This is a genomic window from Mesorhizobium sp. WSM4844 (assembly GCF_055811775.1).
Map to the genome: position 1 here is coordinate 1 of NZ_JBVVQB010000029.1, position 56,469 is coordinate 56,469.

Genomic DNA, 56,469 nt, shown 5'->3' on the forward strand with positions numbered 1-56,469 from the left:
AGAAGCGGGTTTGGCATCGTCACCCTTCCCAGAGCAAGATGAGGTTAGTTTTGGTCATTCTGCCGGGCTGGTTTGGGCCAAATCCTTCGGGCTCTGGCTCGGGTGTAGCACCACTACGCCCTTCGCCAGACCCCTCGACCTTGTCCCAAACCATCACCGGCAGAATGACCAAAACTAACCTCATCTTGCTCTATGTGATCGCGACCCGGCGCCCGGTTTCGGCGCTTTCGATCGCGGCAAATACCATGGCCAGGCTCTTGATGTTGTCGGCGCCACGCGTCTCCGGCTCGCTGCCGGTTTCGACGGCGCGCACAAAATCCTGGATGATGCCGAGATGGCCGCCGATGCGGTCATTGGGATCGAGCGGCGGCACGGAGAGCGGCTCTGTGCGATCGAACAGGCCTTCACGGATAGGCCGCGCGACTTCCGCCCTCAGCCCATCCTCGCCGTCCCAGACCAGGCTGCCGTGCTCGGCGACGATGCGCCATGTGCTCTCCCAACTGGTGCGGAACCCGTCGGCGCACCAGGAGCCGGCATAGGTGAACAGCTTGCCGCCGCCGAGCTCGAAGATTGCGGTGGCCGACGATCCCTGCCGGTACCAGGAATTGACCGGCTCCCATTCCTGGCAGTAGACGCTGGCCGGCGCGCCGCCGACCATGTAGCGGGCGGCGTCGAAAGTATGGATCGCCATGTCGAGCAGCAGGACATGGCGCATCTCCTCGCGAAACCCGCCGAAATGCGGCGCGACGAAGAATTCGGCGTGGATGCTGGTTGGCGCGCCGATGGCGCCGGAATCGAGAAAACGCCTGATGCGCCTGACATTGGCGACATAGCGGCGGTTCTGGACGACGGCGTGCACGCGCCTGGCGCGTCGGGCTGCCTCGACGATGGCGCGCGCGTTCTCCGGGCTGTCAGCCAGCGGCTTCTCCGTCAGGAGGTGGCAGCGATGGGCAAAGGCCGAAAGCGCGACATCGCGCCGAGCCGCCGGAACCACGACGTCGAACACAGCGTCGGGCTTGGTCTGGTCGAGCACGGCGTCAAGATTGGTCCCGACAATGGCGCCGGCAAGCTCGTATTCGCGCGCCCTTGCCTTCGCCCTGTCTGCGTCGAGGTCGACAAGGCCGACAATAGCCAACCCGTCGATCTGCCTCGCCGCATCGAGCCAGTGCTTGCTCATCGCTCCGCAGCCGACCAGGACGACATTCATCATCCAGCGCTCCTCCTCCGTTCGGCCCCTCCAGACCGATCGTCACGGCATTCACGGCATGACCGTAAACGTTTTTCCGTAAACGTTTACGAGAACACACCGGAAGGCGTAGAATGTCAATTGGCCGCTCGCGAAAATCACCTAGATCACCTTGGCCTGAAGAGCGGTCGATGATAGCCAGGCAAGGGGGAGAACTGTCCTTTGGCGTCCAGCATCCACGACCTTGCGCGTCACCTGAACATTTCGATCGGCACCGTGTCGCGCGCGCTCAACGGCCGTGCCGACGTCAATGCCGACACCCGCCAGCGGGTGCTCGATGCGGCGGCAAAGCTGAACTATTCGCCGAACCAGTCCGGCCGCAGCCTGCGCCGCGGCGCCACCCACTCGATCGCCTTCATGCTGCAGCCGCACCCGGGCGACCAGCAATATGGCGAGCCGTTCTTCATTCCGTTTCTGACCGGGCTGCAGGCGAAACTCGCCGAAAGCGGGCTCGACCTGATCGTGGTGATGGGCGCGCCGGGCGACTACCAGCAGGAGCGCCTGCGCCGGGTGGTCGAGACGCGCCGGGCCGACGCCGTGGTGCTGGCCTATACGCGTCGCGAGGACGAGCGCATCGATTACCTGACCAGGGTCGGATTCCCGTTCGCGACGCTCGGCCGCAGCCGCTCCGGCGGCAAGACCTATCCGTCGCTCGACCTCGATTTCGAAAAAGCCGGGGCCGACGCGGTCGACCGCCTGGTGGCGCGCGGCCATCGCCGCATCGCCGCCATCCGCCCGTCCCTCAACCTCAATTTCGGCTACCTGTTCCTGGCCGGCTATCGCAAGGCCTTGCGGCGGCACGGCATCGAGGTCGACCCCGGGCTGATCGCGAAAGGCTTCATCAATGAAGCCGGCGGCGACGCGGTGACGCCGCAGGTCATGCGCTCCAAGGACCCGCCGACCGCCATCATCTTCAACAATGACGCGATGGCACTCGGCGGCTGCAAGTCGCTGGCCGAGATGGGTATCAAGCCGGGCCACGACATTGCGGTGATCGTCATCGTCGACACGCCGCTCTGCCGCTATTTTTCACCGGCACTGACCGGCTTCCGCCCTCGCCTGGAGCCGATGGGACGGCGGCTTGCCGAAATGTTGCTGGCGTCGATCCCGGCCTTCGCCGGCCCCGAAGGCGCGCGGATCATCCGTGAGGTCTGGCCGCTGGAGCTGATCGCGCGCGACAGCGATTGATGATGGCCGGGCCTTCCCTCCAGCCACGTCGATCGCCTAGGATGAGTCAGGCGCAGCAGGTGAGAATCCATGGGCAAGGGACGGGTCGAGGCATTTTCCGATGGCGTCATGGCCATCATCATCACCATCATGGTGCTGGAATTGAAGGTGCCGCATAGCGCGGATTTTTCCGCGCTGGCACCGCTATGGCCCACCTTTCTCAGCTACGTGCTGTCCTTCATCTATGTCGGCATCTACTGGAACAATCTGCACAACATGTTCCACACCGTGCAGCGGGTCGATGGCCGCGTGCTGTGGGCGAATTTGCATCTGCTGTTCTGGCTGTCGCTGATGCCCGTGACCACCGCCTTCATGGGCGAAAACCATTTCGCGCCGGTGCCTGTCGCCGTTTACGGTGTTGTCCTGGCGCTTTGCGCGGCCGCCTACTTCATTCTGGTCGTCCTCCTGCACCGGCTGCATGGCAACGACACTGCCTTCGCCAGAGCGGCAGGCACCGATCGCAAGGAAAAGATCTCGGTGGTCCTCTACATCGCCGCCATTCCGCTGACCTTCGTCAATCAATGGATCAGCGTCGCGCTCTATGTGCTGGTTGCCATGATCTGGTTCGTGCCGGACAAGCGTTTCGAAAGGCAGATCGAAAAATAGGTCCGCCCTATCCCCGCATCGCCTTCAGCTTTTCCGCCACCGAGGCCGCAAGGTCGGCATAGCGCTCCTCCAGCCGCTCGGCCGCCTTGATCACCGAAAAATCATGGCCGAATTTTTCCAGCGCCATGCGCAGCTTCTCGACGAACTCCGCCTGCTTTTCGAGCGCCGAAAACAGCGTTCTCACTTGCGCTTCGCTGATGTCGGGATTGGCAAGCATTTGCGGCACCTCACGGCTCATCTGGTCGCCGGTGGCGGTCTGTTCTTTCAGGATCTCGATCCAGTCGGTCAATCGGTAATCTCCTTCTTACGCGGACAACATGCGCAGCGCCTGCCGATGTGGTCAACCCAAGGACGCCTAAGCGCCACCGGTGCGGCAGCCTGATGTATTCTTCGAGGGTCATGGATTCCTTCGCTGGCATAAATTAGCATCGCCTCGTTTCACTCGGAGCGAGCGCATGCGAAATGCACTTATGATCATTATTTTTATGCTCGCGGGCTGTGCCAGCCAGCTGAGTGTCAAGTATGTCGGACCCGCCGGAAAGTATGGATCAGGTTCGATCGAGATGAGCGGGACGTTGTCCAACGGACGGTTTCAGGTTTCGGATCAAAACGGCACATGCGAAGGAAAATTCCGGTCATGGTCGAATTTGACGATCACAATCCCAGTTCACTGCACGGATGGAGCCAAAGGGACCGTTACGCTCACTCGTATAATGGACGGACCACTTACCGCGACAGGCGTCATGGTGCTGGATAGCGGTCAAACACGGCAAGTGGTCTACGGTCAGGCAGCGAATTAATAGTTCGGCCACGCCGGCGGCCGTACCGGTCCATAGAGCGACGATGCTCGACATCGGTTGCTAATACTGGTCGAGCGTGGCGAAGGCGATTTTCAGATCCTACCGCGCACATCCGGCAGCGGGCCCAAACGGGCTTGCGCGAGCCTGTCGCCGCGTTAAGTTCGGCGCAACCTGAACGAGGACACGATCGATGACCACCGACGCCGAAATCCAGAGCGCTTTGCCTGCCCTTAGCTCCGGCAACGTTGCCGTCATCACCGGCGGCGCCAGCGGCATCGGCCTTGCCGCGGCCAGGCGGCTGGCGGCAATGGGCCTGAAAATCGTGCTTGCCGACATCGGCGGCGCGCGGCTCGATGAGGCTGCCGGTGCCGTTGCCACGATTGCCGGCGAAAGTGGCGTGCTCGCTGTCGCCACCGACGTCTCGAAAGCCGACGAAGTCGACCGGCTGGCCGAAAAGGCATTCGATGCCTTCGGCGGCGTGTCGCTGTTGATGAACAATGCCGGCGTCGGCAACAATCCCGGCAAGCCCTGGGAGAACCGCGACGCCTGGAAGCGGCTGCTGGACATCAATTTCTGGGGCGTCGTCCATGGCGTCGAGGCCTTCGTGCCGCGCATGCTGGCTGCAGGAAAACCGGGCCTGATCGTCAACACCGGCTCCAAGCAAGGCATCACCACGCCGCCCGGCAACCTTGCCTACAACGTCTCCAAATCTGGCGTGAAGAGCTTCACCGAAGGCCTGGCGCATGCGCTGCGCAACGAGCCCGGCGGAAAGATTGCTGCGCATCTGCTCATTCCGGGGTTCACTTTTACCGGCCTGACCGAGGGTGCAACCGAAAAGCCCGCCGGCGCCTGGACCGGCGAGCAGGTGATCGACTTCATGCTGGCCGCGCTGGTGCGTGGCGACTTCTACATCCTGTGCCCCGACAACGAGGCGACACGGACCATGGACGAAAAGCGCATGGCCTGGGCGATCGGCGACATCATCGAAAATCGCCCTGCTCTGTCGCGCTGGCACCCGGACCACAAGGAGGCTTTCGCGGCGTTCATGGAAAGCTGACGCTCACGCATGTGTCTTTGAGCCGCGCTTTTGTGCAGTGGCTTTCTTGACCGCCGTATCATGCCGTTTCGCCGCCTGTTCACATTTTCTACGGATCTCCTCGACCTCGGATTCGGTCAGGTGCTCGATGCCGATTAAGGTATTGTGAGCTTTGCCGACCCGGATCAACTCGTCGAGTTTCGTCTGAATCGCCGTGCCATCGCGGTTCTGGGTGTTTTGGATGAGGAACACCATCAGGAAGGTGACGATCGTCGTGCCGGTGTTGATGATGAGCTGCCACGTATCGGAAAACCCGAACATCGGTCCGCTTGCCGCCCACGCAACAATGATCAGGAAACAGACGGCGAATGTCGACGGCAGACCGGCTAGATGCGCAACATAGTTGGCGACCCTGGTAAAAAGCTTCTCTATCATGGCAGGAGAAACAACCAGCATCCGCTGAGGTTCCCTCCTTTCACCGACGTAGCCGTTCAGAGAGCCGCAAGGATCAGGGGATTTCGTGCTCCCAGCGGTCGAGGAAGGCCTCGATGGAAAGCGCCTGCATGTCAGGAATGGCCCTGGCGAGTTTTTCGACCGACCAGTCCCACCAGCCGAGGCTTTCAATCCGCGCAGCGGTTTTCTCGGCAAAACGCTGGCGCAGCGGCTTGGCCGGAACCCCGGCGACGATCGCATAGGCAGGTACATCGCGCGTCACCACCGCATTGGCGCCGACGATCGCGCCATTGCCGATACTCACATCAGGCATGATCACCGCACCATGACCGATCCAGACGTCGTGGCCGATGGTGACGGACGTCGCCCGCCGTCGCTCCCGAAATCTGGCGTCGACGCCGAGCCAGCGGAAATACTCGTTTGGCCGGTAGCTGATCTTGTGCTGGGTCAACCGTTCGATCGGATGCTCGAGCGCGTTGATACGGCTGTTGGCGGCGATCGAACAGAACTTGCCTGTTGTCGTGTAGATCGCCTCGGCGTGGCGCTCGAAATAGGAGAAGTCACCGACTATGACTTCGCGCAAGATGACCCGCTCGCCGATCGAGGCGTAGCGCCCAAGCTTGCATGCCTTCAACTCCGCGGTCGGGTGGATCCGCGGCTCGGGGTCTTTCAGGACGAGGTTTTCGGGACGGTCCATCCCGGCGGCTTTACGCCCGAGCGGTTAGTCCCGCAAGCGGGAGCAATCGTCCGTCACCTGTTTCCAGAGCCTATTTCGGCTTGCCGTTGGTCCACATCACGTTCTGGCCATAGAGCGGCACCGTGGTGACCGACATTTTCGCTGAACCGTCCTGCACCTGGCGCGAATGCGACAGATAGATCAGGGTCTCGTTGGCTTTGTCGTAGATGCGGTTCACCACCTGTTTCTTCCAGATCAGGCTGATGCCTTGCTTGAACACCTCCTCGCCGGTCTCGCTCATGTCGATGTCGCCGATGGTAATCGGCCCGGTTTGGCGGCAGGCGATCGAGGAATCGGATGGGTCCTCGAACCAGTTGCCCTTTTGCAGGCGATCGATCACGCCACGGTCGAAATAGGAGACATGGCAGGTTACGCCTTCGACCTTCGGGTCCTTGATCGCCTCGACGATGATGTCGTTGCCGAGCCAGTCGACGCCGACCTTGCCGACCTCCTGGGCGACAGCCGCACCAGCACCGATGACAAGGCACGCGGCCAAAGCGCCGCCGATCAGTTTTCGCCCAATCAGTCCTTGCCCAATCAGTCGTTGCCCAATCAACCTTTGCAAACGAAGCCTCCTGCGGTTCGGGTTTTGCCGACCTCAGGTGGGACGGGCGGCAGCACTTTGCAAGCGGATCATTTTTTAAGAGAAAGCCGGTTGCGGCAACGCGACATCTTTGCGCGAGCGAGATCAAACCGTTAAGAGTGTTCGCCCAACAAGCTCCAAAGGCGCCGACACGGCGCCGATGAAAATAGCGACGGACAGCCAATTTGATGATGCGTTCAATACTGGTCGGCATTCTCGTCCTGATGGCGGCGGGCATCGGCTGGCTCACCTTTGAATGGTACCGCGGGCATTATGGCGGCGAGCCGTTCGGCGCGCCGTTCACGCTGGTCGACCAGAAGGGCGCTCCGATCAGCGAGGCTGCCTTTCGCGGCCAGCCCAGCGTCGTCTTCTTCGGCTTCACCCACTGCCCGGAAGTCTGCCCGACCACGCTGTTCGAACTGGCCGGCTGGCTGAAGACGATGGGCGACGATGGCAAGAACCTGCGCGCCTATTTCGTGACGGTCGACCCGGAGCGCGACACGCCCGAAATCATGAACGCCTATATCAGCAACTTCTCCGATCGCATCCTCGGCATCACCGGCGACCCGGACAAGGTCCGCGCCATGGCCAAATCCTTCGGCATCTATTCGAAAAAGGTCGATACCGGCAACGGCGACTACACGATGGACCACACTGCTTCGGTGCTGCTGCTCAACGCCAGGGGCGATTTCGCCGGCACCATCGCTTATGGCGAAAGCCCCGACGCCGCCGTCGCCAAGCTCAAGCGGCTGGCGGCAGGTTAGTGCATGGTCCCGAACCGACGGTCCGCGCCAGCGAAAAGTGGGAACCGGTTTTCGGACAAGATCATGCTCACGAAGAAAATCGTTTGATGACCCAAACGCGGCTTTATTTCAGCACTGGAAAGATCGAGGCCGACCGTATCTTCGCGGCGTTCGAAGCGGCATTCGAAGATGAGGGCCTGCCGATTGGCTTGGTCGAAGTCGACGAGGACCGCGACATCCACGAAGTGTCGCTCTATGCCGACGGCGATGTCGATGCCGTCGAGGCGCGCTTGAAGGAGATCCTTGCCGGGCTGGCACTGTCGAGGCCGATTGCGCGCGAGCCCGTGCCTGATATCGACTGGGTGACGCGTTCTTTGGAGGGGCTGAAGCCGGTGCGCGCCGGCCGTTTCTTCGTCCACGGCGCGCATGACCGCAGGAAGCGCCACAGCGGCGAAATCGCCATCGAGATCGAAGCGGGCCTGGCTTTCGGCACCGGCCATCACGGCACCACCGCCGGCTGCCTCGAAATGCTGGAACAGGTCGTGCGGCGCGAGCGCCCGCGCAACGCGCTCGACCTCGGCACCGGCAGCGCGGTGCTGGCCATCGCGCTGGCCAAGCTCGCCCATATCCCGGTGCTGGCGACCGACATCGATCCGGTCGCCACAAAAGTCGCCGCCGCCAACGCGCGGCTCAACCACGTCAAGGCGCTCGTCGAAACGGTGACGGCGCTGGGCTTCCACCATCCGATTTTTGCCGCGCGCGGGCCTTTTGGCCTCATCGTCGCCAATATACTGGCGCGGCCGCTGATGCGGCTGGCGCCCGAAATGGCCGGGCATATCGGTTTGGGCGGCTCGATCGTGCTGTCAGGCATCCTCGACCGGCAGCGCGACGCGGTGATCTCCGCCTATGTCGGCCAGCGGTTCCGCCATGTCAGGACGTTGCATCGCGAAGGCTGGGTGACAATCCACCTCAAGCGGTGACGCGCAGCGCCTTCAACCGCACGCCGCAAATTCGCTCAGACATAGCGCGACCTTGCCGCCTTCTTCAGTTCTTCGCGATCGTAGCCGTTGGCTTTCAGCGTTTCGTCGTCAAAGCCAAGCAGAACGCCGCTCACATAGCGGCTCGCTTCGCGCTGGCGCGCTTCGATGAGAGCGTTCACGGCGCTTCTGAAAAATCCGCGTCTGGCTGAATTCGTGGACATGATGGTCTCCTTCGCAGGGCAGTAAGACTCGTTCCTCCACGCCAAAAACGTAAGCTCTGCTGACCTTTTTTTAAATCGCTGATTCTGCATGGCGTCCATGCGCAAAAGCGATGCTGGACCGAACAGGGCAATCACTGCAGGCAAAAGAGGGCCTCCCAGCTCTCGTAGAATGACCACCGTCGATGTCGGCGCTGCCCCTCATTGCCCTGCCGGGCATTTCTCCCCGCATAGTGACGGGGAGAAAAACGCCTTCGCGAACGATTTCGCCAATCTCCAGCGTTGCGGAAAGGATGCCGAGGTTGCGGTCAGCCCCTTCTCCCCGTCACTATACGGGAGAAGATGCCGGCAGGCAGATGAGGGGCAGCGCGGACCTGAAGCGATTGTCCGGCTGGACCGAATTCGGCCGGCGCCTGGCGTAGCAAAAGTCGATTCCGATTTTCGGGGTCATGCGCTACGGTCGCGCCAAAGCATCGGGCCCAAAAGTGGAAACCGGTTTTGGGAAAACCCGATGCTTGTGAGCGGCGGCACGGTTCGACTTGAAAGTCCGCCGCTCACATCCAGCATCCGAGGAGAGGCCATGATGTTCCAGACCTTTGATTCCGCAGGCGACCCCGCCGTCGGCAAGCCGCGTGTGGCGTTGCTGCGTCAATGGCTGGCGGCCAACGGGCTGGATGGCTTCATCGTGCCTCGTGCCGACGAGCATCAGGGCGAATATGTCGCCGACCGCTCGGCGCGGCTGAAATGGCTGACCGGCTTCAGCGGCTCGGCCGGCGTCGCCATCGTGCTCGGCGACCGTGCCATCATGTTCGTCGACGGCCGCTACACGCTGCAGGTGCGCCACGAGGTCGATCTCGACATCTTTTCGATCGAAAGCCTGGTCGACAATCCGCCCGCCACCTGGATCAAGGACAATCTCGGCAAGGGCGTGCGGCTTGGCTTCGACCCGTGGCTGCAGACGATCGGCGACGTGAAAGCGCTGAAAGCGTCGGCCGAAAAATCGGGAGCGACATTGGTGCCGCTCGAGAGGAATCCGATCGACGTCATTTGGGAGAACCAGCCCGAACCGCCGCTGGCGCCGGTCGAGCTTCATCCTATCGGCTTTGCCGGCGAATTGGCCAAGGACAAGCTGGCGCGGCTGGCCGAGTCGATCGGCAAGGATGGCGCCACCCATGCCGTGCTGACCGACCCGTCGTCCATCGCCTGGGCCTTCGACATCCGCGGCGGGGATGTGCCGCACACCCCTCTGGCGCTCGGCTTCGCCGTGCTCGCCGCCGATCGATCGCACCTGCTTTTCATGGACCAGCGTAAGTTTTCACGCACCGTCGCGGCCTATCTGACGCAGCTCGCCGAATTGCACGAACCCGGTGAATTCGAAGCTGCGATCGCAGCCCTGGCCAAGGGCGGCGCGAAGATCGCGCTGGATCCGGTGCTGGCGGCGGAGAGACTGAGAATGCTGGTCGAGGACAATGGCGGCACCGTCATCACCGCGCCAGACCCTGCCCGCATTCCACGCGCGACGAAAAACCAGGCCGAAATCAACGGCGCCCGCGCCGCGCACCGCCGCGATGGCGCCGCCGTCGCCAAGCTGCTTTGCTGGCTCGACCGCCAGGAACCCGGCAAGCTCGACGAGATCGCGGTCGTCACCAAGCTCGAGGAGTGCCGCCGCAGCACCGGCGAGGAAACACAAATGCCGCTGCGCGACGTGTCCTTCGATACCATCGCCGGCGCCGGCCCGAACGGCGCCATCATGCACTACCGCGTTTCCCGCGCCACCAGCCGAAAGCTTCAGTCTGGCGAACTGTTCCTGCTCGATTCGGGCGGGCAGTATCAGGACGGCACCACCGACATCACCCGCACCGTGCCGATCGGCACACCGACCGAGGAAATGCGCGAACGCTTCACGCTGGTGCTGAAGGGCATGATCGGCATTTCCATGCTGCGCTTTCCCCCGGGCACGCGCGGCTCCGAGATCGACGCCGTGGCGCGCCTTGCCCTGTGGAAACACGGTTGCGATTTCGCCCATGGCACGGGCCATGGCGTCGGCTCCTATCTGGCCGTGCACGAGGGCCCGCAGCGCATCGCCAGGACCGGCACCGAAAAGCTGCTGGCAGGCATGATCGTCTCCAACGAGCCGGGCTACTACAAGGAGGGTTCTTACGGCATTCGCATCGAGAACCTCATACTGGTGACGCCGGCCGAGCCGATAGAGGGCGGCGACATCGCCGTGCATGGCTTCGAGACGCTGACGCTGGCGCCGATCGACACCAGGCTGGTGCGGTCGGACCTTTTGACGCGCGACGAGTTGCATTGGCTCGACACATACCACGCCCGCGTGCTGGCCGAGATCGGACCGATGCTCGACGGCGAGGCGCTGGCCTGGCTGGAAAGGGCAACCGCACCACTGCCGCACGACCAGAAGATTTGATTTCTCGGAAAGACTGGTGGCTCAGCTAGGGACCCAGGATGCCGGTCCGCAGGCAATGGCCTGCGGCCTTATCGCTGCCTTCTAACCTCCAAGGGTCGCCGACGGATTTCACAGCGAAACTCGTTGAAGACACATGGCGGGTGCAGGGTGACGGTCGTGTCGGCACAAGGTCTGGCGTGGTGGAACGAGAAGGCAGAGCGTGGGCGAAACCGACGAGCGGCTGCTGGCGCTGATCGCTCAGAACAATGCGGCTGCGGTGGAAGCCATGGTCGAGCGCAAGCTGCCGCGGCTGATCCGTCTCGCCACGCGAATGCTGGGCGACCGCGGCGAGGCCGAGGATGTCGCGCAGGAGACGTTCTTGCGCATCTGGCGGGCGGCTCCGGGCTGGCGCGCCGGCGAGGCGAAGTTCGACACCTGGCTGCATCGCGTCGCGCTCAATCTCTGCTACGACCGGCTGCGCAGGCGGCGGGAGACGCCGGTGGCGGAACTTCCCGATCGCCCCGACGAACGCCCGGGCGCAGAAGCGGATATGCTCGCAGCCGACGATCAGCACCAGGTGCGGCGCGCGCTGGCCGAGCTGCCGGAGCGCCAGCGCGAGGCGATCGTGCTGCAGTATTATCAGGAGCTTTCGAACGGCGATGCAGCAGAGGTCATGGGCATCAGCATCGAGGCATTGGAAAGCCTGTTGTCGCGGGCGCGGCGGCAGCTGCGCTCCAGGCTCGGACGAGACAGGGACGAAATGACATGACTCCAGAGAGGTTTTCCGAGCTCGTTGCCGCCTATGGCGGGTCGCCGCAGCGCTGGCCTGAAAACGAGCGCGCGGCAGCGCTGGACTTCATCGCCGCCAATCCGGCTCAGGCCGAAGCCGCACTTGCACCGGCGGTGGAGCTCGACGATCTGCTGTCGCGCCATCGCGTCGCAGCTCCGGACGACGCGCTCGCGCGAAGGATCATCGCCACGGCGCCGTCTGCGCTTTGGCGCCGCAACCAACTCGTCTGGCGGTGTGCCGGATTGGCCGGCATCGGACTGGCGGGCGCGCTGGCCGGGGCGCTGACAGTCGCCGTGCTGCTGCCGCCCAACAGCGCCCCTGACGATGGCGACACCTATGCGCTGACCGCATTCGGCGACATGCAGGGGGACGTGCAATGAGCGAACGCAGCATCAGGATCCTGCTTGCCGTCTCGCTGGCACTGAACGTCTTCGTGCTCGGCGCCGCCGCCGGCGCTGGCTATACATGGCAGGCGCAGCAGGGGCAGCGCGACAGAACGGGCGACCAGCGCGGCCTGCGCTTCGCCGCTGCCGGCCTGTCGCCCGACCAGCGCAAGGCGTTCCGCCAGGCGCTCGCAGAGGCGCGGCGCCAGTCGGCTGCCGACATCGAAGCGGCTCGGGTCGGCCGCGAGGCGGTGGCGCGCCTGATCGAGGCTGAGCCGATCGACGCAGCGGCGGTCAATGAGACGCTCGCCTCGGTCCGGCAAGCCGATATGGCGCTGCGCGGCCGGCTCGAACAGGCAATCGTGACCTTCGCGACGGGACTGACGCCAGCCGACAGGACGCGACTTGTCGACGGCCTGCGCGGCCGCAGCAACATGCTGCGCCGAGCGGGCGAAAAATAGCGCTGGAAACAGCGACGGATTCCAGTCGCTGCCGCGTTGAAGCCTCCAAAAGCAATGCTGACGGAGGCACCATTGGCAAGTCCGAGCGATGTCGCGGTTGCGCTCAACCGCTTCGGCCTGGGCGCCCGGCCCGACGACGAGGCGCCGGCCGACCCGAAATCCTGGCTGATAGCGTAGTTCGAAAGCTACGACGCAAACCCGGCGGTCTTTTCCGGTGCGCAGGACTCGGCCACACTCGGCGCCGGCTATGCCGAAGCGATGCTCGAGGCCAAAGACGCCGACGCGGCCGCAAAGATGGCCGCCCGCAAGGCGGCGCGCCAGGAGGCTCAAGCGCTTTATCGCGACGAGGTCGACATGCGAGCACGCGCAGCGCTCGAAACATCGACCCCCTTCGTCGAACGGCTCGTGCATTTCTGGTCGAACCATTTCGCCATCTCGGCGGAGAAACCGCAGGTGACCCTGATCGCCGGCGCCTTCGAGCGCGAGGCGATCCGCCCACATGTGCTCGGCCGCCTCGAGAATATGCTACTCGCCGCCGAGCGCCACCCGGCGATGCTGTTCTATCTCGACCAGGTGCGCTCGATCGGTCCCAACTCAAGAGTTGCCAAACGCGCCGCAAAACGCAACGCCAAGCGCAAACCCGGCATCAACGAGAACCTGGCCCGCGAAATCATGGAACTGCACACACTCGGTGCACGCTCCGGCTACAGCCAGGCCGACGTGACCGAATTCGCACTGGCGCTGACCGGTTTCAGCACCGGACGCGCTAAAGGGCGAGGCCAGGCCGGCGCTTTCACCTTTCGACCCGGGCTGCACGAACCGGGCCAACGCACGATCATCGGCCAGACCTACGACCAGCGCGGCGACAAACAGGCGCTCGCCGTGCTCGGCGACCTCGCGGCGGCCGAGGCAACCGCAACGCACATCGCAACCAAGCTGGCGCGCCACTTCATCGCCGACGAACCGCCGGCCGCGGTCGTGACGCGGCTCGCCGAAGCCTTTCGCCGGTCAAAGGGCGATCTCGTCGCGGTCTACCGCGCGCTCCTCGACAGTCCAGAAGCCTGGCAACCAGCAGCGGCGAAGTTCAAGACGCCGTGGGAATGGACGATCTCGGCGCTGCGCGGCCTGGGCCGCAGCGAACTCGGCAAGCCGCGTCTGGCGCAACTGCTCAACCAACTCGGCCAACCGGCATGGCGGCCGCGTTCGCCGGCCGGCTATGACGATGTTGCCGGGAGCTGGGCAGCACCCGACGTACTGGTCCGCCGGGTCGAGGTGGCGCAGCGCCTCGCCGCGCAGGTTGGCGATATCGATCCGCGAGATCTCGCGCGAAAACTCTTTGCCGGCTCGCTCAGCGACCTGGCGATGGCCGAGATCGAGCGCGCCGAGAGCCGGCGCACCGGCATCGCGCTGCTGCTCGTGTCGCCCGAATTCCAACGAAGATGACTTTCAGCGAAGATGATTTCCAGAGGAGATGACCAAGATGGAACGCCGTCAATTCCTTACTCTCGCCGGCGCCGGCCTCGGCTCGATGCTGATCGCGCCGCGCATCGTCTTCGCCAATGTGGAAACCGATCGCCGCTTCGTTTTCATCATCCAGCGCGGCGCCGCGGACGGGCTGGACACGATCATTCCCTATGCCGACCCCGCCTACCGCGCACTGCGCGGCCCATTGGCCATCGACGATCCGATAAAGCTTGACGGCCCGTTTGGCCTGCATCCTTCGCTCACCGGTCTCCGCAAGCTGCATCAGGACAAGCAGGCGCTGTTCGTCCACGCGGTCGCTTCGCCCTATCGCGAGCGCTCGCATTTCGATGGTCAAAATGTGCTCGAAAGCGGCGGCAGCTCGCCCTACGAGCGCAAGGACGGTTGGCTGAACCGGCTGGTCGGCATGCTGCCGAAGTCTCGCGGCGAAGCAATCGCTTTTGCACCGACCATCCCGCTGGCGCTGCGAGGCGAGGCAGACGTCACCTCCTATGCGCCGTCCGCCCTGCCGGAGGCGCCGGACGACCTGATGACGCGCGTCGGCAAGCTCTATGACGCCGACGAACAGCTGCATGCGCTGTGGAGCAGCGCGATGGAGACACGGGCGTTGGGCGCGGTGAACGCGCAGCGCAAGGACGCAGCGAGCGTCGGCCGCACCGCTGCGGGCTTCCTCGCCAAGGCCGGCGGCCCGCGCGTTGCCATGATCGAAACCAGCGGCTGGGACACCCATAGTGGCCAGCAAGCCAGGCTGGCCAACCAGCTCAGAGCGCTCGACGCGCTCATCGATGGGTTGCACGTTGGCCTCAGCGATATCTGGAAGGATACGACCGTGCTGGTCGCCACCGAGTTCGGCCGCACTGTCGCCGTCAACGGCACTGGCGGCACCGACCACGGTACGGCATCGGCTGCGATGATCGCTGGCGGAGCGGTGAATGGCGGGCGGGTGCTGGCCGATTGGCCGGGACTGTCTGCCGGTGCGCTCTACCAAGGACGCGACCTCGCCCCGACGCTCGACCTCGACGCGCTGATTGCGGTGACGGCAGCCGAAACGTTTGGTCTCGATCCGCAAGAGACGATGCGCAGGCTCTTTGCAGGAGGTCGATTCGATCCCGCGATCTCCAACATCGTGCGCAAATAGGACTGGCGTACTCAGCCGGTCCGGTTACCCGACGAACTGCCGGGCCAGCACCAGCACGACGGCGCCGGCCAAAAACATCGCCATAAGCCCGTTGCGCAGCGAGACCAGCCCGGCAACGATCAATGCCGCCCATTCCGCCGGCCCGCCGCCAAGTGCTGCCGGCGCCACCAGCGTCGTCAGCACTGCGGCAGGCACAGCGTTCAGCCCGGCCTCGACGCGCGGATGGATGTTTTCGAAGCGCGAGATCACCAGATGGCCGCCGATGCGGGTCAGATAGGTCGCGATCGCGCCGGCGATGATGATCCACAAGGTCGTGCTCATGGCCGCGCCTCCACGCCGCTGTGGCGCGGCGGCAGGATGACCGCGAGCAGCACGCCGGCCACGGCGCCAATCGAGACGTGCCAGGGCGAGCCCACCGTCTTGTAGGCGATGATGGAGGCAGCAGCACTGGCGACAACCACCGGCAGCCACAGTGGCCGTTTGCGAAAGCCCATGACCAGTCCGAGGAAATAGATCGGCAGCAGAAAATCGATGCCCAGCGCATGGGTATCGGGAATAAGCCTGCCGAATACCGCGCCAAGCGCGCTTTCGGTCACCCAGAACACATAGACCGGCAGGCCAAGCCCCATATACCAGGCGAAGCCGACCGTCTCGCCAGCCTCCGCCTTGCGCTCGGCCACGGCGAACTGCGGATCGGTGAGCAGGAAATAGCCGACCGCCTGCTGCACCGGCGGCCAGTGCGCGATGCGCCGGCCGATGCCCGCGGAGTAGAGCACATGGCGGAAATTCACGGCGAAGATCGACAGCACGATCAGCCATGGCGCGACATGCTGCCCGAACAATTCGATGCCGACCATCTGGCTGGCGCCGCCGAAAACCATGGCGCTCATCAGCAAGGCTTCAAGCACCGAAAATCCGTTGTCGACGGCGAGCGCCCCGAACAGCAGTCCAAACGGCGCCGCCGCCACCACGACGGGCATGCTGAGCCGCACGCCTTGCCAGAAATCGCTTTTTGCGCGGTTTTCGGAGATTGCTTCCGCCGACATCAGCCACTCCTTAGAGCGCCGCTCGTCCTTTTGGACGAGCAAAGGACGCTCTAACACCTTGAATCCACGAGCGCCGCTCGTCCTTTTGGACGATCAAAGGACGCTCTAACACTTTGAATCCACGCGTCGGGCCATCCGAAAATCGATCCCGATTTTCGGGCCGATGCGGGGGAAAGCTGGTATGTAGGGAGCGCTGTCAGCCTTGTCACACCAATTCGCTTGAGCCAACGATCAGCGGAAGTGATCCTCGTCGCAGGTTCAGGCGTGCGCGTTTGGCCAGTGCTCAGTCCACCGGGACCTTGGCTTCGATCGCCCTGCCCCAGTCGAGCAGCGGCTTGGCCCGCAAGGCGAAATCGACCAGCTCGTCGACCAGCGCCGGCCCGTGGATTCCCGCAGGGTCGACTTCGTGCCGGACGGCGAAATGCCGGTTGCGGATGGCCGCCGCGAGATCGGCCGCCGTGACATGCTCGAAGCCGCGTGGTGCTCGCTTCATGCAGCCTTCCGCGTCGAGTTCGAGGCGGTTTTGCTTCAGCGCCTCGATCAGCGCCCGGAATTCGCCCGGCCGCGTCGCGATGGCGTTGCGCATTGCCAGCAGCAGCGCCGGCCCGGGCTGCCACCAGGCAACGCCGGCAAAGCAGCGCTCAAGCCCGATATGGACGAAGAACACGCCCTGTTCCATCTTGGTGCCGTCAGGCGAGAGGATTGCCGACAGATGCCGGTTGTAGGGTCGTTTGTCCCTGGCGAAGCGCACGTCGCGATTGATCCGGAACAGCGACTTCTTGCGATCGCCGCGCAAACCCAGCCCTACCGCCGCGAAATGCTCGGAGAGCGTTTCGACCAGATCGCCAAAGGGCTCGCGCAACTCGCATTCAAAGAGGTCGCGGTTTTCCAGAAACCACTCCCGGCTTTGATGAAAATCGAGCGCCTTGAGGAAGGGAATTGCCTTTTGGCCGAAACCGGTGAACGCGCCTTCCATCACGCCTTGCCGATCCGCGCCAACCAAGCGTCTTCGTCGATCACCTCGATGTCGAGTTCGGTGGCAAGCTTGAGCTTGGAGCCAGCACCTGGGCCCGCCACCACGAGATCGGTCTTCGCGGAAACCGAGCCCGCGACCTTCGCGCCGAGACGTTCGGCCATCGCCTTGGCTTCAGGGCGCGTCATCTTTTCCAGCGTGCCTGTAAACACGATCGTCTTGCCGGCGACCGCGCTGTCGGCCGAGACGTTTACAATGTACGGTTTCGGGTGGACCTGCGCGAGCAGCGCTGCAAGCACGTCGTCGTTGCGTTCATTGCCGAAGAAATCGCGAAGCGCACCTATCACCGTGTCGCCAATGCCGTTGATCGATGGGAAAACGGTGTGTGGATCGGCAGCCGCTGCTGTCTCCTTGCCGATGCGGATCAGCTCCTCAATGGTCGAGAAGGATCGGGCAAGCACAGCGGCCGTGGTTTCGCCGATATGGCGGATGCCTAGCGCAAAAATAAAGCGATCGAGTTCCGGTTCGCGACGAGCGTCGATGGCCGCGAAGAGCTTGTCGAGACCTTCGTAGTTGCGTTCCTCGACACCGCGTACATTCTTGCGCGTCTTGCCCGATGCGGCCTCGCGCTGTCTGGCCTGCTCCTCGCGCCGCTCAGCCAGAGCCTTGGTGACGGCGGGACGGCGATCCCTGAGAGTAAAGATATCGGCGGCTGTTTTGATCAACCCCGCATTGAAGAACAGGTCTATGTTTTCAGCGCCCAGGCCTTCGATATCCATGGCGCCGCGTGACACAAAGTGGCGCAATCCTTCCACGGCCTGCGCGGGACAGATCAGTTCGCCGGTACAGCGTCGACGGGAATCTTCCTTGCCAGTCTTTTCGTTGATCTCGCGCGTTGCGGGTGAGCCGCAGATCGGACACTTGTGCGGGAATTCGTAGGGCACGGCATCAGGCGGACGCTTGTCGATAACGACACTGACGATCTGCGGAATAACGTCCCCTGCGCGCTGGATCACGACTGTGTCGCCGATACGTACGTCATAACCGTCGCGTATCGGCTGGCCGTTGCTGTCCAGACCCTTGATGTAGTCTTCGTTGTGAAGCGTGACATTTTCGACCACCACGCCGCCAACGGTGACGGGAGCTAGCCGTGCAACGGGCGCCAGCGTGCCGGTACGGCCGACCTGAATGTCGATCCTAAGCACGGTCGTCATCGCCTGTTCAGCCGGAAACTTGTGGGCGATGGCCCAGCGTGGTTCGCCGGTGACGAAACCCCATCTGCGCTGCAACTCCAACTGGTCGACCTTGTAGACGACGCCGTCGATGTCGTAGCCGAGCGATGAGCGCTTGGTCTCGATCAGGTGATAGTGCGCGACCAGTTCCTCGACCGACTTTGCCCGCACCATCAGCGGACTGATCTTGAATCCCCACTCTGCGAATTTTTGCACCGAATCGTACTGGGTCGGAGCCGGATCCTCGGAAGTATAGCCCCAGGCGTAGGCAAGGAACTTGAGATTGCGGCTGGCGGTAACGGATGGATCCTTCTGGCGCAGGGAACCGGCCGCAGTGTTGCGCGGATTGACGTAGTCCTGGCCGCCGACCGCCGCCGACCGTTCCTTCAGCGCCTTGAATTCAGCATAGGTCATGTAGACCTCACCGCGTATCTCGATGATATCAGGCCAGCCTGAGCCCTTCAGGGTCTTGGGGATGTCGGCGATTGTCCTGAGATTGGCGGTGATGTCCTCCCCAACTGCGCCGTTGCCGCGCGTTGCTCCCTGCACGAACACACCACCTTCATAACGCAACGAAGCCGATAGCCCGTCGATCTTCGGCTCAGCCGTGAAGGCGATGTCGAGATCCTTGTCGCGATCAAAGAATCGCCGGCCACGTTCGATGAAGTCGGTGACGTCCTGGTCGGTATAGGCCTTGGCGAGACTGAGCATCGGCACCGCATGGCGCACCTTGGCAAAGCCTTCCGCCGGTGGCGCGCCCACTCGGCGCGATGGCGAATCCTCTAGCACCAAAGCGGGGAAGCGCTGTTCGATGGCGAGGTTGCGCCGCGTTAGCGCGTCATATTCCGCGTCCGTTATAATCGGTGCATCCTCGGTGTGGTAGCGCCGGTCATGCTCGGCGATCTCAGCCGCCAGCCGCTTTAGCTCGCTTGCGGCCTCGCTTTCGCTCAGCGAATCAACTGGTTTTTCGGCCATGCATTGCTCCCTTCCCGATGGCGCGACACAATAGAACAGGATTCTCTCATGAGGGAGAGACCGGGCACGAAAAAATCATTGCTGAACAGCGGGATGGAGCCACATCCTGACTCGATCCACGACGCCGAGCATGAGCTCCGCTATGCCGCGGTGTTTTCGCGAAGCAGCCGCTCGGCCGCTGCGCGCGCCTCGTCGGTGATGGTCGCCCCGGCAAGCATTCGCGCGATCTCTTCCTGGCGCGCCGCCCGGTCCATCTCGGCGATGCCGGTGGCGACGCGATCGGCGCCGCCGGATTTGGAGATCAGGAAATGCGTCGCCGCGCGTGCCGCCACTTGCGGCGCGTGCGTGACCGACAGCACCTGCACGCGCTTCGACAGCCGCGCCAGCCTTTGCCCAATGGCGTCAGCCACCGCGCCGCCAACGCCGGTGTCGATTTCATCGAACACCAACGTCGGCGCCGAGCCGCGGTCGGCCAGCGCCACCTTCAGCGCCAGCAGGAACCGCGAAAGTTCGCCTCCGGAGGCGACTTTCATCATCGGGCCCGGTCTCGTGCCGGGATTGGTGCGCACCCAGAATTCGACCTGATCGAAGCCGTCTTCCATGCGGCTCTCGGCCTCGCTTGTCATTTCGACGATGAAGGCTGCCCGTTCAAGCTTCAGCGCCGGCAGTTCGGCCATCACCGCCTTGGTCAATCCGACCGCCGCCGCATGGCGAAGCGACGAAAGCTGGGCAGCGGAAATGTCATAGGTCTCGCGCGCGGCGCCGGCCTGCTTCTGCAGCCCGTGCAGGCGCTCCTCGCCGGCGTCGAGATCGGCGAGGTCTGCGGCCATCGTATCGCGCAATTGCGCCAGGTCGTCGACCGCCACACTGTGCTTGCGTGAGGCGGCGCGCAGCGAAAACAGCCGCTCCTCGGCCTGTTCCAGCCGCCGCGGATCGTATTCGGTGGCGCGAAGTGCAGCTTCCACGCCCGATTGCGCTGCGTCGAGCGACAGCATCGCCTCATCGAGCGATTTGACCACGTCGTCGAGCAGGCCGGGCGCCTCCGTCACCTTGCGCTGCAGCCGCCGCAACAGGCTGGCGAGTTGCGGCAGGGGCGAAGACGGGCCTGACAGCACATCTTGCGCATCGTGGATTTCCGAGGCTATCTTTTCCGCCCGCATCATCGAGGCGCGCAGCTCGGCAAGGTCGGCTTCCTCGCCTGGCTGGGGGTCGAGCTTCGTCAATTCGGCGACCGCGGCGCGCAGATAGTCGGCCTCGCGGGCCGCCGCTTCCACCTTGGCGCGATGCCGCGAAAGTTCCTGTTCGCAGGCCCGCCAGTACCGCCATGCCTCGCCGGTCGCCCGCACAGCGCCGAGATGACTGCCAAAACTGTCGAGCAATTCGCGATGGGCGCCGGGATCGACCAGGGCACGCTCGTCATGCTGGCCGTGGATCTCGACCAGCGCGTGACCGACATCGCGCATCAGTGTCACGCTGGAAGGCTGGTCGTTGACGAAGACGCGGGTACGGCCATCCGCCGTCTGCACGCGGCGCAGAATGATGTCGCCATCGTCCTCGATAGCGTTGTCGGCAAGCAACATGCGGGCAGGATGGTTGCGCGGCACGTCGAACACGGCAATGACCTGGCCCTGTGCCGCGCCATGCCGCACCAGCGAGGCGTCGCCGCGGGCGCCAAGCGCCAGCGACAGCGCGTCGAGCAGGATGGATTTTCCAGCACCGGTTTCGCCGGTCAGCACCGAAAGACCGGACGAGAAGTCGATGTCCAGCTTCTCGATCAGAACGATATCGCGGATCGACAGTCTGGAAAGCATGGTGACGCGCCGCTCAGGCGCCGGTGATCAGCTTCCCGGCCTTGGCGATCCACGAGCCCGCATTCTCGCGCGGCTCGAGCCCACCAGTCTGCAGGAGCTTGTAGGAATCCTTGTACCACACGCTGTCGGGATAGTTGGTGCCGAGCACAGCAGCGGCAGTCTGCGCTTCCGATGTCAGCCCCATCGCATAATAGGTTTCGGTAAGACGCGCGAGCGCTTCCTCGACATGGCGCGTATTGGAATAGGTCTCCACCACGACGCGGAACCGCTTGACGGCCGCGATGTATTCACGGCGCTCGAGATAATAGCGGCCGATCTGCATCTCCTTGCCGGCGAGCTGGTCGTTGGCGAAGCGGATCTTTTCCTTGGCGTCGTCGACATATTCGGAATCGGGCCAGCGCGTCACCAGATCCTGCATCGTCTGCACGGTCTGACGCGCTTCCTTCTGATCCTGGGTGACATCCCTGATTTGCCGGTAATAGCTCAGCCCGATGATATACTGGGCATAGGCAGCGTCGTCGGTCGACGGATAGAGCGTGAGATAGCGCTTGGCCGAACCGATCGCCTCGGTATAGTTGCCTTGGCGATAGTCGGCAAAGGCGCCCATCACCATCGATTTGCGGGCGTATTCGGAATAGGGATGCTGGCGGTCGACAGCGCCGAATTTGCGGCTCGCCTCCGGCAGGCGCCCGGCATTCAGATTGGCGAGGCCCTGATTGTAGAGAACGTCTGCCGGCTCGGTCTGCTCGACATAGGTCGACAGGTCGACATCCTTTTCGGACGACATGCAGGCCGACAGCAACAGCGATGGAACAACCACCGAAAGCGCCAGGAAAACAGCCCGATGCGGCGCTTTCGATTGACCAATTCGCTTGAAGAACATGATTGGATTCCGCCCTTTCGGCGTCATTTCAGTCGACATCTCGCCCTGGGGCAGCAGGCATAACCATAATCGCCGTGCCCGGCAACGCTATCTCCGGCCATTCGCACATTTTTGTGGCAGCCTGGCGCAACCCGCACACTTGCGTGATTTCGCCGGCCGATGGTGCATTCATGCAACACAGGCCGGCGGCCATAAAACCCGAGAAACGTTAAGAATCAGATCATCCAGGGCGCGTAGACAGGTGCATAGACGGCGCTCTTTTCGACGGTGCGACCGCGCTCGCGGCGTGTCGTCTCGACGATCTCGAACGCCGAACGGTCCGACAAAAGGCGGCGCAGCGCTGCCGCATTCAGCCTGTGGCCGCCGCGATAGGAACGGAAGCAGCCGATGAACCGGGCGCCGGCCAGCGCCAGATCGCCCATGGCGTCCATCGTCTTGTGGCGCACGAATTCGTTGGGATAGCGCAAGCCTCCGATGTTGATCACGCGGTTGTCGTCGCCGATCACCAGGGAGTTTTCCAGCGAGGAGCCGAGCGCATAGCCGGCTGCCCACAGCCGCTCGACGTCCTTCATGAAACCAAAGGTCCGGGCCCGCGCGATATCGCGGCGAAAAATGTCGGCGTTCATGTCGGATGCAAAGAGCTGACGGCCGATCGCCGGGCTTTCGAAATCGATCTCGATTTCGAAGCGCGTGCCGTCATAGGGCCTGAACTCCGCCCAGGAGGCACCGTTCTCGATGCGAACCGGCTTGACCACCCGGATGTAGCGGCGCTTGACCGGCAGCGTATCGATGCCCGCCTGGTCGATAGCCTCCACGAACGCCATGGCGCTGCCGTCAAGGATCGGAACCTCACGGCCGTCGATCTCGATGACGACATTGTCGATGCCGAGCCCGAAAACCGTGGCCATCAGATGTTCGACTGTGGCGATGTGCTCGCCTGCCGGATCGCCGAGCATGGTGCACAGATCGGTGGCGCCGACCTCGGAAACCAGCGCGCGGAACTCCCGGACTTCGCTTCCATTCGAAAGCTGGAACACGACACCCGTATCAGCGTCTGCCGGCAGGAAATGAACGGTAACGGAATTGCCGCTGTGAACACCGGTGCCGGTCAGCGTCGCACGCGATCTAAGTGTCGTCTGATAGTCGTGCAAAACAAACCCCATAGCCCATACTGCCTACGTCCGCTTCATAAGCCCAAGGGCGCGGCTCTTTGATCGGCAGGCAGGGCCACTTCCCCGAATCCCAGCAAACCGAAATTGATCGCGGCGAAGATAGTGGTCCGGCAGGAAGTCTCCAAATCACGGTTTCTTACTCTGTGTAACCGCGATCCGAACCGGATGCGGTCTCCTAACTCCTTGTTTTACAGGCACTTTTAACATTAACAGGCAAACAATTTCTTGTCTGCCTGTTAACAACTATTACGGACCGTTAACAGGTCAGTTGGCTTGGCGGCGCAGGAATGCCGGAATCTCCAGCTGATCGTCTTCCTGGACAGCCCTGCTCTGCGGCGTCAGTCGGCCCTGGTCGTCCAACTGGCCGCGGCGTGGCGCGTAAAGCTGCGGATCCTGGCTGGCAAGGCGGCGCACTTCGGGTGCCGCCTGGCGCAGTTTCGGCTCGCGCGGCTGCGCCGGCTGCAGCCGTGCAGGCTCTTCTTCGCGACGGGTAAGGCCGTTGGTCAGGCGCTTGAGCAGTCCCATCGGTCCGCTGTTCTCGTGGTCGGCCGGACGGCTTTTGGCTTCCACCTCGGCTTTCACCACCGGCGGAAAGTCCTCGACGCGCGGCATGCGCTGGGGCGCTGCCGGCTGAAGCACCTCACGCTGCGGCGCGGGCTGCATCGTTTGCTGGACCATTGGCTGCAGCATCGGCTGCGGCTGGGCCGGCGGCGCCTGGAAGATCTTGCTCTGCGGGCGGAAATCTTCCGCCTGGGAGGCCGGCGCGGGACGCGCCATCGCCGCCGCATTCGCCTCGGCGAGCCGGATTGCCTCGGCGACAGGATCGGCGGCGCGCGGCTCGTAGCCTCCCTGCTGGACAGGCGCCGGACGGCTTTCCGTGACCGGAGCGGCCGGGCGGCTGACCGGCTTTGGCGGAGCCGTGCGGATGGCGATCGGCGCGGCAGCGATGTCTGCCGCCGATTTGTCGATGCCGGTAGCAACCACCGAGACGCGGATGACGCCTTCGAGATCCTCGTCGAAGGTCGCACCCAGGATGATGTTGGCTTCCTGGTCGACCTCCTCGCGAATTCGGGTCGCCGCCTCGTCGACTTCGAACAGGGTCAGGTCGCGGCCGCCGGTGATCGAGATCAACAACCCCTTGGCGCCCTTCATCGAGGTCTCGTCGAGCAGCGGGTTGGCGATCGCGGCTTCGGCGGCGGCCATGGCGCGACCCTCGCCGGAAGCTTCGCCCGTCCCCATCATCGCCTTGCCCATCTCGCGCATGACCGAGCGGACGTCGGCGAAGTCGAGGTTGATCAGCCCTTCCTTGACCATCAGGTCGGTGATGCAGGCGACGCCGGAATAGAGCACCTGGTCGGCCATGGCGAAAGCGTCGGCAAAGGTCGTCTTGTCATTGGCCAGCCGGAACAGGTTCTGGTTGGGGATGACGATGAGGGTATCGACGCATTTCTGCAATTCCTCGATGCCCAGATCCGCCGTCTTCATGCGGCGCTGGCCTTCGAAATGGAACGGCTTGGTGACGACGCCGACGGTGAGAATCCCCTTCTCGCGCGCCGCACGTGCAACGACCGGCGCGGCCCCCGTGCCGGTGCCGCCGCCCATGCCGGCAGTGACGAAGCACATGTGGGTGTTGGAGAGATGATCGACGATCTCGTCGATGCATTCCTCCGCCGCGGCGCGTCCGACTTCCGGCTGCGACCCCGCACCCAGGCCCTCGGTGACATGCGCGCCGAGTTGGATCAGGCGATCCGCCTTGGACATGGTCAGCGCCTGCGCATCGGTATTGGCCACCACGAACTCGACGCCGCGCAAGCCGGCGGTGATCATGTTGTTGACGGCATTGCCGCCGCCGCCGCCGACACCGAACACGGTGATACGCGGCTTCAGCTCGGTGATGTCCGGCTTTTGCAGATTGATGGTCATTGTCTCCGTCCTTTGCCTTTCCCGCCGCTTCGCCGCTGCGGCCGCCTTTGGGGCTGTCCCCGTCAATTTAAAAACTGTCTCTCAACCACTGACTCATTCGATGCAGTTTTCCGCCTGTTCCGGTCATCCTGAGACCAGAAATTCCTTTCGCCGGATGGCTCTCGAAATTCGCCATCTGCGGGTAGATCAGAAGCCCGACCGGCGTCGAGAAAGCCGGCCCCTTGGCCGCCTCCGGCAGGCCCGCTACACCGAGCGGACGGCCGATGCGCACATTGCGTCCGAGAATTCGGCGCGCTGCCTCGGGCAGGCCGGAAAGCTGGCTGGCGCCGCCGGTCAGCACGACGCGCTTGCCGGCCGCGTTGCCGTAGCCGGACCTGTTCAGCCGGTCGCGCAACAGTTCGAGCGTTTCGTCGATGCGCGCCCGGATGATGCGCGTCATCACCGAACGCGGGATCTGAAGCGGCACCTCGCCGTCCTCGCCGATCGGCTGTATCGAGACCAGGTCGCGGTCGTCGGCACTGCCGGGCAGCGCCGAGCCATGCATCACTTTCAGCCTCTCGGCGGCATCGAGCGAGGTTGACAGGCCCTTGGCCATGTCCAGCGTGACGTGGTTGCCGCCGATGGCGATGGCGTCGCCATGAACGAACTTGCCTTCCGAAAACATCGAGATCGTCGTGGTGCCGCCGCCCATGTCGATGCAGGCTGCGCCCATCTCGAGTTCGTCGTCGACCAGTGCGGCAAGACCGCTGGCATAGGGCGTCGCCACCATGCGCTCGACCGACAGGTGCGAACGGTTGATGCAAAGCTCCAGATTGCGCAACGGTGCCGCGTCACCCGTCAGCACGTGCATGTCGACGCCGAGCTGGTCGCCGACCATGCCGCGCGGATCACGTACGCCGCGCTCGGCGTCCAGCGAAAAGCCGACGGGAAGCGAATGGATCACTTCGCGCTCGGCCCGCAGCGCCTGCTTGGCGCCGGCGGCAAGCACGCGCTTGATGTCGGCCTCGTCCGCCTCATGGCCGCCAAGGTTGATGGTTGCCGAGAAGCTTTCGCTCTTCAGCCGGCCGGCCGTCATGTTGACGATCAGCGAATCGACGGTCAGCCCGGCCATGCGCTCGGCGGCATCGACGGCAAGGCGGATGGCGTGCTCGGCCCTGTCGAGATCGATGACGACACCCGATTTCACGCCTTGCGATTTCTGGTGGCCGATGCCGATCACCTGGATGCGATGCGAGCGCCCGCGCAGCAGCATGCCGTCCTCGCGCGGCTTGAGCTTGGCCACCACGCAGCAGACCTTGCTCGAGCCGACATCCAGCACCGTCATGATGCCGGACCGGCGCGACGAGGCATCGCTGTTGCCGCCAAGCCAGCTCATATCTTCGTCTCCGGCTTGCGCTTCGGCATTTTCGGCTTTTCATTGAGCGCGGCCTGACGCTGCGTCGCCGCCTCCGGCGTCAACTGGACGACGAGGCGATCGGAAAGGCGCATGTCGACGGCGGCGATATCGCGCGTCAAAAGCCCGTTCTCTCGGTCCATCCTGAGCAGATCGGCGATCGCCTGGTCCTCGCCATCCTCGGGGAGCTTGACCGTGATGCCGTTTTCCAGCTTCAGGTCCCAACGTCGTTCGCCGATGCGGATGTAGCCTTTGATCCGTGCGGCAAGCTCTGGGTATTTCTTGATCCTGGCCAGGAAATCCGGCGCCTTGGCCGGGGCGCCGGTGCCGACGATCAGCGGCAGCAGCGACTGCTTGCCGCCGGAGAATGGCGCGATCACGGCGCCGGAGCGCTCGATGACCGAAAGCTCGCTGCCCTGCTGCCAGAGCGCGAAGGGCTCACGCTCCTCGATGCGCACCTCCAGCGTGTGCGGATAGACCTTGCGCACCGCCGCAACCTCGACCCAGGGCAGCGTGGCGATGCGTTCCCGCGCGGCTTCGGCATCGAAGCCGATCAGCGACGTCCAGCCATCGAGCTGCATCCTGTCGAGAATATCGATCTCGGAGGTTGCGCGGTTGCCGACGACCTTGATCTGGTCGACGGCAAAGCCGGTGCGGGCGGTGATGCCCTGGACGATAGCGTCGACATGCCCGCCGAGATAGGCGCCATAGGCACTGCCCGATACGAGCAGCGCCGCCGACAGCACGGCTGCGGAAAACGGCGGCACCTCGAAGTCGTCCTCGCCCAGACGCGCCAGCATGCGCGCCGGCCGGCGAAGCAGGCGCGGCAGCACGAAATGGTCGAACGACAACGCCACACCGAACAGCGTCGGCCCGGCCGCGCCCTTCCCCTTGCCCTGTCCCCACCTCAACGCAGACACGAAGCGTCCTCCACCATCCAACTCAACAAATCGCCGAACGAGTGTCCCGCCTGCGCGGCGATCTCAGGCACCAAGGATGTCGGCGTCATACCGGGCTGAGTGTTGACCTCGAGCCAGACAATTTCGCCGTTCTCGGAGTGTCGATCATCATAACGGAAGTCCGACCGGGAAACGCCCCGGCAGCCGATGGCTTGGTGAGCCCTGAGCGTCAGTGTCTGTATTTTTTGGTAAATATTCGGTGAAATTTTTGCAGGGCATTCGTGTTTTGATCCGCCCGCGACGTATTTTGAATCATAGTCGTAGAAGGAATGGCCGGTCGGGATGATCTCGCAGACGCCAAGCGCCACATCGCCCATCACCGCACAGGTCAACTCCCGCCCGTGCACATAGCGCTCCGCCATGACGGTATCGCCATACTTCCAGTCGGACGAACCGATGACCTGCGGCGGATGCGACTGCCCTTCGTGCACGATAACGACACCGAAGCTCGACCCCTCATTGACCGGCTTGACGACGTAGGGCGGCTTCATCGGGTGCTTGTTCTGGATGGCGAAGCGATTGACCACCTTCGATTCGGCGACCGGAATGCCGACAGACTTGGCGATCTTCTTGGCTTGCTCCTTGTTCATGGCAAGCGCCGAGGCGAGCACGCCGGAATGGGTGTAGGGGATGGCAAGATATTCGAGGATGCCCTGGATGGTGCCGTCCTCGCCGAAAGGACCATGCAGCGCATTGAAGACAACATCAGGCTTGAGCTCAGCCAGCACCGATCCAACATCGCGCGAGACGTCGACGCGAGTGACCTGGTAGCCTTCCGTCTCGAGCGCATCAGCACAGGCTTTCCCCGAAGACAAGGACACGGGCCGCTCGGACGAGAATCCACCCAGAAGGACGGCCACGTGCTTGCTTTTCATTTCCCGTCATTCCCTCTCACGGCGGGCCCTTTCACGGCGGGTCTGCATCTCACGCCCCCGGAAAGGGCCATACACTCAAACGCTCGGAGCAGCCCCTGCTCTGACGATTTCTGCACCATCGAGTCCCCGAGTTTCCCGGCAGGCAGCCCCTGACGGAAAAACGCTGGTGACGCGTCGAAACGACTCAAATCAGGAAACGCTTCAGGGCAGAGAATCAGAGAGTTGAATCGCTGGCAAGTCCTTACGATTCCGCGAGATTCACTTTCCGCAAAAACGGCTGCGAAAACTGTGTGTTGAGTCCTTACAGCAACTGTCCGAGGAATTCCTGGACCTCGTGCCCTGGCCGGAACTTGCCGATGCGCTTGATTTCCCAATGCAGCCGGATGCCCGACCGTTCGAGCACGCGCGCGCGCACCGTCTCTCCAAGATATTCAAGGTCGTAGCCGGTCGCGGTTCCCGTGTTGATCATGAAGTTGCAATGCATCGGCGACATCTGCGCACCGCCGATCATCAGCCCCCGACAGCCCGCTCTGTCGATCTCCTTCCAGGCCGAGGTGCCCTCCGGATTCTTGAAGGTCGAGCCGCCGGTCTTTTCGCGGATCGGCTGCACGGTCTCGCGATGGTGCTGGACGGCGTCCATTGCCGCCTTGATCGCGGCCTTGTCTGCCAAAACGCCTTCGAATACCGCTGACGTGAAGATCAGCCCGGCAGGTGCTGCCGAATGGCGATAGGCGTAGCCCATATCGGCGTTGCTCAGCGTATGCACATTGCCCTTGCGGTCGAGCGCCCGCACCTCGACAACGCGCTCGCGCGTCTCGACGCCATTGGCGCCGGCATTCATCCTCAGCGCACCGCCGATGGCGCCCGGAATGCCGTGGTAGAACTCAAAGCCGCCTATGCCAGCCTGATAGGCGACAGCGGCAAGGCGTTTGTCGGGCGTCGCCGCACCCGCCTTGATTGTGGTTGGCGCAATCACTTCGGCTTCGCCAAAGCCCTTGGCCGAAAGCCGGATGACGAAGCCCGCAATACCGCCGTCACGGACAAGCAGGTTCGAGCCGATACCGACGGTGGTCAGTGGTATCTCTTCGGGCACTGCTCCCAGGAACGCAGCGAGATCGTCTTCGTCGGCCGGCTGGAACAGCGCGTCGGCCAGCCCGCCGGCGCGGAACCAGGTGATCTTGTCCATCTCGGCATTGGGCGTGATGCGGCCGCGCAGGCCGGCAAGCCGGCCGCCAAGCTTGTCGATCAATGCCTGGCCACGCATCATGAGGCAGTACCGCCGAGTTCCCTGGGCAGCGCGTAGGCCCATTGGGTGATATTGCCGGCACCGAGGAAGACGATGAAATCGCCTGGTTTGGCCAGGTCGCGGATAACCGGCGCAATCGCCGCGGGGCCTTCGATGTAGCGCGCGTCGCGATGGCCGCCGGAGCGGATGCGCGACACCAATGCCTCGGACGTCACGCCGTCGATCGGCTCTTCGCCTGCCGCATAGACCGGCGCCACCATCACCGTGTCGGCATCGTTGAAGCAGACGGAAAACTCGTCGAACAGGTCGTGAAGCCGGGTGAAGCGGTGTGGCTGGGCAATGGCGATGACGCGGCCCTTGGTGGCATCGCGCGCCGCCTTGAGAACCGCCGTGATCTCGACCGGATGGTGGCCGTAATCATCGAACACATCGACGCCGTTCCACGAACCGGTACGGGTGAAGCGCCGCTTGACGCCGGCGAAGGACGACAGGCCCTTCCTGATCGCCTCGGCCGAAAGGCCGAGCTCATGCGCGACGGCGATCGCCGCCGTCGCATTGGCGACGTTGTGACGGCCGGGCATCGGCAGGCGCAGGCCTGATATTGTCGACTGGCCGCCGGTCTTGCGGTCGCGGATCACCACGTCGAATTCCGAGGTCGGACCATCCATGCGGTGATTGATGAAACGCACGTCGGCCTGTGCGTTCTCGCCATAGGTGATGACGCGCCGGTCCTCGATGCGGCTGACCAGCGCCTGCACCTCGGGATGGTCGGTGCACATGACGCCGAAGCCGTAGAACGGCACGTTTTCGACGAACTGGCGAAAGGCCTCGCGCACCTTGTCGAAGGAGCCGTAATGGTCGAGATGTTCGGGATCGATGTTGGTGACGACGGCAATCTCGGCCGGCAGCTTCAGGAACGTGCCGTCGCTCTCATCGGCTTCCACCACCATCCATTCGCCATCGCCCATGCGGGCGTTGGTGCCGTAGGCATTGATGATGCCGCCATTGATCACGGTCGGATCGAGCCCGCCGGCCTCGAGCAGCGTCGCCACCATCGAGGTCGTCGTCGTCTTGCCATGCGTGCCGCCGATGGCCACCGCCTGCCGGAAGCGCATCAGTTCCGCCAGCATCTCGGCGCGACGGACGATGGGGAGCAGTTTCTCGCGTGCGGCCTTCAGCTCGGGATTGGATTTCTTGATCGCCGTCGAGACGACGACCACTTCGGCATCGCCGATATTGTCGGCATGATGACCGACGAAGCACTCGATGCCCTTGTCGCGCAGCCGCTGCACATTGGCGCTGTCGGCCTGGTCGGACCCTTGCACCTGGTAGCCGAGATTATGCAGCACCTCGGCGATGCCGCTCATGCCGATACCGCCGATGCCGATGAAATGCACGAGGCCGATCGTCTGCGGCATCTTCATACGTGCGTCTCCTTCCTGAATTCCGATACGCTTTTCTTCGACGCAATAGCCTCTGTCAGATCGGCGAGCAACCGTGCCGCGTCCGGTTTTCCGGCCGATTTGGCCGCCGCTGCCATTGTGGTCAGCCGCTCCGGATTGTCCATCAGCGCTCCGACGAGCGCGGCGATGCGCTCGGGCGAAAGCGTCGATTGCGGATGCACTTCGGCGCCGCCTGCCGCGGCCAATGCCGCGGCATTGGCTGCCTGGTCGTGGTCGAGCGCATGCGGATAGGGCACCAGCAGCGCCGGCCGGCCGATCACCGCGATTTCCGATACGGTCGATGCGCCGGACCGCGACATCACCAGGTGCGCCGCAGCCAGGCGCGCCGCCATGTCGGTGAAGAAGGGCGACACCTCAGCCTCGACGCCAAGGGCGGCATAGGCCGCCTTCACCCGCCCGACATCGTCGGCACGCGCCTGCTGGGTGATATCAAGCCGCCCGCGTTGTGCATCGGAAAGCTGTCGAACCGCCGCCGGCACCGCATCGGAAAAGAATTGTGCGCCCTGGCTGCCGCCGAACACCAGGAAGCGGAACCGCTGCTCCCCGGTCGACGCCGCATAGGGCGTCTTTGCCGCCTCCAGCACTTGCGGCCTGACCGGATTGCCGGTCGTCACCGTCTTGGCGCCTGCAGCGCTTGAATCTTCCGGCAAAAACCCGCCGGCGATGGCATCGACACGGCCGGCGAGCGCCCGGTTCGCGCGCCCCATCACCGCGTTCTGCTCGTGGATCAGCGTCGGCACCTTGCGCCGCGTCGCCGCATAGAGCGGCGGCAGCGTCGGATAGCCGCCGAAACCGACCACCACGGCTGGCTTGACCCGACCGATCACGGCCGATGCCTGCCGCACGCCGCCCCAGATCTTCCAGAAGGCGGCGAGCACGGCGAACGGGTTTTTCGAGCCAATGGTCGCCGACTGGATCGGATGGATGCCCGCCGCCGGGAACTGGCCGGCAAAACGCTCGGCACGATCATCGGCGGCCAGATGCACCGTCCAGCCGCGCCTGATCAGCTCGTGCGCCAGCGCCTCGGCCGGGAAGAGATGCCCGCCCGTGCCGCCGGCCGCCAGAAGGATCGCGCCCCTCGACATTTCACTCCGCCGGCATGGCGCGCCGCGACGGCGCGAAGCCCAATTGCTTGCGCTTTTCCGGCCGCTTGCGCGTCAGCGCCAGCACCATGCCCATCGAGATGGCGATGGCGATCTGCGAAGAGCCGCCATAGGAGATGAACGGCAAGGTCATGCCCTTGGCCGGCATCAGCTGCAGATTGACGGCCATGTTGATGACCGACTGCAGACCGAAGACCGTGACCAGGCCGCCGACCGCATAGCGTGTGAAATCGTCCTGCTCCTTGAGCGCAGTGCCGAGGCCGCGCAGCACGATGAAGGCGAAGATGGTCATGATGAAGAAGCACATGATCAGTCCGAACTCCTCGCCGGCCACCGAGTAGACGAAATCGGCATGGCTGTCGGGTATCACCCGCTTGACGGTGCCCTCGCCCGGCCCGACGCCGAACCAGCCGCCATTGATCAGCGCATCGCGGCCCATATCGACCTGGAACGTGTCGCCCTCGCCGGTCATGAAGCGATCGATGCGGCCGGCGACATGCGGGAAAACGGTGTAGGCGGCAAACACGCCGCCGACGCCGACAGCGCCCAGCGCGATGATCCACAGCCATGGCAGCCCGGCCATGAAGAACATCACCCCCCAGGTGCCGAGCACCAGCATGGTCTGGCCGAAATCGGGCTGCGCCACCAGCAGCGAGATGACGAGGGCCAGCAGCAGCATGGCGAACAGATTGCCTGGAATGTCGGGCTGGCGCTTGTGTTCGGCAAACAGCCAGGCGCAGATGACGACGAAGGCAGGCTTCAGGAATTCCGACGGCTGCAGCGACACGCCGGCGAGCGACACCCAGCGACGCGCGCCCTTCACCTCGACGCCGATGTAGAGCACCGCCACCATCAGCACCAGCGTGATGCACAGCATCGCCAGGGCCATGCGCCTGATCTGCCGCGATTCCAGGAAGGAGACGGCCAGCATCACGCCAAGTGCGGGAATGGTGAAGATGATCTGCCTCGTGGCGAAGTGGAAACTGTCCAGGCCGATGCGCTGGGCCACCGCCGGGCTTGCCGCGAAGGACAGCACGATGCCGAGCCCCATCAGCGACAGGAACGCGGCCAGGAACCAGCGATCGATCGTCCACCACCAGGTGGCAACCGGGCTTTTGTCGAGACGGCTTTGCATTATCGTGCCCCTCCGATGAGCTTCACGCCATCAATAGTGCTCGCAGCTTGCCTGAAGGCTTCGCCGCGCACTTCGAAATTCTTGAACTGGTCGAAACTGGCGCAGGCCGGCGAAAGCAGCACCACCACTTCGCCATTGCCATCGTCCCTGGCCGCGTCGCTTGCCGCATGCTCGACTGCTGCGGCCAGCGTGCCGGAGATCTCGTAGGGCACCGCCTCGCCGAGCGTCGCCGAGAAGGCTGGTGCGGCCTCGCCGATCAGATAGGCCTTGGCGATGCGCGGAAAGAGGCCGCGCAACGGCTCGATGCCACCCTCTTTCGGCAGCCCGCCGGCGATCCAGTAGATGCGCGGAAAGGAGGACAATGCGGGCGCTGCCGCATCGGCATTGGTCGCCTTGGAATCGTTGATGAACAGCACATGGCCCATGCGGCCGACCTGCTCCATACGGTGCGCCAGCCCGGGAAAGCTCTCCAGCCCCGACTGGATCTCGCCCAGCTCGAGCCCGACCTTGAGGCAGGCGGCGAGAGCGGCCAGCGCATTCTGCGCATTGTGCTGGCCGCGCAGCGAGCCGATGCCTTCGAGAAAGGCGACCCGGCTGTAACGGCCGTGCACCGCCTCCATCAGATCGGTGCCGTCGGCGAAATAGCCGTCGGTCAGCGGCAGGCGCTTCGAAATGCGGATGACGTGCCGGCCTGCCCGCTCCAGCCGGTCGGCGAGCTGGGCGCACCAGGAATCGTCGACGCCGACGATGGCCGTTTCGCTGCCGGCCGCCAGCCGCTCCTTGATCGCGGCGTAGTGCTGCATCGTGCCATGACGGTCGAGATGATCGGGCGTCAGGTTGAGCAGGACGCCGGCGGTCGGATTGATCGAGGGCGCCAGGTCTATCTGGTAGGACGAGCATTCCACGACATAGTGCCGCCCCGGTTCCGGTGGATCGAGCGTCATCACCGCGCGGCCGATATTGCCGCCCATCTGCGTGTCGCGTCCGGCCGATTTCAGGATATGCGCCGTCAGCGCCGTGGTCGTCGATTTGCCGTTGGTGCCGGTTATGGCGATGAAGGGTGCAGCCGGCGCCAGCAAGGTCCGCTGCCGGCAGAACAGCTCGATGTCGCCAATGATCTCGACGCCTGAAGCGCGCGCCAGTTCCACTGTCCAGTGCGGCTTCGGATGCGTCAGCGGCACGCCGGGCGACAGCACGAAGGCCGAGAACTTCGCCCAGTCGGCGCCACGCAGGTCGCCGGTCGCGATACCGACGGCCGCGGCATTGGCGACACTGCCGGGATTGTCGTCCCAGGCGAGCACCTCCGCCCCGCCCTCGATCAACGCGCGCGCAGTGGCGATCCCCGAGCCGCCGAGCCCGAAGAGTGAAACGCGCTTGCCTGCGAAGGATGCGGCGGGGATCAAGCGGCCTCCTATCGCAGCTTGAGGGTCGACAGGCCGACCAGCGCCAGGATGACGGCGATGATCCAGAAGCGGATCACCACCTGGCTTTCGGTCCAGCCGAGCTTTTCGAAATGATGGTGGATCGGCGCCATCAGGAACACCCGCTTGCCGGTCATCTTGAAGTAGCCGACCTGGATGATGACCGACAGGATCTCGACGACGAACAGGCCGCCGACGATGACCAGCACGATCTCGTGCTTGGTGGCAACCGCAACCGTGCCGATCAGCCCGCCAAGCGCCAGCGAGCCGGTATCGCCCATGAAGATCGCCGCCGGCGGTGCGTTGAACCACAGGAAGCCGAGGCCGGCGCCGATCACTGCGCCGAGGACCACCGCCAATTCACCGGTGCCGGGCACGAAATGGATCTGCAGATACTCGGCGAACACCGCATTGCCGGACAGGTAGGCGATGACGCCGAAGGACGCCGCCGCGATCATGATCGGCACGATCGCCAGGCCGTCGAGGCCATCGGTCAGGTTCACCGCGTTGCCGGCGCCGACGATGACGAAGCACGAGAACGGGATGAAGAACCAGCCGAGATTGATGAGGAACTCCTTGGCGAAGGGGAAGGTCAGCGACGACGAGAACGGCGCCTGGCCGTTGTGCATGATCACCCAGGCGGCGATACCGGCGATGACGAATTCAAGCCCCAGCCGCGCCTTGCCGGAAAAGCCGAGATGCGATTGCTTCGTCACCTTGAGATAATCGTCGTAGAACCCGATCGAGCCGAAACCCAGAGTCACCAGCAGCACCACCCAGACATAGATGCTGGACAGGTTCGCCCACAGCAGCGACGAGCCGATGATGCCGCACAGGATCATCAGCCCGCCCATGGTCGGCGTGCCGGCTTTCTTGAAATGCGTCTGCGGCCCGTCGGCACGGATAGGCTGGCCCTTGCCCTGCCGCAGCCTCAGCGAATTGATGATGGCCGGACCGAAAATGAAGACGATCAGCGCCGCGGTGATCAGCGCGCCGCCGGTGCGGAAGGTTATGTAGCGGAAGACGTTGAAGACCGAGATCTTGTCCGCGAATTCGACGAGCAGTGTGAACATGCGATTCGGTCCCCGGACCTGGCTCTAGGTCTGTTTGGCGGTTGCGGCTGCCGCCGGAAATTTGCTGAGCAGTGCGTCGACCAGTTTGGAAAACCCGATGCCTTTCGACGATTTGATCATCACCACGTCGCCCGGCTTCAGCGCCGACAGAAGCACCAGTTTCAGATCCTCCGCGCCGGCGCGATATTCTGTCTCGATCTCATCAGGCAGGATGTCGGCCAGCGCCCGCATTTGCGGGCCGGCGAGAAACACCGTGCGCGTCTCGGTGCCGATGATGAGATCGGCAAGGCCAGCGTGCAGCTTCGCCGAATGATCGCCGAGCTCGAGCATGTCGCCGAGCACCGCGATGCGCCTGCCTTCGCCTGACACCGGCGTCGCGTTGAGCAGCGCCATCGCTGCGCTCATCGACGCCGGATTGGCGTTGTAGCTCTCGTCGATCAGCGTGATCGGACCTTTGGGGTGGCGCAGCACATGGCGCTTGCCGCGTCCGCGTTCGGCCGAAAGATCGGCCAGCGCCAGCGCCACCCTGGCGATGTCGGCGCCGACCAGGTGCGCGGCGCCCAGCACGGCCAGCACATTCTGCACCATGTGTCGGCCCGGCGCGCCGACCCTGGCGGTGATCTCCTGACCGCCGATCTTGGCAGTGATGACGGAATGATCGGCATGCAGCGCGCATGTCAGCAGCTTGAAGGTCGCACGGGCATTCTCGCCAAAGCCGTAGATGTGCTCGACGCCGGCGGCTCTCGCCATCTTGTCCAGAAGCTTCCAGCGCGGGTCGTCGCGGTTGAGAAGGACGGCGCCGTCCGGTTCCAGTCCTTCGAAAATCTCGGCCTTGGCCTTGGCGATCTCGTCCAGATTGCGGAAGAAGCCGAGATGTGCCGCGGCGATCAGCGTGACGATGGCGACATGCGGCCGGACCATCCTGGCCAGTGGCCGGACCTCGTCGGGATGGTTCATGCCGATCTCGAACACGGCATAGTCGCAATCCACAGGCATCCGCGCCAGCGTCAGCGGCACGCCCCAGTGGTTGTTGAAAGACTGCGCCGATGCGTGCACCTTGCCGACCACTGACAGCACATGGCGCAGCGCTTCCTTGGTGGTGGTCTTGCCCGCCGAACCGGTCACCGCGATGATCTTGGCATTCGAGCGCGCGCGGGCGGCCAGCCCCAGCTTTTCCAGCGCGGCCAAGACGTCCTGCACGACGATCATCGGCGCCGTCAGCCGCCCGAGCGACGGCAGCTTGCCCTCGGCGACGACCAGCACGCCGGCGCCGGCCTTGATGGCGGCGGTCGCGAAATCATGGCCGTCCATCGCCTCGCCCTTGATCGCGAAGAAAGCATCGCCCGGCTCAAGGCTGCGGCTGTCGATCGAGATGCCGCTGATACCCTCCGGCATCGGACCGAGCGGTCGTCCGCCCATGGCGGCGACGAGATCCTCTGAGGTCCACAGGAAGCTCATGCGGCGTGCTCCTGCAGCGCGGCGCGGACTTCCTCATGGTCGGAAAAATGCAGCGTTTCGGCGCCGACGGTCTGGCCTTCCTCATGCCCCTTGCCGGCCACGATCAGCGTATCGCCGGCATGGAGCATGGCGACTGCCTGGTGGATCGCGTTGCGCCGGTCACCGATCTCGATGGCGCCGGGTGCAGCGGCAAGAATCGCGGCACGGATCGTCTCGGGCACTTCCGAGCGCGGATTGTCGTCGGTGACGATGACGACATCGGCGAGCCGCGTGGCGATCTCGCCCATGATCGGACGCTTGCCACGGTCGCGGTCGCCGCCGCAGCCGAACACGACGATGACGCGGCCGGTGGTGAACGGCCGCACCGAAGCCAACACGTTTTCCAGCGCGTCCGGCTTGTGCGCGTAATCGACATAGACGGGCGCACCGTTGGCAGCGGTGCCAACAAGGTCCAGCCGGCCCGGGGCGCCCTTCAATTTCTCCAACGCCATCAGGGCTTTGGCGGCAGGTGTTCCAGTAGAAATGGCGAGGCCCGCCGAAACCAGGGCATTGGCGATCTGGAAATCGCCGGCCAGCGGCAGATCGACCTCGTGGAGAACGCCATCGACTTCCACCTCGGCACGCTGGCGGTGGCGCTCGTGCTCGACCCGCTTCAGTGTCAGGAACCCGCCGTGGCGGCCGACCGTCAGCACATCCAGTCCCGCGGCCCTTGCCGCCTGGATCGTCGGCTCCGACCAGGGATCGTCGGCAAAGATGACGGCCGGCGCGCCCTTCGGCAGCAGCGCGTCGAACAGGCGCAGCTTGGCGCGATGATAGTCCTCGACTGTCGGATGATAGTCCATATGATCGCGGCCGAGATTGGTGAACCCGCCGGCTGCGAGTTTCACGCCGTCAAGCCGGCGCTGATCGAGACCATGGCTGGAGGCCTCCATCGATGCGTGGGTGACGCCGGCATCCGCCAGTTCGCGCAGCAGCCTGTGCAGGTCGACCGGGTCGGGGGTGGTCAGCGAGCCGTACTCGTTGCGGCCCGGCGCCACCACGCCGGTCGTGCCGATCGAAGCAGCGGCAAAGCCTGACTGCTCCCAGATCTGCCTGGTGAAAGCCGCAACCGATGTCTTGCCGCTGGTGCCGGTCACCGCGACCATGGTTTGCGGCTGCCTGCCGAAGTAGCGGGCCGCACTCAGCGCCAGCGCCAGGCGCGGATCGTCGACAGCGAAAACCGGCACCGGCAGTCCGGTGACGGCGCCGCTGCCCTTGCCGGTCACGATCGCTGCGGCGCCGCGCTTGGCGGCATCGGCGGCATAGGCCGCGCCATCGGTCTTGGTGCCAGCGAGCGCGAAGAAGACCACGCCCGGTCCTACCTGGCGGGAATCCGAAGAAATCCCGGTAACCTCCGTATCGAAGGACGCTGTCCCCTCGACAGGCAGGATACCGGCTAGGTCTTTCAGCTTCATCGAACCCCGTTCATAGCAACAAAATAGCGCGCAGTTGCCGGCGCGCCCTCAGAATCACTGATAGGAAACCAGCGTTGCGCCATTTTCATGGCTGAAATCTGGCTTCACGCCAAGCATGGAAGCCGAACGTCGGATAATGTTTGCAGCCATGGCGCCAGCATTCGAGGCCGCCGTCGCACCCATGCCGGGTTTTTCCGGCTTCGGTTCGTCGGCGATGGTAAGCACGATGTATTGCGGATCGTCCATCGGGAACGCCGCGACGAAGGCATTGAAGTTCTTGTCCTTTGAGTAGCGGCCGTTGACAACCTTCTCGGCCGTTCCCGTCTTGCCGCCGACGCGATAACCTGGAACCCTGGCGTTCCTGCCTGAGCCTTTCTCGGCATTGAGTGCATAGAGATAGCGCATGTTCTCGGAGGTCTTGTCGCTGACGACTTTCTTGGCCACCGACATCGCCTGTTCCTGCGCCCGTCTCAGGAATGTCGGCTGGATCAGATAGCCGCCGTTCATCAGCGCGGCACAGCCGACCGCCGTCTGCAGCGGCGTCGTCGACACACCGTGACCAAAGGCGATGGTGATCGAATGGACCTGTTTCCAGACCTTTGGCTCGGTCGGGCGGGCGACCTCAGGCAGTTCCGTCTGCATTCTCTCGAGGATGCCCAGGCGATGCAGGAATTCGCGGTGCCCCTCGATGCCGACCGCTTCGGCTTCCTTGGCCGAACCGATGTTGGACGAATAGATGAACACTTCGGGCACCGATAGCACCCGGGACTTGCCATGAAAATCATGGATGGTCTGGCGGCCGATCCTGATCGGGCGCGTAGCGTCGAAACGGCTTTCCAGCGTCACTTTGCCGGAATCGAGCGCCATGGCGGTGGTAAAGCTCTTCAAGGTCGAGCCCATCTCGTAGAGCCCGGCCGACATGCGGTTCAAGCGGTCCTTGTCGTGCGCATTATAGGGGTTGTTCGGATCGAAGTCCGGAACCGAGGCCATCGCGACCACTTCGCCGGTCTTGACGTTGAGAACGACGGCGCCCGCCGCGATTGCGCGGTATTTTTCCATGCCGGTGGCGACCTCGTCACGCACGATATGCTGGACGCGCAGGTCGATCGAGAGCTGCACCGGCCTCAGATCCTTGGCCACCGCCAGGCCGGACGCCTGAAGATCGCTCAGCCCCTGTTCGTCGATGTATTTCTCCATGCCGGAGATGCCCTGGTTGTCGATGTTGGTGAGGCCGACAATGTAGGACGAGGTTTCGCCGGCCGGATAGAAACGGCGCTTTTCGGTGCGGAAGCCGATGCCGGGAATGCCGAGCTGCAGAATCTCCGATTGTTGCTTGGGCGTCAGTTGCCGCTGCAGCCAGACGAAGCCGGCGCCGCTCTTCAGCTTGTGATAGGTCTGCTCGTAATCGATTTCGGGAAGCACCGTCGCCAGTTTTTCGATCGCCTCGTCGGCGTCGACAATGCGGCGCGGTTCGGCAAACAGCGACGCCGTCTTGATGTCGGTCGCGAGAACTTCGCCGTTGCGGTCGACGATGTCGGGCCGCGACGCCGTCACCCGGCTCTGCGGACCGCCGGACAGGTCGGGGTTCTGGAAACCGAGATAGACCAGCCGCCCGGTGATGGTCAGATAGATGCCGAAAAACACCGCCATCGTCATCACGACGCGGGTCCTGCCCTTGCCGCCTGTCGCCTTGCGGGCGCCTTCGACCACAATCGATCCGTCGTCGCCGGACTTGGCGCGGCGCGTCAGCAGACTGGTGATCACTGGAAGTCTGGCGATCATTGGACGATGCCTCCGGTGACCACGGGGTCGTTGCCCATCGGTTCCTTGCTGGAACTGTCGGCCATGCCGCCCAGCCGCTCGGACGAAAGGTCCTCGATGGTGAGGGGTTTTGCCGGCAGATCGTCCAGCCCGATGATCTGGCGGGCGCTGACCGGCTCGAGCTCGAGTTGCGATTTATAGGTCTCGGCCAGCTTTTGCAGGCGCGACGGTTGGGTAAGCAGGCTCCAGTCCGCCTTGAGGAGATCGATCGTATCCTCCTCGTAGCGGATCTGCGCCTGGATCTTGTGCACCGCCGCCAATTGTTCCTCGGCCTCGCGCTTGGTCTTGAAGGTCAAGGCCGCGGCCGAAACCATGACGGCGATAAGGACTATGTCGCTGGTACGAAACACGTGCTCACCTCTCTCCCGGCCGCTCGGCACCGGGAAGTTTTGGATCAGGAAGTTTTGGAAGCCCGAAAATCGAAAAATCGCCGGCGCGCGCCGGCGCGTCGGTGCGGATCGCCGCGCGCAGCCTTGCCGAGCGCGCCCGCGGATTGGCCGATATCTCGGCCTCACCGGGCGTCACGCCGCTGCCCACCTTTTTGAAGGTGGCGCTGCGCGCCTGCGCCTCGGGCAGGTGCCGCGATCCGGTCGCCGCATCGGCGCGATCGGCGATGAAGCGCTTGACGATGCGGTCTTCTAGGGAATGGAACGTCACCACGGCCAGCCGTCCGCCCGGTTTCAGCACGCGTTCAGCCGCAAACAGCGCTTTGGCCAGTTCGCCGAGTTCGTCATTGACGAAAATGCGCAGCGCCTGGAAGACGCGGGTCGCTGGATGGATCTTGTCCTTCGGCGCGCGGCCGATATGCGTCTCAATGGCGTCTGCAAGGTCGAGCGTGCGCTCGAACGGATGTTTTTCGCGACGGCTTTCAATCATGCGGGCGATGCGGCCGGCATGGCGCTCTTCGCCAAGAAACCCGAAGATGCGGGCAAGATCGCCCACCTTGAAAGAGTTGACGACATCGGCGGCGCTGAGGCCAGCCTGCGCCATGCGCATATCGAGCGGTCCGTCGGCACGGAACGAAAAACCGCGCTCCGCCTGATCGATCTGCATGGAGGAGATGCCGATGTCGAGCACGACGCCGTCAGCGCTTTCGACATGCTCGTCCAATGTCGAGAACGGCGCCTGGACGAGCAGGAGCCTGCCGCCCGATTGTTGCTCGAGAACACGACCGGCAGCAATCGCATCCGGATCGCGGTCGATCGCGACAACCGAGGCGCCGCTCGCCAGAATGGCTTTGGAGTAGCCGCCGGCGCCGAATGTGCCGTCGACGACCACCTCGCCCGTCTTGGGTGAAAGCGCCTCCAGCACTTCGGCAAGGAGGACCGGAATGTGACGGGCTGGTCCGCCAACGGCGTGAGGGTCATCGCCGTAGCCCGCCATCATTCCGGCCGCTCCCCAGGCTTCGTCCCCTGCCGAAGCTGCAGAAGCCGGGCGCGTGCTTCCGCCCCATAGGCGGTGAGCCGTCCAGGTTCCCAGATCTGAAAGAAATTGCCGCGGCCGACAAAAGCCGCTTCTGCGGAAATGCCGGTATGCTCGCGGATGAAATCGGTCATCGAGATGCGGCCGTCCTGATCGAGCTTGAGAAAGGTTCCATCGCCATGGCAGAAGAACGACATGTCGTCCGAGGTCTGCAGGAAGGGGTCTTCCTGCGCGATGCGCTGCTCGTAGCGGTCGAGCAGGTCGAGCCCGCCGACATCCATCGCCGGACGGTCCAGGCAGCGCAGCGCATAGAGTTCCGAATAACCGCGCTTCTGCACAACCGCACGGAAATGCGCTGGAACGGACACCCGCCCCTTCGCATCGATCCTGTTCACCGCGCTTGACAGAAACCGGTCCATTACGCGTTACGGCCGCTTGCGCCGCCGCACCCCTCTGCATCTTCCCGCCCGCGCCGCCGCAGCGCGGTCCCTGCCCAAAACTCACTTCGTTCCAGATGGCAAAAACAGGCGAACGCGCAGCCGCCGCGGCTGCCCGATTGGCGTACGCTTCACCCTGACGCGGAACGAAGGCTTGAATATCTGAATGGGATATCATGGGGCACTATGGGCGTCAACGGGAACAGGCTTCACAAAACGCGCGCCACAACCGATGAGGGCAGCTTTGACGGCACTCCCGTGTTTATGCTCCATTAAGCCTAACGAACCGTTTAGAGCCGATTGGCCTAACCGGAGGCGGCTTGCCGCGGAGCGCCACCACGCATAGCGTTGGCCTGTCTTTTCTCGGTCAGAAACAGGTTCTTTTCTCGGTCAGAAGGTTGAAAATACATGTCCGAAACAGCCAAGTCGCGCGCGGCCACCCTCGCCCATTTGCGTGGCGTCAAGCTCGCCAAGGGCGACCCGGTCTCGCTGCCGCTGACAATGACGACCACTTTCCATCTGCCCGGCAATCCGGCCGGCGTCAGCCAGTACGGGCGCTACGACAATCCGACGTGGGAAGCGGTGGAAGACATGCTCGGCCACCTTGAGGACGCGCCGTCCGTAGCGTTCCCGTCGGGCATGGCCGCGATCGCGGCGGTCTTCTTCGCGCTGCTCAAGGCGGGCGATCGCATCCTGTTGCCGTCCGATGGTTACTACACGCCGCGCCTGCTTGCCGAGCGCTTTCTCAAACCTTTCGACCTCCCGTTCGACACACGACCGACCAAGTCCTTTGTGGACGGCGGTTTTTCCGGCTACCGGCTGGTGTTCGTCGAGACCCCATCCAATCCTGGGCTGGACATTTGCGACCTGGCCGGCGTGGCGCGCCTTGCGCACGAGGCCGGCGCGCTGGTCGTCGCCGACAACACCACGATGACGCCTTACGGTCAGCGCCCGCTCGACCTCGGCGCCGATATCGTCGTTGCCGCTGACACCAAGGCGCCCAATGGCCATTCCGACGCGCTGTTCGGCCATGTCGCCAGCCGTGACGCCGGGATCATCTCCGCCATCCGCGAGTGGCGCAAACTGTCGGGCTCGATCCCCGGGCCATTCGAAGCCTGGCTGGTCCATCGGGGCCTCGAGACGCTGGAAGTCCGCTTCGAGCGCATGTGCACATCGGCCGAACTGATCGCCCGACGCCTGACAAATCATCGGGCCGTGAAATCCGTCCGCTTTCCTGGACTGGAGGATGACCCTTCGCACAATCTGGCGACCACCCAGATGCAACGTTTCGGCTTCCTTATCGGCCTCGACCTGGGCAGTGAAGCCAGGGCCGAAGCGTTCATCGGCGCCTGCGCGCTGATCCAGCCGGCGACCTCCTTCGGCGGCGTCCACTCTTCGGCCGAGCGGCGCGCCCGTTGGGGTGATGCGGTGCCGCCCGGCTTTGTTCGCCTGTCGGTCGGCTGCGAGCCGGTGGAAGCGCTTTGGCAGGCGATCGATGCGTCGCTGGCCCGGGGGCTAGACGGCGTCGACGGTTGAGCGAACCGATCACGAAGCCAGATCGTCGGCTTCGATATTGCGCCGGCCATGCAGCACACGCAGGATCTCGACTGCATCCTCGCCGACACGGTACAAGGTGAGGTATTCGCCGACGACCAGATGCCGGATGCCGGGCGCAATGTCTTCGCGCGGTGCGCCCGAGAAAGGATAAGTCGTCAGTTGCTGCCAGCGCGCTTCGATCCGGTCGAGCAGCCGGTCCGCTGCAGCCTCGTCGCCTCGCGCGATATGAAGCCAGATCGCGATCAAATCCTCTTCTGCATTTGCAGTTCGGACGATGGGCAGCAAGTTCACGCCGCGTTATCGGATTTCAATCGTCCACGTGCTTCGGCCTTGATTTCATCGATCGACGCAAATCGTCCCGGTCCGCTGTCGATCCCCTCCTGCACCAGCTTGCGCAACTCCTCGACCGTGTAGCCGTGCAAGTCACGGCGGTCCTTCCATTGCCTGAGTGCGTCGCGGATCACCTCGCTCACCGAAGCATATTCGCCGGCGGCGACCACATCGTCGACCGCCGCCGCCAATTCCGGCGAAAGCGTGATGCTGCGTTTGTCGACCTGACCCATGGTGCGCTCCTGATATCACCGCACCTAGGAAGGTACGATTTAATCGTACCAGTTTCAAGAAACGCATGCTTCACGCACAGCCAGTGAAAGCTGATTCAGTCAATCAAGCGCCTGAACCAGCAAGCACGCCCGAAGACGCAACCTGCTGATATCAGGGAATTTCCTTGTAAAAATCTGGACGAAAATTGCCAGCTGGCCTGTAAGCCGGGTTCTGTATGGCCCTCGCCCCTTGCGGCGCGAGAACGTGGCGGCCATTCATCTTGGGCGCATGTTGCCATGCGCCTCACGCAACCTACCCGGGCGGTGAGCCGGAAACAGCCCTCGAGGGTTTCCCCTCGCACCGCCCCTATTCGGTCTTGCTCCCGGTGGGGTTTACCGTGCCGCTCCTGTTGCCAGTCGCGCGGTGGGCTCTTACCCCACCCTTTCACCCTTACCACGACGGATCGTGGCGGTTTGCTTTCTGTGGCACTTTCCCTAGGGTCGCCCCCGCCGGCCATTAACCGGCACCGTGTCTCCATGGAGCCCGGACTTTCCTCACCCGCAGCCTTTCGGCTTCGCGGGTGCGGCCGCCCGGCCAGCTGGCAAGGCGTATAAAGGGATTCACATTCGAAAACGCAAACAAAAAAGCAGGTCCCAGTCTATTACGATCTATTACGTCTATTACGCCGGCGCTCCAAGCGCGGCCAGCTGCACTTTGACCTTGCCGCAATAGGCCGCGGAAATCGGGTTCATCCGCTTGGCGCCATGGCCGGCATTGTACTTCAGGATCGTGCCGCAGGTCGTGCCGTCGCCGAGGTCGCGCGCCATGGCGAGGTATTTCATGCCGTATTTGATGTTGGTCTCGGGATCGTGGAGACCCTTGATCGAGCCGCTGTAACCCATCATCCGCGCCGTCGACGGCTTGATCTGCATCAGGCCGATCTCACCGGCGCGGCCGACCTGGTTCGGCTGAAACCTGCTCTCGATCATGATGACGGCCTTGGCGAGCGAGACCGGCACACCATTGCTGGCCGCATGACGCTCGATGATCGTCGAATACTGGCCGCTATCGCCAGCGGCCGCCGGCTTCGGCGCTGCCGCCCGGCTTTGCCGGCCGATCGACGCCGTCGTCGCCTGGTCGATGCGGGTCCTGTTGCGCTTCACATGCCGCTTGGAGACTGCCTTCTTTGCAAGGACTGGCTTCTTTGCAAGGACTGGCTTCTTTGCAAGGACTGGCTTCTTTGCAAGGACTGGCTTCTTTGCAACGACTGCCTTCTTTGCAACGACTGCCTTCTTTGCAGAGACCTTTTCCGCCTTTGCGGATGCTGGCTTTTTCGCTTTCACCGGAGCAACTTTTTTCGCCTTTGCGGAGGCTGTACTTTTTTCTCCGGCATCTTGCCCGGCTTTCGGCGTGGCAGTCTTATCGGACGCGGTCATGAAACCCTGGTCGGCCCGCTGGCTCAAAGGCGCGCCATTGGCCGCACCGATGGCAAAAGTCATTACGCCGGCAGCAACAGCTGCCGTTAAAACGGTCAATTTCTGCATGGTATCCTGTTCTGTTTGAACCGCGCGAAGAACTTCACGCAGCTACGCCAATCAACGTCGGAACATTTGGGAGGCTGTAGGTCCGACGACTTGCACGGATCGCCTTTGACGGTCGAATTGGCGGCAAAAAAGGCGGGGCAAGTCACTTTAAATGACAGGCTGTAACTTACAGCCAGGAAAAGACTACTTGGACGGAACTGCCCTCACCGAGCCAAGCAGCCGTTCCAGCGTGCGAATTGTCGATCCGTCGGCCACGCCATCCACTTTGCGTTGCCGGAAATGCCTCTGGAAAGCCTCGACCACGATTTCGGTTTGCCGATCGAATGCGCCTGATATCTCCACGCCATAACCGTAGAGCGCCAGCATCGACTGCAACGCCTCGACCTCGGCAGACGCGTCGCCGGCCTTCAGCACCGCGCCGCGCCTGACGGGTGCCGCTTCGACAAGATGGCCGACACCGGCCTCGAACAGGGCCTTCCAGGGGAATCTCTCGCCCGGGTCGATCTTGCGTCCCGGCGCCACGTCGGAATGGGCGAGCACCCGTTGAGCCGGGATGGAATGGCGCTGAACAATCCCCTTGCACAGGCCGATCAGGGCTTCGATCTGCCGTTTCGGAAAATTCCGGTAGCCCAGCGAATGTCCCGGATTGACGATCTCGATGCCGACCGAACAGGAGTTGATGTCGCTACGTCCGAACCAGGAACTCTTGCCGGCATGCCAGGCACGGTCGCTTTCCCTGACCATCTGGACGATGCAGCCGTCCTCATGGACGAGGTAGTGCGACGAAACCTCGCTGGCTGGATCGCACAGCCATGCTTCGGCGCCGGCGCCGGTCTCCATGCCGGTGTAGTGCAGCACGATCATGTCGACCGTCTCGCGTCGTGGACCGAAATTCGGCGATACCCTGACCTCGGCGCTCGGCTCGTCGGGCAGGAAGCCGCTCATGCGTGCCGCAGGCCCCGTTCGATCATCTCATAGGCCGCGTTGATCGCCGCTATCCTGCTGGTTGCGATCTTGATGAATTCCTGCGGCAGGCCGCGTGCGATCAGCCGGTCGGGATGGTTGTCCGAAACCAGCTTGCGGTAACGCTTCCTGACCTCCTCGAAGGTTTTTCCCCGCTCGATGCCGAGCACGACATAGGGATCGGCCGCACCCAGATCGACGTGCCGGGCCAGAATGCTCTGGTAATGCGCCTCCTCGATCCGGAAGATCTCGGCGATGCGATGCAGGAACTGACCTTCGCGCTCGTGGACCAGCCCGTCGGCCTTGGCGATATGGAACAGCCCGTCGAGAATGTCCTCCAGCATCGCGCAGTTCGAATGGCCGGAGCCGCAAAGCTGCGCCATGCGCGCGGCATAGGTCTCGAAGCCGGCGATGTCGCGCTTGGCCAGATCGTAGAGCCGCGCCACATTGCGCGTCTGCTCCTTCGGCACTTCGAATATCTGCTGGAAGGCGCGCACCTCGTCCTGGGTGACGATGCCGTCGGCCTTGGCCATCTTGGCCGACAGCGCGATCATCGCCACCGAGAAGGCGACGCGCCGGCGCAGGTCGGGGTCGCCGGAGAAAACCGTGCGCACAGCCTCGACCACGTCGGCGACGCCGGACGAGGTTGAGGACGAAACGCGGGTGATGAAGTCGCCGAGGCGATCCCAAATCGACATGGGCACCTATTAGGGCTAACTGGCCGCCGCTATCAAGCCCACCGCTATCAAGCTGAAGACAATGCCGCAGGGCCGGCCCAGCCGATTTCGCGCCCTCCTGAGCAGGAGGCCTCCCTGAGCAGCTGGCGCAACCGTCGATCATGGAAATTAGCAGGCAGCAACGGCCATGGCGCGCGAAACTGCAAGCCTTCGTCACCTCGCCATTTCGGCCCCTTCTGCTGGGCCAAAAAGTGACAGGCGAAACCGGGCTTGCGGCGGCGGCCCGCAAGAAGACTGTCCTGAAGTCAGAAGGCCGGCAGGATGCCGGCCTTCCGTTCATCACATAAGAATTACTGCGCCGGCGCAGATGGCTGTGCCGGAGCCGGCTCGGCCGGCTTGGTCGCGTCGGGAGCCGGCTGCATCGGCTGTTCGTTCGCCGGCGGATTGGTGCTCTGCGTGGTGGTAGCGTCCCCGCCCGTGCCACTGTCGCTGCAAGCCGCAACGCCAAGCAGGGCAAGCGCCGAAACCGACGCAAGAATGAGTTTCTTCATGACATCTCTCCTCTAATCACGCCCCCGCTACCGGTGACGATCGAGGACAGAATGCACCAAATGCCCCATGGGTTTCATAACGTTGCATTTCCGTATGTAACATCATCTGCTTTTGCGTTGCCGGCGAAGCCATGGCGAATTAACACCAGACCATGGCGAATTAGCACATTTGAATCAATAAAATGCCCGGGAGAGCTGCCGTGACCGTCAAATGGGATTTCTGGATCGACCGCGGCGGCACCTTCACCGATGTCATCGGCCGGGACCCGCAAGGCGGGCTGCACCCGCGCAAGCTGCTATCCGAAAATCCCGAAGCCTATGCCGACGCCGCCATCCAGGGCATTCGCGATCTGCTCGGGCTAAAATCCGGCGCGCCGATCCCATCCGGCCTGATCGGCGACATCAAGATGGGCACCACCGTTGCCACCAACGCGCTTCTGGAGCGCAAGGGCGACCGTGTGCTGCTGCTCATCACCAGGGGATTTCGCGACGCGCTGAGGATCGCCTATCAGGCGCGGCCCGATATCTTCGCCAAGCAGATCATCCTTCCCGAACAGCTCAACGAGCGCGTCATCGAGGTCGACGAGCGCGTGCGCGCCGACGGCCGCGTCGAAAGGCTGCTCGACATCGCCGCCATGCGCCCGGCCATCGAACAAGCCAGGGCCGACGGCATCGACGCGGTGGCGATCGTGTTCATGCATGCCTGGAAATATCCCGACCACGAAAAGGCGGTTGCAAAAGTCTGCAGGAAACTGGGGTTTTCGCAGATCTCGGTCAGTCATGAGGTCTCGCCGCTCATCAAGCTGGTCGGCCGCGGCGACACCACCGTGGTCGACGCCTATCTGTCGCCGATTCTGGCAAGGTATGTGCAGAGGGTGGCGGAAGAGCTGGGCGTCCTCTCCCCCCTCGAGGGGGGTGAGGAGCGGTCGGCCAAAGGCCGAGAAAAAGCCAACGATTTGGCTTTTTCAGCGACGAACGCCCGGAGCCATAGCGAAGGGCAGGCTGCGCAGCAGCCAGAGAGTGTCATCTCAGAAGGCACCGCCAGAGCGTCGAACCCAGTCGAACCGACCCCTCCCGGTGGCTTCACCGCCACCCTCCCCTCGAGGGGGAGGGAATCCCCTCGCCTGATGTTCATGATGTCATCCGGCGGCCTTACCGCCGCCGATATGTTCCAGGGCAAGGACGCGTTGCTGTCCGGTCCGGCCGGCGGCGTCGTCGGCATGGTCGAGACAGCAAAGCTCGCTGGTTTCGACAAGGTCATCGGCTTCGACATGGGCGGCACCTCAACCGACGTCGCCCATTATGACGGCGACTATGAGCGGGCCTTCGACACCGAGGTTGCCGGCGTGCGCATCCGCGCGCCGATGATGCGCATTCACACCGTCGCCGCCGGCGGCGGCTCCATCCTGCACTACGAGGCCGGCCGTTTTCGCGCCGGGCCCGATTCGGCCGGCGCCAATCCCGGCCCGGCCGCCTACCGACGCGGCGGCCCGCTGGCCGTCACCGACGCCAATGTCATGCTGGGCAAGCTGCAGCCCGACTTCTTCCCGGCCATTTTTGGACCCGGCCAGGACGAGCCGCTCGACGTGCAAACCGTGCGCGAGAAATTCGCCGCACTCGCCGCCGAAATCGGCGACGGCCGCGCGCCGGAGGCGGTCGCCGAAGGGTTCGTCACCATCGCCGTCGAAAACATGGCCAACGCCATCAAGAAGATTTCCGTGCAGCGCGGCTACGACGTCACCGAGTATCTCCTGAACTGTTTTGGCGGCGCCGGCGGCCAGCACGCCTGCCTCGTTGCCGACGCACTCGGCATGGAGGCGGTGCTGATCCATCCCTTCTCCGGCCTGCTGTCGGCCTATGGCATTGGATTGTCCTCGATTTTTTCGTCGCGCCAGCAGGCGCTGCTGAAACCGCTGGCGGAAGTGTCCAGGCCGGCAATCGACGAGCTCATCGCGACGCTGCGCAAAGCCGTCATCGACGAACTTGCCGCGCAAGGCATTGCCGAGGACGCCGTCGCCTCGAAACCGGTGCTGCAGATCCGCTACGACGGCACCGACACCGCGCTGCCGGTGAATTTCGGGCGCGGCTCGATCGCACGCGCCAAGGCGGATTTCGAATCAGCGCACAAGGCGCAGTTCGGCTTCGTCTATGACGACAAGCCGATGATCGTGGAATCGGTCGGCGTCGAAGGCATCGACAGCGGCGCCGCCGGCCGCGAGGAAAGTGATTCAATCCTTGAGGACATCGCCGCAAGCCCTTCGGAAAATCGGCAAATCTTCATCGACGGCACCTGGCGAGACGCCGGCATTTTCCGCCGCGAGGCGCTTAAACCGGGGCACAGGCTAGGCGGCCCTGCCCTGGTCATCGAACCGAACCAGACCATCGTCGTCGAGCCGGGCTGGCAGGCCGAAATCACAGCCAGGAACCACGTGCTCCTGCGTCGCATCGAGAAAAAGCGCCGGCTGGCGGCGCTCGGCACCGAGGCCGATCCGGTCATGCTGGAGGTGTTCAACAACCTGTTCATGTCGATAGCCGAACAGATGGGCGTGACGCTGCAAAACACCGCCTATTCGGTCAACATCAAGGAACGGCTGGATTTCTCCTGTGCCGTCTTCGACCGCAATGGCGCGCTGGTCGCCAATGCGCCGCACATGCCGGTGCATCTCGGCTCCATGGACCGTTCGGTGGAAACCATCATCCGGCTCAACTCCGGCGACATTCACCCCGGCGACGTCTTCGCACTGAATGCGCCTTATAATGGCGGCACGCATCTGCCTGACATTACGGTGGTGACGCCGGTCTTTGAGGATGGGCGCCCAATCTCCCCCCATGTGGGGGAGATGTCGGCGAAGCCGACAGAGGGGGGCGCTGTCCCGCCAACGCCTCCAATTGGCGAGACGGCATATCGCGAAGCCGAGCGCTCGACGTTGTCCCCCTCTGCCCTGCCCTCTTTGTCACCAATTGGCATCTCCCCCACAAGGGGGGAGATCGGCCAATCGCCAAAGATCCTCTTCTACGTCGCCTCGCGCGGCCATCATGCCGACATTGGCGGCACGGCGCCCGGCTCGATGACGCCGCTCGCCACCACCGTCGACGAGGAAGGCGTGCTGTTCGACAATTTCCGCATCGTCGATCGCGGCCGGTTCCGCGAGAAGGAGCTGGAGACACTGCTCACCGACCACCCCTACCCGGCGCGCAATCCGCACCAGAACATCGCCGACCTCAAGGCGCAGATTGCCGCCAATGAAAAGGGCGTGGCCGAGTTGCGCGAGATGGTCGCGCATTTCGGCCTTGGCGTCGTCGAAGCCTATATGGGCCATGTCCAGGACAATGCCGCCGAAAGCGTGCGCCGCGTGCTGGAGCGGCTGCCCGACAACTCCGTATACGAGTATCCGACCGACACCGGCCAAATCATCAAAGTGAAGATATCGGTCGACCGGCAAAAGCGTGAGGCGACCGTCGACTTCACCGGCACATCGCCGGTCATGAAGAACAACTTCAACGCCCCCGAGCCGGTCGCCCGCGCAGCCGTGCTCTATGCGTTCCGCGTCATGGTCGAGGACATGATCCCGATGAATGCCGGGTGTCTGAGACCGATCAACATCATCATTCCCGAGGGTTGCATGCTGAAGCCGACCTACCCGGCCGCCGTCGTCGCCGGCAATGTCGAGACCTCGCAGCACGTCACCAATGCGCTGTTCGGCGCCATGGGCGCGATGGCCAATGCGCAAGGCACGATGAACAACCTCACCTTCGGCAACAAGCAGTACCAGTATTACGAGACGATCTGCTCCGGCTCGCCGGCAGGCCGGATGAACAGCGGCCGCGGCTTTGCCGGCACCTCCGGCGTCCACACCCACATGACCAATTCGCGCCTGACCGACCCGGAAGTGCTGGAGTTGCGGTTCCCCGTCCTGCTCGAGGATTTCCACATCCGCGAAGGCTCCGGCGGCAAAGGCAAATGGAATGCCGGGGACGGCACCGAACGCACCATCCGCTTCCTCGAAAAGATGGAATGCGCGATCCTGTCCTCACATCGCAACCGCCCGCCGCAAGGCCTGGACGGCGGCGGCGATGGCGAGGTCGGCTCGACCAAGGTCCGTCGCAAGGATGGCCGCATCGAAGTTTTGAAGGCTTGCGACCAGACGCTGCTCGAGGCCGGCGAGGCCGTCATCGTGACGACGCCGACGCCGGGCGGATTTGGCAAGGCCTGAACTCGCCTCAACAGACTGTCACCGGCCTGTCATTCACCTGCGCTACCCGCTTGCGGCAAAGCAAACGGGGAATCGCCTTGCCATGACCGACATTTCCGGAGAACTGGTTTTTCGCCGCGGCAAGCAAGTTGGCAAGGCCGTCTACCAGAACCGCCCGCTGTCGAAGGCCGGCCTCTCAGAACGGCTCTTCGCCTTGCTGTTTTCCGGCCTCGTCTATCCACAAATCTGGGAAGACCCCGACGTCGACATGGAGGCGATGCAGCTTGGCCAGGGCCACCGCGTCGTCACCATCGCCTCGGGTGGCTGTAACATCCTTGCCTATCTCACCCGGTCACCGGAACGGATCGACGCCGTCGATCTCAACGCCGCCCATATCGCGCTGAACCGCATGAAGCTCGAAGCGGTGCGCCATCTGCCGTCGCAGGGTGACCTGTTCCGTTTCTTCGGCGCTGCCGAAACCCGTCACAATTCGCAAGCCTACGACCGTTTCATCGCGCCGCATCTCGACCCGGTCAGCCGTCATTACTGGGAACATCGCAACTGGCGCCGGCGTCGCCGCATCGCCGTCTTCGACAGCAATTTTTACCAGACCGGACTGCTCGGCCTGTTCATTGCCATGGGCCATCGCACCGCCAAATTCTTCGGCGTCGATCCGGCCGGCATCATGGAAGCCAAAAGCCTCGTCGACCAGCGCCGCTTCTTCGACGAGGAACTGGCGCCGGTTTTCGAAAAACCGCTGCTGAAATGGGCAACATCGCGAAAAGCCTCGCTGTTCGGCCTCGGCATTCCGCCGGCACAGTACGATTCGCTGATCACCTCGGGCGACGGCACCATGGCCAGCGTGCTGAAGGCCCGGCTGGAAAAGCTCGCCTGCGATTTTCCGCTGGAGAACAACTATTTCGCCTGGCAGGCTTTTGCCCGCCGCTACCCCAATCCCGGCGAGGCGGCGCTGCCTGCCTATCTCGAAAAACGCAACTACAAAACGATCCGCAACAATGTCGACCGCGTCGCCATCCACCATGCCAATCTGATCGAGCTCCTTGCCGGCAAGGATGCCGGTTCGGTCGACCGCTTCGTCCTGCTCGACGCGCAGGACTGGATGACCGACGACCAGCTCAATGCGCTGTGGGCCGAGATCACCCGCACCGCGTCGACCGATGCTCGCGTCATCTTCCGCACTGCGGCCGAACCCAGCCTGTTGCCCGGCCGGGTCTCGAAGTCGCTGCTCGACCAGTGGAGCTATGCGGACGAGGCCTCGCGCGAATTCTCGGCCCGCGACCGTTCGGCCATCTATGGCGGCTTCCACCTCTATGTGAAGCAAGCCGCATGAGCGCGACCGAACTGCCGGCCAGGCACGGCGAACCGCCGGCCGGGCACGGCGAACTGATGGACGGCGTCTACCGCTGGCAGCGCCACATCTACGACCTGACCCGCAAATATTACCTGCTCGGCCGCGACCGGCTGATATCAGGGCTGGAAGTGCCGGCCGGTGGCACCGTGCTCGAGCTTGGCTGCGGCACCGGCCGCAACATCGTCCTCGCCGCCCGCCTTTATCCCGACGCCCGCTTCTTCGGTCTCGATATTTCAGCCGAAATGCTGGAAACGGCCACTGCTGCCATTGCCCGCGAAGGTCTTTCCGGCCGCGTCAAGCTGGCGCGCGGCGACGCCACTGATTTCGACGCGAAGGCGCTATTTTCCGTCGAAAGTTTCGACCGCATTTTTGTCTCCTATTCGCTGTCGATGATCCCCGGCTGGGAGAAGACGATTTCGGCGGCACTTGCAGCCCTGTCACCCGGCGGTTCGCTGCACGTCGTCGATTTCGGCCAGCAGGAGGCCCTGCCCCGCTGGTTCCGCACGCTGCTGCGCGGCTGGCTGAGAAAATTCCACGTCGATCCGCGCGAGGCCCTGCGAGACGTCCTGGAATCGGAATCTGCAAAGATCGGCGGAACCCTTCGGTTTAGAACGCTTTTTCGCGGTTACGCCTGGCTGGCTGTGATCAAGATCGCCGTCTAGCTCCTCAGCACGGAGGATTTGGTTTTTGACTGACGGGCGCTGACGACCGGCCTGCAGCTGGCAGCTTCGCTGACGGCGCCTGCACATCAACGTTGGACATTAGCGAAAGCCGCAATCACGGCCAATCTCCCCCCTTGTGGGGGAGATGTCCGGCAGGACAGAGGGGGCGCCTCGCTCTGCCATCAAAGGTTCTGCACAGTCGTGATCGTGCAAGGCCTTTGGCGACGGCTGCATAGGCGCTGCGGCGAGCGATCGCCGCATTCCTCTAATGCAGCGCCTTCACCAGTGCTGCCAGCATGATCTGCGGCCGGTAGCCGAGCTTGGCCGGCGTCAGACCGAGCCGCACCACCACAAGCTGCTCCGAGGGGATGATGGCGACCGTCTGCCCGTCATGGCCTTCCATCCAGTAAGTATCCCTTGGCAGGCCCGCAGCGATGCCGGCGCCCGGGCTCTCTTCGTCGCCAGGACCCTCGACCCACAGCTGGCCCCTGCCGTAGACTTTCGAGGCGGGCGCGGCTTCCCGCATCCAGGCGACGAAGCCCGCAGGCAGGATCTCCTGGCCGTTCCAGACACCATCCTGCAGCAGGAACTGGCCGAAGCGCGCCCAGTCGCGGGCGGTGGCGTAGAGATAGGACGAGCCGGCGAAGGTGCCGTGCTCGTCGGTCTCCAGTACCGCGCTCTGCATACCGAGTGGGTCGAACAGTGCAATCCTTGGCCACGCCAGCGCCTTGTTCTTGTCGCCGATCGCATCCTGCCAAAGCCGCGACAGCATCGCTGCCGTGCCGCTTGAATAGGAAAATACCTTGCCCACCTCGCCGGTCAGCGGCTTGGATCCGGCAAAGCCCGCCATATCAGGCTCGAGATAGAGCATCCGCGTCACGTCGGTGACGTCGCCATAATCCTCGTTGAACTCCAGCCCGCTCGACATCGCCATCATGTCGGCGAGACTGATGGCGGCGCGGCCGTCCGTTTTCCAGGGTCCGAACAGGCCCTGGTTCGTCATCACCATCTTGCCGTCCTTCACCACCGTGCCGACGATCGCGGCGTTGACCGTCTTGGTCATCGACCAGCCAAGCAACGGCGTCTTTTCGGTAAAACCTGCGCCATAACGCTCGGCGACGATGCGGCCGTTCCTGACCACCACCACCGCCCGCATACCGGCGCCGGTCATTGCAGGATCGTCGAGGATTTTAGCGATCTCGGGGTTTTGCGATGCGTCGACCTTGTCGCCCTCCGGCCAGAGCACGTCGAGCGGCGGCGCTGGTGTCAGCGGCGCCCCGGCGACTGCTTTGGCCCTGGCGACGTCGCCGCCCGGAACCGAAGCACAGCCGAGCCCGTCGCGAACGACGGCGACGCTCTTGCCGAACACGCCGAACAGCCCGGCCGAAACCGTCCCCTGCTCCCAGTCGACCGACACCCGCATCAGCCTGAGCAGCGGGTGGCCCGGCGCCTGCACGTCGACGGCGAGCACCTGATTGGCATCGCGTCCGGCGATAAAGACATTCGAGCAAACGATCTTGGCCGTATAGCCCGAGCCGACGCGGATCAGTTCCGGCGGCGCCAGATACAGCCAGGCAGCGAGTGCTGCGACCGCCAGCACGGCCAGCCCGAGCAGCCATTTCACCAGCCTCAGAACAGTCTGCATTCTTCCGACTCTCCCCGGACGCTCATCCATGCCATTGATTTGCCGCCATTGCTTCGGCAAAATCGCGGTTCTGGTCGAGCGCTGTCAACGGAATATCAACCATGATCGGCGATCACTGATGCATGTCGCCCAAAAGTGCGCAGCGGTTTTGGGATAACGACATGCCATAAAAAAGATCAAGGCGCGCCGAAGCGGCGC

Annotated in this window: 51 protein-coding genes and 1 other RNA gene; 15 read left to right on the forward strand and 37 right to left on the reverse strand. The window is 63.6% G+C overall.

The window, feature by feature from the left end; translation table 11 throughout:
* Nucleotides 1-190: 190 nt before the first annotated feature.
* Nucleotides 191-1,210: a Gfo/Idh/MocA family protein gene (locus tag AC0L2A_RS21480; protein ID WP_473610537.1), complete on the reverse strand. Its 1,020-nt coding sequence runs from the start codon at nucleotides 1,208-1,210 to the stop codon at nucleotides 191-193.
* Between the two features lie 198 nt (nucleotides 1,211-1,408).
* Between AC0L2A_RS21480 and AC0L2A_RS21485 the strand changes: the two genes are divergently transcribed.
* Complete coding sequence (locus tag AC0L2A_RS21485; protein WP_473610538.1) at nucleotides 1,409-2,434, forward strand: LacI family DNA-binding transcriptional regulator; 1,026 nt, start codon at nucleotides 1,409-1,411, stop codon at nucleotides 2,432-2,434.
* A gap of 69 nt (nucleotides 2,435-2,503) precedes the next feature.
* A complete protein-coding gene (locus AC0L2A_RS21490; protein ID WP_091594188.1) occupies nucleotides 2,504-3,079 on the forward strand; it encodes a TMEM175 family protein in 576 nt (191 codons plus the stop codon).
* Between the two features lie 7 nt (nucleotides 3,080-3,086).
* On the opposite strand, the gene AC0L2A_RS21495 is transcribed toward AC0L2A_RS21490, so the two are convergent.
* A complete protein-coding gene (locus AC0L2A_RS21495) occupies nucleotides 3,087-3,368 on the reverse strand; it encodes a hypothetical protein (RefSeq protein WP_128167136.1) in 282 nt (93 codons plus the stop codon).
* A gap of 701 nt (nucleotides 3,369-4,069) precedes the next feature.
* Here AC0L2A_RS21495 and AC0L2A_RS21500 point away from each other — a divergent pair.
* Nucleotides 4,070-4,936, forward strand: coding sequence for an SDR family NAD(P)-dependent oxidoreductase (locus AC0L2A_RS21500; protein ID WP_473610539.1), 867 nt, complete (start codon nucleotides 4,070-4,072; stop codon nucleotides 4,934-4,936).
* A gap of 3 nt (nucleotides 4,937-4,939) precedes the next feature.
* Here the strand turns inward: AC0L2A_RS21500 and AC0L2A_RS21505 are convergent, their stop codons facing one another.
* From AC0L2A_RS21505 to AC0L2A_RS21515, 3 genes are all read right to left on the reverse strand, one after another.
* Complete coding sequence (locus tag AC0L2A_RS21505; RefSeq protein ID WP_473610591.1) at nucleotides 4,940-5,350, reverse strand: low affinity iron permease family protein; 411 nt, start codon at nucleotides 5,348-5,350, stop codon at nucleotides 4,940-4,942.
* A gap of 73 nt (nucleotides 5,351-5,423) precedes the next feature.
* Nucleotides 5,424-6,065 (reverse strand): LbetaH domain-containing protein, encoded by a 642-nt coding sequence (locus AC0L2A_RS21510; RefSeq protein ID WP_473610541.1) that lies wholly within the window; start codon nucleotides 6,063-6,065, stop codon nucleotides 5,424-5,426.
* Nucleotides 6,066-6,135: 70 nt separating this feature from the next.
* A complete protein-coding gene (locus tag AC0L2A_RS21515) occupies nucleotides 6,136-6,630 on the reverse strand; it encodes a CreA family protein (protein WP_287325661.1) in 495 nt (164 codons plus the stop codon).
* Between the two features lie 245 nt (nucleotides 6,631-6,875).
* Here AC0L2A_RS21515 and AC0L2A_RS21520 point away from each other — a divergent pair, with 245 nt between their 5' ends.
* Together AC0L2A_RS21520 and AC0L2A_RS21525 are read left to right on the forward strand one after the other, a co-directional pair.
* Nucleotides 6,876-7,451, forward strand: coding sequence for an SCO family protein (locus AC0L2A_RS21520; RefSeq protein ID WP_473610542.1), 576 nt, complete (start codon nucleotides 6,876-6,878; stop codon nucleotides 7,449-7,451).
* 86 nt (nucleotides 7,452-7,537) lie between these two features.
* Nucleotides 7,538-8,410, forward strand: a complete 873-nt coding sequence (locus tag AC0L2A_RS21525; protein ID WP_473610543.1) for a 50S ribosomal protein L11 methyltransferase — start codon at nucleotides 7,538-7,540, stop codon at nucleotides 8,408-8,410.
* Nucleotides 8,411-8,445: 35 nt separating this feature from the next.
* On the opposite strand, the gene AC0L2A_RS21530 is transcribed toward AC0L2A_RS21525, so the two are convergent.
* A complete protein-coding gene (locus AC0L2A_RS21530) occupies nucleotides 8,446-8,631 on the reverse strand; it encodes a hypothetical protein (RefSeq protein ID WP_023798756.1) in 186 nt (61 codons plus the stop codon).
* A gap of 580 nt (nucleotides 8,632-9,211) precedes the next feature.
* On the opposite strand from AC0L2A_RS21530, the gene AC0L2A_RS21535 reads away from it, so the two are divergent.
* The 6 genes from AC0L2A_RS21535 to AC0L2A_RS21560 all read left to right on the forward strand — a co-directional run bounded on the left by AC0L2A_RS21535 (nucleotide 9,212) and on the right by AC0L2A_RS21560 (nucleotide 15,289).
* Entirely contained in the window at nucleotides 9,212-11,056 is a 1,845-nt protein-coding gene (locus tag AC0L2A_RS21535) for an aminopeptidase P family protein (protein ID WP_473610593.1), read from the forward strand.
* Nucleotides 11,057-11,255: 199 nt separating this feature from the next.
* Nucleotides 11,256-11,804, forward strand: coding sequence for an RNA polymerase sigma factor (locus AC0L2A_RS21540; RefSeq protein WP_473610545.1), 549 nt, complete (start codon nucleotides 11,256-11,258; stop codon nucleotides 11,802-11,804).
* On the forward strand, nucleotides 11,801-12,205 hold the full coding sequence (locus AC0L2A_RS21545; RefSeq protein ID WP_473610546.1) for a hypothetical protein: 405 nt from the start codon (nucleotides 11,801-11,803) through the stop codon (nucleotides 12,203-12,205). Before AC0L2A_RS21540 ends, AC0L2A_RS21545 begins: the two co-directional genes overlap by 4 nt.
* Nucleotides 12,202-12,669 carry a periplasmic heavy metal sensor gene (locus tag AC0L2A_RS21550; protein ID WP_473610547.1) on the forward strand — a complete coding sequence of 156 codons (468 nt, stop codon included), beginning with the start codon at nucleotides 12,202-12,204 and terminating at the stop codon, nucleotides 12,667-12,669. Before AC0L2A_RS21545 ends, AC0L2A_RS21550 begins: the two co-directional genes overlap by 4 nt.
* A gap of 258 nt (nucleotides 12,670-12,927) precedes the next feature.
* Complete coding sequence (locus tag AC0L2A_RS21555; RefSeq protein WP_473610549.1) at nucleotides 12,928-14,112, forward strand: DUF1800 domain-containing protein; 1,185 nt, start codon at nucleotides 12,928-12,930, stop codon at nucleotides 14,110-14,112.
* Between the two features lie 37 nt (nucleotides 14,113-14,149).
* The gene (locus AC0L2A_RS21560; RefSeq protein WP_473610550.1) at nucleotides 14,150-15,289 is read left to right on the forward strand and encodes a DUF1501 domain-containing protein; all 1,140 of its coding nucleotides are present in this window, start codon (nucleotides 14,150-14,152) and stop codon (nucleotides 15,287-15,289) included.
* A 24-nt stretch (nucleotides 15,290-15,313) separates the two neighbouring features.
* Here AC0L2A_RS21560 and AC0L2A_RS21565 read toward each other — a convergent pair whose 3' ends face one another.
* The 23 genes from AC0L2A_RS21565 to mraZ all read right to left on the reverse strand — a co-directional run bounded on the left by AC0L2A_RS21565 (nucleotide 15,314) and on the right by mraZ (nucleotide 42,546).
* A complete protein-coding gene (locus tag AC0L2A_RS21565) occupies nucleotides 15,314-15,610 on the reverse strand; it encodes an AzlD family protein (protein ID WP_473610551.1) in 297 nt (98 codons plus the stop codon).
* Nucleotides 15,607-16,335: an AzlC family ABC transporter permease gene (locus tag AC0L2A_RS21570; protein WP_128167158.1), complete on the reverse strand. Its 729-nt coding sequence runs from the start codon at nucleotides 16,333-16,335 to the stop codon at nucleotides 15,607-15,609. The genes AC0L2A_RS21565 and AC0L2A_RS21570 overlap by 4 nt, the downstream gene beginning before the upstream one ends.
* Before the next feature lie 283 nt (nucleotides 16,336-16,618).
* The gene (locus AC0L2A_RS21575) at nucleotides 16,619-17,311 is read right to left on the reverse strand and encodes a DUF2461 domain-containing protein (RefSeq protein ID WP_473610594.1); all 693 of its coding nucleotides are present in this window, start codon (nucleotides 17,309-17,311) and stop codon (nucleotides 16,619-16,621) included.
* On the reverse strand, nucleotides 17,311-19,515 hold the full coding sequence (ligA, locus tag AC0L2A_RS21580; RefSeq protein ID WP_473610553.1) for an NAD-dependent DNA ligase LigA: 2,205 nt from the start codon (nucleotides 19,513-19,515) through the stop codon (nucleotides 17,311-17,313). The genes AC0L2A_RS21575 and ligA overlap by 1 nt, the downstream gene beginning before the upstream one ends.
* 140 nt (nucleotides 19,516-19,655) lie before the next feature.
* Nucleotides 19,656-21,326 carry a DNA repair protein RecN gene (recN, locus tag AC0L2A_RS21585; protein ID WP_473610554.1) on the reverse strand — a complete coding sequence of 557 codons (1,671 nt, stop codon included), beginning with the start codon at nucleotides 21,324-21,326 and terminating at the stop codon, nucleotides 19,656-19,658.
* 13 nt (nucleotides 21,327-21,339) lie between these two features.
* A complete protein-coding gene (locus AC0L2A_RS21590; RefSeq protein WP_473610556.1) occupies nucleotides 21,340-22,209 on the reverse strand; it encodes an outer membrane protein assembly factor BamD in 870 nt (289 codons plus the stop codon).
* Between the two features lie 215 nt (nucleotides 22,210-22,424).
* Nucleotides 22,425-23,372, reverse strand: coding sequence for a UDP-3-O-acyl-N-acetylglucosamine deacetylase (gene lpxC, locus AC0L2A_RS21595; protein WP_128246414.1), 948 nt, complete (start codon nucleotides 23,370-23,372; stop codon nucleotides 22,425-22,427).
* Nucleotides 23,373-23,645: 273 nt separating this feature from the next.
* Entirely contained in the window at nucleotides 23,646-25,304 is a 1,659-nt protein-coding gene (ftsZ, locus tag AC0L2A_RS21600) for a cell division protein FtsZ (RefSeq protein ID WP_473610557.1), read from the reverse strand.
* 67 nt (nucleotides 25,305-25,371) lie between these two features.
* Complete coding sequence (gene ftsA / locus AC0L2A_RS21605; protein WP_023798744.1) at nucleotides 25,372-26,679, reverse strand: cell division protein FtsA; 1,308 nt, start codon at nucleotides 26,677-26,679, stop codon at nucleotides 25,372-25,374.
* A complete protein-coding gene (locus AC0L2A_RS21610) occupies nucleotides 26,676-27,617 on the reverse strand; it encodes a cell division protein FtsQ/DivIB (RefSeq protein ID WP_023798743.1) in 942 nt (313 codons plus the stop codon). The genes ftsA and AC0L2A_RS21610 overlap by 4 nt, the downstream gene beginning before the upstream one ends.
* On the reverse strand, nucleotides 27,605-28,531 hold the full coding sequence (locus AC0L2A_RS21615) for a D-alanine--D-alanine ligase (protein WP_091594156.1): 927 nt from the start codon (nucleotides 28,529-28,531) through the stop codon (nucleotides 27,605-27,607). The genes AC0L2A_RS21610 and AC0L2A_RS21615 overlap by 13 nt, the downstream gene beginning before the upstream one ends.
* Before the next feature lie 301 nt (nucleotides 28,532-28,832).
* Entirely contained in the window at nucleotides 28,833-29,798 is a 966-nt protein-coding gene (gene murB, locus AC0L2A_RS21620) for a UDP-N-acetylmuramate dehydrogenase (RefSeq protein WP_128167162.1), read from the reverse strand.
* Nucleotides 29,795-31,201 (reverse strand): UDP-N-acetylmuramate--L-alanine ligase, encoded by a 1,407-nt coding sequence (gene murC / locus AC0L2A_RS21625; protein WP_023798740.1) that lies wholly within the window; start codon nucleotides 31,199-31,201, stop codon nucleotides 29,795-29,797. Before murC ends, murB begins: the two co-directional genes overlap by 4 nt.
* Nucleotides 31,198-32,325, reverse strand: coding sequence for an undecaprenyldiphospho-muramoylpentapeptide beta-N-acetylglucosaminyltransferase (gene murG / locus AC0L2A_RS21630; RefSeq protein WP_473585716.1), 1,128 nt, complete (start codon nucleotides 32,323-32,325; stop codon nucleotides 31,198-31,200). Before murG ends, murC begins: the two co-directional genes overlap by 4 nt.
* Nucleotide 32,326: 1 nt before the next feature.
* Complete coding sequence (ftsW, locus tag AC0L2A_RS21635; protein WP_091594150.1) at nucleotides 32,327-33,478, reverse strand: putative lipid II flippase FtsW; 1,152 nt, start codon at nucleotides 33,476-33,478, stop codon at nucleotides 32,327-32,329.
* Nucleotides 33,478-34,881: a UDP-N-acetylmuramoyl-L-alanine--D-glutamate ligase gene (gene murD, locus AC0L2A_RS21640; RefSeq protein WP_473516848.1), complete on the reverse strand. Its 1,404-nt coding sequence runs from the start codon at nucleotides 34,879-34,881 to the stop codon at nucleotides 33,478-33,480. The genes ftsW and murD overlap by 1 nt, the downstream gene beginning before the upstream one ends.
* An 8-nt stretch (nucleotides 34,882-34,889) precedes the next feature.
* Nucleotides 34,890-35,972, reverse strand: a complete 1,083-nt coding sequence (mraY, locus tag AC0L2A_RS21645; RefSeq protein WP_023798736.1) for a phospho-N-acetylmuramoyl-pentapeptide-transferase — start codon at nucleotides 35,970-35,972, stop codon at nucleotides 34,890-34,892.
* 24 nt (nucleotides 35,973-35,996) lie between these two features.
* Nucleotides 35,997-37,430, reverse strand: a complete 1,434-nt coding sequence (locus AC0L2A_RS21650) for a UDP-N-acetylmuramoylalanyl-D-glutamyl-2,6-diaminopimelate--D-alanyl-D-alanine ligase (protein ID WP_473610558.1) — start codon at nucleotides 37,428-37,430, stop codon at nucleotides 35,997-35,999.
* Nucleotides 37,427-38,884, reverse strand: coding sequence for a UDP-N-acetylmuramoyl-L-alanyl-D-glutamate--2,6-diaminopimelate ligase (locus tag AC0L2A_RS21655; protein ID WP_473610560.1), 1,458 nt, complete (start codon nucleotides 38,882-38,884; stop codon nucleotides 37,427-37,429). The genes AC0L2A_RS21650 and AC0L2A_RS21655 overlap by 4 nt, the downstream gene beginning before the upstream one ends.
* A 54-nt stretch (nucleotides 38,885-38,938) precedes the next feature.
* Nucleotides 38,939-40,666: a peptidoglycan D,D-transpeptidase FtsI family protein gene (locus AC0L2A_RS21660; RefSeq protein WP_473585720.1), complete on the reverse strand. Its 1,728-nt coding sequence runs from the start codon at nucleotides 40,664-40,666 to the stop codon at nucleotides 38,939-38,941.
* Nucleotides 40,663-41,055 carry a cell division protein FtsL gene (gene ftsL, locus AC0L2A_RS21665; RefSeq protein WP_023798732.1) on the reverse strand — a complete coding sequence of 131 codons (393 nt, stop codon included), beginning with the start codon at nucleotides 41,053-41,055 and terminating at the stop codon, nucleotides 40,663-40,665. Before ftsL ends, AC0L2A_RS21660 begins: the two co-directional genes overlap by 4 nt.
* 4 nt (nucleotides 41,056-41,059) lie before the next feature.
* Entirely contained in the window at nucleotides 41,060-42,091 is a 1,032-nt protein-coding gene (gene rsmH, locus AC0L2A_RS21670; RefSeq protein WP_473610561.1) for a 16S rRNA (cytosine(1402)-N(4))-methyltransferase RsmH, read from the reverse strand.
* Nucleotides 42,088-42,546: a division/cell wall cluster transcriptional repressor MraZ gene (gene mraZ / locus AC0L2A_RS21675; protein ID WP_473509139.1), complete on the reverse strand. Its 459-nt coding sequence runs from the start codon at nucleotides 42,544-42,546 to the stop codon at nucleotides 42,088-42,090. The genes rsmH and mraZ overlap by 4 nt, the downstream gene beginning before the upstream one ends.
* A 426-nt stretch (nucleotides 42,547-42,972) precedes the next feature.
* Here mraZ and AC0L2A_RS21680 point away from each other — a divergent pair, with 426 nt between their 5' ends.
* Nucleotides 42,973-44,100 carry a cystathionine gamma-lyase gene (locus AC0L2A_RS21680; protein ID WP_473610563.1) on the forward strand — a complete coding sequence of 376 codons (1,128 nt, stop codon included), beginning with the start codon at nucleotides 42,973-42,975 and terminating at the stop codon, nucleotides 44,098-44,100.
* Between the two features lie 9 nt (nucleotides 44,101-44,109).
* Here the strand turns inward: AC0L2A_RS21680 and AC0L2A_RS21685 are convergent, their stop codons facing one another.
* The 7 genes from AC0L2A_RS21685 to AC0L2A_RS21715 form a co-directional block, all read right to left on the reverse strand.
* Entirely contained in the window at nucleotides 44,110-44,412 is a 303-nt protein-coding gene (locus AC0L2A_RS21685; RefSeq protein WP_473493951.1) for a type II toxin-antitoxin system RelE/ParE family toxin, read from the reverse strand.
* Complete coding sequence (locus tag AC0L2A_RS21690) at nucleotides 44,409-44,684, reverse strand: type II toxin-antitoxin system ParD family antitoxin (RefSeq protein WP_473610564.1); 276 nt, start codon at nucleotides 44,682-44,684, stop codon at nucleotides 44,409-44,411. Before AC0L2A_RS21690 ends, AC0L2A_RS21685 begins: the two co-directional genes overlap by 4 nt.
* 184 nt (nucleotides 44,685-44,868) lie before the next feature.
* Nucleotides 44,869-45,266, reverse strand: an RNA gene (gene rnpB / locus AC0L2A_RS21695) — RNase P RNA component class A.
* A gap of 78 nt (nucleotides 45,267-45,344) precedes the next feature.
* Nucleotides 45,345-46,208: a lytic transglycosylase domain-containing protein gene (locus tag AC0L2A_RS21700; RefSeq protein ID WP_473610566.1), complete on the reverse strand. Its 864-nt coding sequence runs from the start codon at nucleotides 46,206-46,208 to the stop codon at nucleotides 45,345-45,347.
* A gap of 183 nt (nucleotides 46,209-46,391) precedes the next feature.
* The gene (locus AC0L2A_RS21705) at nucleotides 46,392-47,153 is read right to left on the reverse strand and encodes an N-acetylmuramoyl-L-alanine amidase (RefSeq protein WP_473610567.1); all 762 of its coding nucleotides are present in this window, start codon (nucleotides 47,151-47,153) and stop codon (nucleotides 46,392-46,394) included.
* Nucleotides 47,150-47,869: a J domain-containing protein gene (locus AC0L2A_RS21710; protein WP_023798724.1), complete on the reverse strand. Its 720-nt coding sequence runs from the start codon at nucleotides 47,867-47,869 to the stop codon at nucleotides 47,150-47,152. The genes AC0L2A_RS21705 and AC0L2A_RS21710 overlap by 4 nt, the downstream gene beginning before the upstream one ends.
* A 329-nt stretch (nucleotides 47,870-48,198) precedes the next feature.
* Nucleotides 48,199-48,399, reverse strand: a complete 201-nt coding sequence (locus AC0L2A_RS21715; RefSeq protein WP_023798723.1) for a hypothetical protein — start codon at nucleotides 48,397-48,399, stop codon at nucleotides 48,199-48,201.
* A gap of 200 nt (nucleotides 48,400-48,599) precedes the next feature.
* On the opposite strand from AC0L2A_RS21715, the gene AC0L2A_RS21720 reads away from it, so the two are divergent.
* The 3 genes from AC0L2A_RS21720 (at nucleotide 48,600) to AC0L2A_RS21730 (ending at nucleotide 54,626) form a co-directional block, all read left to right on the forward strand.
* Entirely contained in the window at nucleotides 48,600-52,613 is a 4,014-nt protein-coding gene (locus AC0L2A_RS21720; protein ID WP_473610569.1) for a hydantoinase B/oxoprolinase family protein, read from the forward strand.
* Between the two features lie 82 nt (nucleotides 52,614-52,695).
* Nucleotides 52,696-53,943, forward strand: coding sequence for a BtaA family protein (locus AC0L2A_RS21725; protein ID WP_473610570.1), 1,248 nt, complete (start codon nucleotides 52,696-52,698; stop codon nucleotides 53,941-53,943).
* Nucleotides 53,940-54,626, forward strand: coding sequence for a class I SAM-dependent methyltransferase (locus tag AC0L2A_RS21730; RefSeq protein WP_473509151.1), 687 nt, complete (start codon nucleotides 53,940-53,942; stop codon nucleotides 54,624-54,626). The genes AC0L2A_RS21725 and AC0L2A_RS21730 overlap by 4 nt, the downstream gene beginning before the upstream one ends.
* 265 nt (nucleotides 54,627-54,891) lie before the next feature.
* Here the strand turns inward: AC0L2A_RS21730 and AC0L2A_RS21735 are convergent, their stop codons facing one another.
* Nucleotides 54,892-56,271, reverse strand: coding sequence for a serine hydrolase domain-containing protein (locus AC0L2A_RS21735; RefSeq protein WP_473610571.1), 1,380 nt, complete (start codon nucleotides 56,269-56,271; stop codon nucleotides 54,892-54,894).
* Between the last annotated feature and the right edge of the window lie 198 nt (nucleotides 56,272-56,469).

What these genes read in the sequence shown, in the direction of transcription:
- ftsW (WP_091594150.1), bottom strand. Translation starts at nt 33,478, where the DNA reads ATGCAAAGCCGTCTCGACAAAAGCCCGGTTGCCACCTGGTGGTGGACG.
- AC0L2A_RS21725 (WP_473610570.1), top strand. Translation starts at nt 52,696, where the DNA reads ATGACCGACATTTCCGGAGAACTGGTTTTTCGCCGCGGCAAGCAAGTT.
- mraZ (WP_473509139.1), bottom strand. Translation starts at nt 42,546, where the DNA reads ATGGACCGGTTTCTGTCAAGCGCGGTGAACAGGATCGATGCGAAGGGG.
- AC0L2A_RS21615 (WP_091594156.1), bottom strand. Translation starts at nt 28,531, where the DNA reads ATGAAAAGCAAGCACGTGGCCGTCCTTCTGGGTGGATTCTCGTCCGAG.
- ftsA (WP_023798744.1), bottom strand. Translation starts at nt 26,679, where the DNA reads ATGAGCTGGCTTGGCGGCAACAGCGATGCCTCGTCGCGCCGGTCCGGC.
- AC0L2A_RS21570 (WP_128167158.1), bottom strand. Translation starts at nt 16,335, where the DNA reads ATGTCGGCGGAAGCAATCTCCGAAAACCGCGCAAAAAGCGATTTCTGG.
- AC0L2A_RS21575 (WP_473610594.1), bottom strand. Translation starts at nt 17,311, where the DNA reads ATGGAAGGCGCGTTCACCGGTTTCGGCCAAAAGGCAATTCCCTTCCTC.
- AC0L2A_RS21735 (WP_473610571.1), bottom strand. Translation starts at nt 56,271, where the DNA reads ATGCAGACTGTTCTGAGGCTGGTGAAATGGCTGCTCGGGCTGGCCGTG.
- AC0L2A_RS21480 (WP_473610537.1), bottom strand. Translation starts at nt 1,210, where the DNA reads ATGATGAATGTCGTCCTGGTCGGCTGCGGAGCGATGAGCAAGCACTGG.
- murB (WP_128167162.1), bottom strand. Translation starts at nt 29,798, where the DNA reads ATGATGCGTGGCCAGGCATTGATCGACAAGCTTGGCGGCCGGCTTGCC.
- AC0L2A_RS21690 (WP_473610564.1), bottom strand. Translation starts at nt 44,684, where the DNA reads ATGGGTCAGGTCGACAAACGCAGCATCACGCTTTCGCCGGAATTGGCG.
- AC0L2A_RS21505 (WP_473610591.1), bottom strand. Translation starts at nt 5,350, where the DNA reads ATGATAGAGAAGCTTTTTACCAGGGTCGCCAACTATGTTGCGCATCTA.
- AC0L2A_RS21490 (WP_091594188.1), top strand. Translation starts at nt 2,504, where the DNA reads ATGGGCAAGGGACGGGTCGAGGCATTTTCCGATGGCGTCATGGCCATC.
- AC0L2A_RS21705 (WP_473610567.1), bottom strand. Translation starts at nt 47,153, where the DNA reads ATGAGCGGCTTCCTGCCCGACGAGCCGAGCGCCGAGGTCAGGGTATCG.
- AC0L2A_RS21535 (WP_473610593.1), top strand. Translation starts at nt 9,212, where the DNA reads ATGTTCCAGACCTTTGATTCCGCAGGCGACCCCGCCGTCGGCAAGCCG.
- mraY (WP_023798736.1), bottom strand. Translation starts at nt 35,972, where the DNA reads ATGTTCACACTGCTCGTCGAATTCGCGGACAAGATCTCGGTCTTCAAC.
- AC0L2A_RS21550 (WP_473610547.1), top strand. Translation starts at nt 12,202, where the DNA reads ATGAGCGAACGCAGCATCAGGATCCTGCTTGCCGTCTCGCTGGCACTG.
- rsmH (WP_473610561.1), bottom strand. Translation starts at nt 42,091, where the DNA reads ATGATGGCGGGCTACGGCGATGACCCTCACGCCGTTGGCGGACCAGCC.
- AC0L2A_RS21530 (WP_023798756.1), bottom strand. Translation starts at nt 8,631, where the DNA reads ATGTCCACGAATTCAGCCAGACGCGGATTTTTCAGAAGCGCCGTGAAC.
- AC0L2A_RS21510 (WP_473610541.1), bottom strand. Translation starts at nt 6,065, where the DNA reads ATGGACCGTCCCGAAAACCTCGTCCTGAAAGACCCCGAGCCGCGGATC.
- AC0L2A_RS21555 (WP_473610549.1), top strand. Translation starts at nt 12,928, where the DNA reads ATGCTCGAGGCCAAAGACGCCGACGCGGCCGCAAAGATGGCCGCCCGC.
- AC0L2A_RS21680 (WP_473610563.1), top strand. Translation starts at nt 42,973, where the DNA reads ATGTCCGAAACAGCCAAGTCGCGCGCGGCCACCCTCGCCCATTTGCGT.
- AC0L2A_RS21715 (WP_023798723.1), bottom strand. Translation starts at nt 48,399, where the DNA reads ATGAAGAAACTCATTCTTGCGTCGGTTTCGGCGCTTGCCCTGCTTGGC.
- AC0L2A_RS21590 (WP_473610556.1), bottom strand. Translation starts at nt 22,209, where the DNA reads ATGTTCTTCAAGCGAATTGGTCAATCGAAAGCGCCGCATCGGGCTGTT.
- AC0L2A_RS21520 (WP_473610542.1), top strand. Translation starts at nt 6,876, where the DNA reads ATGATGCGTTCAATACTGGTCGGCATTCTCGTCCTGATGGCGGCGGGC.
- AC0L2A_RS21655 (WP_473610560.1), bottom strand. Translation starts at nt 38,884, where the DNA reads ATGAAGCTGAAAGACCTAGCCGGTATCCTGCCTGTCGAGGGGACAGCG.
- AC0L2A_RS21500 (WP_473610539.1), top strand. Translation starts at nt 4,070, where the DNA reads ATGACCACCGACGCCGAAATCCAGAGCGCTTTGCCTGCCCTTAGCTCC.
- murG (WP_473585716.1), bottom strand. Translation starts at nt 32,325, where the DNA reads ATGTCGAGGGGCGCGATCCTTCTGGCGGCCGGCGGCACGGGCGGGCAT.
- AC0L2A_RS21525 (WP_473610543.1), top strand. Translation starts at nt 7,538, where the DNA reads ATGACCCAAACGCGGCTTTATTTCAGCACTGGAAAGATCGAGGCCGAC.
- ftsZ (WP_473610557.1), bottom strand. Translation starts at nt 25,304, where the DNA reads ATGACCATCAATCTGCAAAAGCCGGACATCACCGAGCTGAAGCCGCGT.
- AC0L2A_RS21710 (WP_023798724.1), bottom strand. Translation starts at nt 47,869, where the DNA reads ATGTCGATTTGGGATCGCCTCGGCGACTTCATCACCCGCGTTTCGTCC.
- ligA (WP_473610553.1), bottom strand. Translation starts at nt 19,515, where the DNA reads ATGGCCGAAAAACCAGTTGATTCGCTGAGCGAAAGCGAGGCCGCAAGC.
- AC0L2A_RS21650 (WP_473610558.1), bottom strand. Translation starts at nt 37,430, where the DNA reads ATGAGCTTCCTGTGGACCTCAGAGGATCTCGTCGCCGCCATGGGCGGA.
- murC (WP_023798740.1), bottom strand. Translation starts at nt 31,201, where the DNA reads ATGAAGATGCCGCAGACGATCGGCCTCGTGCATTTCATCGGCATCGGC.
- AC0L2A_RS21730 (WP_473509151.1), top strand. Translation starts at nt 53,940, where the DNA reads ATGAGCGCGACCGAACTGCCGGCCAGGCACGGCGAACCGCCGGCCGGG.
- AC0L2A_RS21660 (WP_473585720.1), bottom strand. Translation starts at nt 40,666, where the DNA reads ATGATCGCCAGACTTCCAGTGATCACCAGTCTGCTGACGCGCCGCGCC.
- recN (WP_473610554.1), bottom strand. Translation starts at nt 21,326, where the DNA reads ATGCTTTCCAGACTGTCGATCCGCGATATCGTTCTGATCGAGAAGCTG.
- AC0L2A_RS21560 (WP_473610550.1), top strand. Translation starts at nt 14,150, where the DNA reads ATGGAACGCCGTCAATTCCTTACTCTCGCCGGCGCCGGCCTCGGCTCG.
- AC0L2A_RS21700 (WP_473610566.1), bottom strand. Translation starts at nt 46,208, where the DNA reads ATGCAGAAATTGACCGTTTTAACGGCAGCTGTTGCTGCCGGCGTAATG.
- AC0L2A_RS21545 (WP_473610546.1), top strand. Translation starts at nt 11,801, where the DNA reads ATGACTCCAGAGAGGTTTTCCGAGCTCGTTGCCGCCTATGGCGGGTCG.
- lpxC (WP_128246414.1), bottom strand. Translation starts at nt 23,372, where the DNA reads ATGGGGTTTGTTTTGCACGACTATCAGACGACACTTAGATCGCGTGCG.
- AC0L2A_RS21565 (WP_473610551.1), bottom strand. Translation starts at nt 15,610, where the DNA reads ATGAGCACGACCTTGTGGATCATCATCGCCGGCGCGATCGCGACCTAT.